The organism is Acinetobacter amyesii (genome assembly GCF_002018365.1).
Taxonomy (GTDB): domain Bacteria; phylum Pseudomonadota; class Gammaproteobacteria; order Pseudomonadales; family Moraxellaceae; genus Acinetobacter; species Acinetobacter amyesii.
In genome coordinates this window covers 57,672-115,342 of sequence record NZ_MVKX01000005.1, presented here as the reverse complement: position 1 = coordinate 115,342, position 57,671 = coordinate 57,672, and the positions used below count along the sequence as shown (strand labels likewise).

General features: G+C 40.2%; 53 protein-coding genes and 4 tRNA genes (2 of these 57 cut by a window edge). 30 read left to right on the top strand and 27 right to left on the bottom strand.

The features are described 5' to 3' along the window. Both glnA and B1202_RS09030 read left to right on the top strand, forming a co-directional pair. A protein-coding gene (glnA, locus tag B1202_RS09035) for a type I glutamate--ammonia ligase (protein ID WP_171262625.1) crosses the window boundary here: on the top strand, positions 1–608 show its end. It extends 808 nt beyond the left edge of the window; only the last 608 of its 1,416 coding nucleotides appear in the window; its start codon lies off the left edge, out of view; the stop codon is at positions 606–608. Positions 609–704: 96 nt separating this feature from the next. Beyond that, positions 705–983 (top strand): hypothetical protein, encoded by a 279-nt coding sequence (locus B1202_RS09030; RefSeq protein ID WP_078190260.1) that lies wholly within the window; start codon positions 705–707, stop codon positions 981–983. 82 nt (positions 984–1,065) lie between these two features. On the opposite strand, the gene B1202_RS09025 is transcribed toward B1202_RS09030, so the two are convergent. Beyond that, entirely contained in the window at positions 1,066–1,980 is a 915-nt protein-coding gene (locus B1202_RS09025) for a polysaccharide deacetylase family protein (RefSeq protein WP_078190259.1), read from the bottom strand. A 203-nt stretch (positions 1,981–2,183) separates the two neighbouring features. Here B1202_RS09025 and B1202_RS09020 point away from each other — a divergent pair, with 203 nt between their 5' ends. The 4 genes from B1202_RS09020 to B1202_RS09005 all read left to right on the top strand — a co-directional run bounded on the left by B1202_RS09020 (position 2,184) and on the right by B1202_RS09005 (position 5,600). After that, positions 2,184–2,669, top strand: coding sequence for a chorismate--pyruvate lyase family protein (locus B1202_RS09020; protein WP_078190257.1), 486 nt, complete (start codon positions 2,184–2,186; stop codon positions 2,667–2,669). A 22-nt stretch (positions 2,670–2,691) separates the two neighbouring features. After that, on the top strand, positions 2,692–3,573 hold the full coding sequence (ubiA, locus tag B1202_RS09015) for a 4-hydroxybenzoate octaprenyltransferase (protein WP_078190255.1): 882 nt from the start codon (positions 2,692–2,694) through the stop codon (positions 3,571–3,573). A gap of 122 nt (positions 3,574–3,695) precedes the next feature. Beyond that, positions 3,696–5,156, top strand: coding sequence for an alpha/beta hydrolase family protein (locus B1202_RS09010; RefSeq protein WP_078190254.1), 1,461 nt, complete (start codon positions 3,696–3,698; stop codon positions 5,154–5,156). Between the two features lie 183 nt (positions 5,157–5,339). After that, positions 5,340–5,600: a hypothetical protein gene (locus B1202_RS09005; RefSeq protein ID WP_078190252.1), complete on the top strand. Its 261-nt coding sequence runs from the start codon at positions 5,340–5,342 to the stop codon at positions 5,598–5,600. Between the two features lie 69 nt (positions 5,601–5,669). On the opposite strand, the gene B1202_RS09000 is transcribed toward B1202_RS09005, so the two are convergent. The 5 genes from B1202_RS09000 to B1202_RS08980 form a co-directional block, all read right to left on the bottom strand. Next, complete coding sequence (locus B1202_RS09000; protein ID WP_078190444.1) at positions 5,670–6,116, bottom strand: DUF2726 domain-containing protein; 447 nt, start codon at positions 6,114–6,116, stop codon at positions 5,670–5,672. Between the two features lie 58 nt (positions 6,117–6,174). After that, positions 6,175–6,250 (bottom strand) — tRNA-Asn (locus B1202_RS08995). 257 nt (positions 6,251–6,507) lie between these two features. After that, positions 6,508–6,583: transfer RNA gene (locus B1202_RS08990), tRNA-Asn, on the bottom strand. 217 nt (positions 6,584–6,800) lie between these two features. Beyond that, positions 6,801–6,876: transfer RNA gene (locus tag B1202_RS08985), tRNA-Asn, on the bottom strand. 5 nt (positions 6,877–6,881) lie between these two features. Continuing rightward, positions 6,882–6,957: transfer RNA gene (locus B1202_RS08980), tRNA-Asn, on the bottom strand. A 377-nt stretch (positions 6,958–7,334) separates the two neighbouring features. Here B1202_RS08980 and B1202_RS08975 point away from each other — a divergent pair. Beyond that, positions 7,335–7,766: a hypothetical protein gene (locus B1202_RS08975; protein ID WP_078190251.1), complete on the top strand. Its 432-nt coding sequence runs from the start codon at positions 7,335–7,337 to the stop codon at positions 7,764–7,766. 252 nt (positions 7,767–8,018) lie between these two features. Beyond that, complete coding sequence (locus B1202_RS08970) at positions 8,019–8,351, top strand: hypothetical protein (RefSeq protein ID WP_228145153.1); 333 nt, start codon at positions 8,019–8,021, stop codon at positions 8,349–8,351. A gap of 215 nt (positions 8,352–8,566) precedes the next feature. Here B1202_RS08970 and B1202_RS08965 read toward each other — a convergent pair whose 3' ends face one another. Together B1202_RS08965 and B1202_RS08960 are read right to left on the bottom strand one after the other, a co-directional pair. Next, positions 8,567–9,193 (bottom strand): superoxide dismutase, encoded by a 627-nt coding sequence (locus tag B1202_RS08965; RefSeq protein ID WP_078190250.1) that lies wholly within the window; start codon positions 9,191–9,193, stop codon positions 8,567–8,569. Between the two features lie 156 nt (positions 9,194–9,349). After that, positions 9,350–10,108, bottom strand: a complete 759-nt coding sequence (locus B1202_RS08960; RefSeq protein WP_078190248.1) for a Nif3-like dinuclear metal center hexameric protein — start codon at positions 10,106–10,108, stop codon at positions 9,350–9,352. Positions 10,109–10,277: 169 nt separating this feature from the next. Between B1202_RS08960 and B1202_RS08955 the strand changes: the two genes are divergently transcribed. Further along, positions 10,278–11,456: a S1C family serine protease gene (locus B1202_RS08955; protein ID WP_078190244.1), complete on the top strand. Its 1,179-nt coding sequence runs from the start codon at positions 10,278–10,280 to the stop codon at positions 11,454–11,456. Between the two features lie 186 nt (positions 11,457–11,642). After that, entirely contained in the window at positions 11,643–11,900 is a 258-nt protein-coding gene (locus B1202_RS08950) for a hypothetical protein (RefSeq protein ID WP_078190243.1), read from the top strand. A gap of 104 nt (positions 11,901–12,004) precedes the next feature. On the opposite strand, the gene B1202_RS08945 is transcribed toward B1202_RS08950, so the two are convergent. From B1202_RS08945 to lipA, 3 genes are all read right to left on the bottom strand, one after another. After that, complete coding sequence (locus tag B1202_RS08945; RefSeq protein ID WP_078190242.1) at positions 12,005–12,391, bottom strand: carboxymuconolactone decarboxylase family protein; 387 nt, start codon at positions 12,389–12,391, stop codon at positions 12,005–12,007. Positions 12,392–12,549: 158 nt separating this feature from the next. Continuing rightward, entirely contained in the window at positions 12,550–15,063 is a 2,514-nt protein-coding gene (locus tag B1202_RS08940; protein WP_078190240.1) for an acyl-CoA dehydrogenase, read from the bottom strand. Positions 15,064–15,474: 411 nt separating this feature from the next. Continuing rightward, complete coding sequence (gene lipA / locus B1202_RS08935) at positions 15,475–16,488, bottom strand: lipoyl synthase (protein WP_078190238.1); 1,014 nt, start codon at positions 16,486–16,488, stop codon at positions 15,475–15,477. A gap of 206 nt (positions 16,489–16,694) precedes the next feature. Between lipA and sthA the strand changes: the two genes are divergently transcribed. Both sthA and B1202_RS08925 read left to right on the top strand, forming a co-directional pair. Further along, positions 16,695–18,110: a Si-specific NAD(P)(+) transhydrogenase gene (gene sthA, locus B1202_RS08930; RefSeq protein WP_078190237.1), complete on the top strand. Its 1,416-nt coding sequence runs from the start codon at positions 16,695–16,697 to the stop codon at positions 18,108–18,110. Positions 18,111–18,252: 142 nt separating this feature from the next. Then, positions 18,253–19,365, top strand: a complete 1,113-nt coding sequence (locus B1202_RS08925; RefSeq protein ID WP_078190235.1) for an AAA family ATPase — start codon at positions 18,253–18,255, stop codon at positions 19,363–19,365. 35 nt (positions 19,366–19,400) lie between these two features. On the opposite strand, the gene chrA is transcribed toward B1202_RS08925, so the two are convergent. Continuing rightward, on the bottom strand, positions 19,401–20,639 hold the full coding sequence (gene chrA, locus B1202_RS08920) for a chromate efflux transporter (protein ID WP_078190234.1): 1,239 nt from the start codon (positions 20,637–20,639) through the stop codon (positions 19,401–19,403). A 304-nt stretch (positions 20,640–20,943) separates the two neighbouring features. On the opposite strand from chrA, the gene B1202_RS08915 reads away from it, so the two are divergent. Continuing rightward, the gene (locus tag B1202_RS08915; protein ID WP_228145152.1) at positions 20,944–21,957 is read left to right on the top strand and encodes an alpha/beta hydrolase; all 1,014 of its coding nucleotides are present in this window, start codon (positions 20,944–20,946) and stop codon (positions 21,955–21,957) included. A 95-nt stretch (positions 21,958–22,052) separates the two neighbouring features. Here the strand turns inward: B1202_RS08915 and B1202_RS08910 are convergent, their stop codons facing one another. After that, positions 22,053–22,904, bottom strand: a complete 852-nt coding sequence (locus tag B1202_RS08910) for a pirin family protein (RefSeq protein WP_078190232.1) — start codon at positions 22,902–22,904, stop codon at positions 22,053–22,055. A 102-nt stretch (positions 22,905–23,006) separates the two neighbouring features. On the opposite strand from B1202_RS08910, the gene B1202_RS08905 reads away from it, so the two are divergent. Continuing rightward, positions 23,007–23,918: a LysR substrate-binding domain-containing protein gene (locus B1202_RS08905; protein WP_078190231.1), complete on the top strand. Its 912-nt coding sequence runs from the start codon at positions 23,007–23,009 to the stop codon at positions 23,916–23,918. 108 nt (positions 23,919–24,026) lie between these two features. Here the strand turns inward: B1202_RS08905 and B1202_RS08900 are convergent, their stop codons facing one another. The 4 genes from B1202_RS08900 to B1202_RS08890 form a co-directional block, all read right to left on the bottom strand. Next, a complete protein-coding gene (locus tag B1202_RS08900; protein ID WP_078190229.1) occupies positions 24,027–24,983 on the bottom strand; it encodes a TauD/TfdA dioxygenase family protein in 957 nt (318 codons plus the stop codon). Positions 24,984–25,204: 221 nt separating this feature from the next. After that, positions 25,205–25,339 carry a hypothetical protein gene (locus tag B1202_RS16700; protein ID WP_257221407.1) on the bottom strand — a complete coding sequence of 45 codons (135 nt, stop codon included), beginning with the start codon at positions 25,337–25,339 and terminating at the stop codon, positions 25,205–25,207. Continuing rightward, on the bottom strand, positions 25,332–26,543 hold the full coding sequence (locus tag B1202_RS08895) for an MFS transporter (protein ID WP_078190227.1): 1,212 nt from the start codon (positions 26,541–26,543) through the stop codon (positions 25,332–25,334). Before B1202_RS08895 ends, B1202_RS16700 begins: the two co-directional genes overlap by 8 nt. Before the next feature lie 242 nt (positions 26,544–26,785). Continuing rightward, the gene (locus B1202_RS08890) at positions 26,786–27,844 is read right to left on the bottom strand and encodes an OmpW/AlkL family protein (protein WP_078190225.1); all 1,059 of its coding nucleotides are present in this window, start codon (positions 27,842–27,844) and stop codon (positions 26,786–26,788) included. Between the two features lie 444 nt (positions 27,845–28,288). Between B1202_RS08890 and B1202_RS08885 the strand changes: the two genes are divergently transcribed. Continuing rightward, positions 28,289–28,468, top strand: a complete 180-nt coding sequence (locus B1202_RS08885; RefSeq protein ID WP_078190224.1) for a hypothetical protein — start codon at positions 28,289–28,291, stop codon at positions 28,466–28,468. A gap of 60 nt (positions 28,469–28,528) precedes the next feature. On the opposite strand, the gene B1202_RS08880 is transcribed toward B1202_RS08885, so the two are convergent. Both B1202_RS08880 and B1202_RS08875 read right to left on the bottom strand, forming a co-directional pair. After that, positions 28,529–29,986, bottom strand: coding sequence for a sensor domain-containing diguanylate cyclase (locus tag B1202_RS08880; RefSeq protein ID WP_078190222.1), 1,458 nt, complete (start codon positions 29,984–29,986; stop codon positions 28,529–28,531). 198 nt (positions 29,987–30,184) lie between these two features. Further along, positions 30,185–30,973, bottom strand: a complete 789-nt coding sequence (locus B1202_RS08875) for a hypothetical protein (protein WP_078190221.1) — start codon at positions 30,971–30,973, stop codon at positions 30,185–30,187. Between the two features lie 300 nt (positions 30,974–31,273). Between B1202_RS08875 and uvrB the strand changes: the two genes are divergently transcribed. The 7 genes from uvrB (at position 31,274) to B1202_RS08840 (ending at position 40,869) form a co-directional block, all read left to right on the top strand. Continuing rightward, the gene (uvrB, locus tag B1202_RS08870; protein ID WP_143221594.1) at positions 31,274–33,295 is read left to right on the top strand and encodes an excinuclease ABC subunit UvrB; all 2,022 of its coding nucleotides are present in this window, start codon (positions 31,274–31,276) and stop codon (positions 33,293–33,295) included. Positions 33,296–33,450: 155 nt separating this feature from the next. Then, positions 33,451–34,041 carry a lipocalin family protein gene (locus tag B1202_RS08865; RefSeq protein WP_078190218.1) on the top strand — a complete coding sequence of 197 codons (591 nt, stop codon included), beginning with the start codon at positions 33,451–33,453 and terminating at the stop codon, positions 34,039–34,041. 133 nt (positions 34,042–34,174) lie between these two features. Further along, entirely contained in the window at positions 34,175–35,107 is a 933-nt protein-coding gene (gene rarD / locus B1202_RS08860; protein WP_078190216.1) for an EamA family transporter RarD, read from the top strand. A 218-nt stretch (positions 35,108–35,325) separates the two neighbouring features. Continuing rightward, complete coding sequence (locus tag B1202_RS08855) at positions 35,326–37,005, top strand: hypothetical protein (protein ID WP_078190214.1); 1,680 nt, start codon at positions 35,326–35,328, stop codon at positions 37,003–37,005. Between the two features lie 712 nt (positions 37,006–37,717). Next, complete coding sequence (locus B1202_RS08850; RefSeq protein ID WP_078190213.1) at positions 37,718–39,175, top strand: glyceraldehyde-3-phosphate dehydrogenase; 1,458 nt, start codon at positions 37,718–37,720, stop codon at positions 39,173–39,175. Positions 39,176–39,483: 308 nt separating this feature from the next. Then, positions 39,484–40,185: an MFS transporter gene (locus tag B1202_RS08845; RefSeq protein ID WP_143221596.1), complete on the top strand. Its 702-nt coding sequence runs from the start codon at positions 39,484–39,486 to the stop codon at positions 40,183–40,185. A 3-nt stretch (positions 40,186–40,188) separates the two neighbouring features. Further along, a complete protein-coding gene (locus tag B1202_RS08840; RefSeq protein ID WP_078190209.1) occupies positions 40,189–40,869 on the top strand; it encodes a hypothetical protein in 681 nt (226 codons plus the stop codon). A gap of 56 nt (positions 40,870–40,925) precedes the next feature. Here the strand turns inward: B1202_RS08840 and B1202_RS08835 are convergent, their stop codons facing one another. Further along, positions 40,926–41,780, bottom strand: a complete 855-nt coding sequence (locus tag B1202_RS08835) for an SDR family oxidoreductase (protein ID WP_078190207.1) — start codon at positions 41,778–41,780, stop codon at positions 40,926–40,928. Positions 41,781–41,895: 115 nt separating this feature from the next. Between B1202_RS08835 and B1202_RS08830 the strand changes: the two genes are divergently transcribed. The 4 genes from B1202_RS08830 (at position 41,896) to B1202_RS08815 (ending at position 45,484) form a co-directional block, all read left to right on the top strand. Then, complete coding sequence (locus tag B1202_RS08830; RefSeq protein WP_078190205.1) at positions 41,896–42,270, top strand: winged helix-turn-helix transcriptional regulator; 375 nt, start codon at positions 41,896–41,898, stop codon at positions 42,268–42,270. A gap of 213 nt (positions 42,271–42,483) precedes the next feature. Then, complete coding sequence (cgtA, locus tag B1202_RS08825; RefSeq protein WP_078190204.1) at positions 42,484–43,698, top strand: Obg family GTPase CgtA; 1,215 nt, start codon at positions 42,484–42,486, stop codon at positions 43,696–43,698. A 40-nt stretch (positions 43,699–43,738) separates the two neighbouring features. Further along, the gene (gene proB / locus B1202_RS08820; RefSeq protein WP_078190202.1) at positions 43,739–44,872 is read left to right on the top strand and encodes a glutamate 5-kinase; all 1,134 of its coding nucleotides are present in this window, start codon (positions 43,739–43,741) and stop codon (positions 44,870–44,872) included. Between the two features lie 93 nt (positions 44,873–44,965). Then, positions 44,966–45,484, top strand: coding sequence for a GNAT family N-acetyltransferase (locus B1202_RS08815; protein WP_078190201.1), 519 nt, complete (start codon positions 44,966–44,968; stop codon positions 45,482–45,484). A 58-nt stretch (positions 45,485–45,542) separates the two neighbouring features. Here the strand turns inward: B1202_RS08815 and arsH are convergent, their stop codons facing one another. The 6 genes from arsH to B1202_RS08785 all read right to left on the bottom strand — a co-directional run bounded on the left by arsH (position 45,543) and on the right by B1202_RS08785 (position 51,285). Next, positions 45,543–46,247 (bottom strand): arsenical resistance protein ArsH, encoded by a 705-nt coding sequence (gene arsH / locus B1202_RS08810; RefSeq protein ID WP_078190200.1) that lies wholly within the window; start codon positions 46,245–46,247, stop codon positions 45,543–45,545. 1 nt (position 46,248) lies between these two features. After that, the gene (arsB, locus tag B1202_RS08805) at positions 46,249–47,289 is read right to left on the bottom strand and encodes an ACR3 family arsenite efflux transporter (protein WP_078190198.1); all 1,041 of its coding nucleotides are present in this window, start codon (positions 47,287–47,289) and stop codon (positions 46,249–46,251) included. Next, positions 47,289–47,762, bottom strand: coding sequence for an arsenate reductase ArsC (locus tag B1202_RS08800; protein WP_078190197.1), 474 nt, complete (start codon positions 47,760–47,762; stop codon positions 47,289–47,291). The genes arsB and B1202_RS08800 overlap by 1 nt, the downstream gene beginning before the upstream one ends. Beyond that, positions 47,759–48,088: a metalloregulator ArsR/SmtB family transcription factor gene (locus B1202_RS08795; protein ID WP_078190196.1), complete on the bottom strand. Its 330-nt coding sequence runs from the start codon at positions 48,086–48,088 to the stop codon at positions 47,759–47,761. The genes B1202_RS08800 and B1202_RS08795 overlap by 4 nt, the downstream gene beginning before the upstream one ends. 113 nt (positions 48,089–48,201) lie before the next feature. Continuing rightward, positions 48,202–50,319 (bottom strand): TonB-dependent siderophore receptor, encoded by a 2,118-nt coding sequence (locus B1202_RS08790; RefSeq protein WP_228145151.1) that lies wholly within the window; start codon positions 50,317–50,319, stop codon positions 48,202–48,204. Between the two features lie 264 nt (positions 50,320–50,583). Next, positions 50,584–51,285 carry an SIMPL domain-containing protein gene (locus B1202_RS08785; protein WP_078190194.1) on the bottom strand — a complete coding sequence of 234 codons (702 nt, stop codon included), beginning with the start codon at positions 51,283–51,285 and terminating at the stop codon, positions 50,584–50,586. Positions 51,286–51,769: 484 nt separating this feature from the next. Here B1202_RS08785 and B1202_RS08780 point away from each other — a divergent pair, with 484 nt between their 5' ends. The 3 genes from B1202_RS08780 (at position 51,770) to B1202_RS08770 (ending at position 55,308) form a co-directional block, all read left to right on the top strand. Beyond that, the gene (locus B1202_RS08780; protein ID WP_078190193.1) at positions 51,770–53,143 is read left to right on the top strand and encodes a diaminobutyrate--2-oxoglutarate transaminase; all 1,374 of its coding nucleotides are present in this window, start codon (positions 51,770–51,772) and stop codon (positions 53,141–53,143) included. A 3-nt stretch (positions 53,144–53,146) separates the two neighbouring features. Next, the gene (locus B1202_RS08775) at positions 53,147–54,679 is read left to right on the top strand and encodes a pyridoxal phosphate-dependent decarboxylase family protein (RefSeq protein WP_078190192.1); all 1,533 of its coding nucleotides are present in this window, start codon (positions 53,147–53,149) and stop codon (positions 54,677–54,679) included. An 89-nt stretch (positions 54,680–54,768) separates the two neighbouring features. Further along, positions 54,769–55,308, top strand: coding sequence for a hypothetical protein (locus B1202_RS08770; protein WP_228145150.1), 540 nt, complete (start codon positions 54,769–54,771; stop codon positions 55,306–55,308). 283 nt (positions 55,309–55,591) lie between these two features. Here B1202_RS08770 and B1202_RS08765 read toward each other — a convergent pair whose 3' ends face one another. Then, on the bottom strand, positions 55,592–56,644 hold the full coding sequence (locus B1202_RS08765) for a Rieske 2Fe-2S domain-containing protein (protein WP_078190191.1): 1,053 nt from the start codon (positions 56,642–56,644) through the stop codon (positions 55,592–55,594). A gap of 410 nt (positions 56,645–57,054) precedes the next feature. Here B1202_RS08765 and B1202_RS08760 point away from each other — a divergent pair, with 410 nt between their 5' ends. Then, positions 57,055–57,671 carry the 5' portion of a substrate-binding domain-containing protein gene (locus tag B1202_RS08760; protein WP_078190190.1) on the top strand. It continues 412 nt past the right edge of the window, so 617 of the gene's 1,029 nt are visible here — the first part of the coding sequence; the start codon lies at positions 57,055–57,057; its stop codon lies beyond the right edge, outside the window.

The window sequence follows — 57,671 nt, the reverse complement described above, 5'->3', positions numbered from 1 at the left end:
GTATGCACGTTCACATGTCGATCTCTAAAGATGGCAAGAACTTGTTTGCTGGTGATGAATACGCTGGCCTTTCAGAAATGGCGTTGTACTTCATTGGCGGTGTGATCAAACACGCTCGTTCATTGAACGCAATCACAAACCCATCAACTAACTCGTACAAACGTTTAGTTCCACATTTCGAAGCGCCGATTATGCTTGCTTACTCAGCACGTAACCGTTCAGCTTCTATCCGTATTCCTTACGTTTCAAGCCCTAAAGGCAAACGTATCGAAGCACGTTTCCCAGATCCAATGATGAACCCGTACTTAGGTTTCGCTGCACTTCTTATGGCTGGTCTTGACGGTATTCAAAACAAGATCCACCCAGGTGAAGCTGCTGATAAGAACTTGTACGACCTTCCTCCTGAAGAAGAAGCTAAAATCCCTACAGTGGCTCATAGCTTAGATATGGCGCTTGAAGCGCTTGCAGCTGACCATGATTACCTTCTTAAAGGTGGCGTGTTCACTAAAGAAATGCTTGATGCCTACATCGAACTTAAAACTGAAGAAGTTCGTCGTCTTAACACGACTACTCACCCAGTTGAATTCGACATGTACTACAGCTTGTAATTCTGTACAGAATTTCACTGTAAAAAGACCCGCCTTGTGCGGGTTTTTTTATGGGATGGGTTAAGATAAAGCAAAGAGTTGAATGAATATCTAAACATGGCAAAACCACGTAAAAAACATACCAGTTTTTTTCCTTGGATTGATCCATCGGATCAGGCAAAGGGATTTAAACTCAACTTCTCAGAAGTGACTTATTTGGAAGTGGGGCGGACCGTTGAAGGTTATAAACATGCACAATTTGTCGAGCTGAAAAACCCAGAGCTGGCATTGGAGTTTGATTACCCTGAAAGTTTTTATATTACAACCGAAGGGTTGGTTTTAATAAAAACGCCGCAAGGCAAATTTGAAGCTATTGCCAAGACAGATAACTTTTAATCCAACACTAAAACTTGATCTAAAAATTGACCTACAACATTGCAGGTCATTTTTTATTGAGCATCTGTCAATTTGCCAATCGTCATTGCAAACCATGCTGTTTTAAATTGTCGATTTCATAAGGCGCATCTTCGGCGGGGTAGCGTAAGTGTTCTAATCCTTTTGTTTTGGCAATCGACCAAATCACACTTTCACCCGCAGGGATGTTTTGACTGTGCTGCGTATATAGTGGGTCTTGTAGGGCGTCTGCTGCTGAAATAAAAGTCCAGCCACGTTGCTGAAAGGCAGTAATGACATCCTTTAAAAATGCGGCATTAATGGCATTTACATGTAAAAGTAAAACATGCTGTGGCGAAGGATTTATGGTGAGCTGGGCAAGTTGGTCATAATAATCTGCACGGTGAAGCAAGTGAGCAATATACGCTTGTTTTAGGCGGTCTAATTTGTCTTGATCTTGCTGTTTGGCATAGTCGAGATATTTTTGGTTATAAAACCAGTCACTGGCATCAATACTCACACCGCCAATACGGTATTGATGTTGCGCTAACCATTGATAGACAGCATCACGTTTTTCAGCGTTATTACCTTCTTTTAAAAATGGATAGCGGTAAATACGTGTGTAATTCGGCAGAGTTTTTAGCACAGTATCCGCCTGTTCAATGCTTTTTATATAATCTTTTGCGGATACATTTTCTTTATTCAGGTTTTGGTGCAATGCGCTGTGATTGCCAATTAGATGGCTGGATTGCCCCCATGCTTGAATCAGTTGCTTGCCTTGATAATCACCAATTTTAATCAGGCTCGGAAAAACAATACTTTTGATTTGCTGATCATGCAGATGCTTTAAAATTTGGGCATTGATTTGTTCCGCTTGGACGTTGAACGCTGGATTTAATCCATCATCAAAACTCAGCGCAAGAGATTTTGCTTGAACCGTGATATTGGCACAAAGTAAAACGAAAAAAATAAGAACATGTAGCGGGTTAAATGGAAACATTATGCTTGTGTAATTTAGTGGTTATCCACGACATCATACTGTGTATGTGAGGTTTGTGTTGATTGCAAATGTAATGAAGTACTTAAGCCGTTTTGTTTTTGCTCATTTTACTGAAAACAAGCTATTGCTCATGAAAAACGTTGTTGAGTTGGTTACACTAAGGATTCGCTATACTCAGCAAATGCTTATAAGGGAAATGAAATATGCAGCGTCAAGCATGCGAAATGCGGGATAAGAGAATGTCTCCTGAATTAAGAACATGGTTGTATGCTTCGGGTTCATTAACCCAACAATTAACAGATTTTGCCCAAGGCGTATTTAAAGTTGAGCCGAGTATTGAGCAATTTCAACGCATGACGCTTCAAGATGCACAGTGGCTGCAAATGCCAATACAGCACACAGCTTGGGTACGTGAAAGTTATTTATATGGCTGTGAAGCTGAGCCGTGGGTCAAGGCAAAAAGTATATTTCCAATCCTTAGCATACAAGGGCGTGCGCGGATTTTTCAGCATATTGGTAAAAAACCCATCGGACATTTTTTATTTCAGCGTACCAATCCGAAGTGTGAGCGGCGTGTATTGTGGCTAGACGATGGTTGGACACGTCAGAGCTGTTATACTTGGCATGGTTGTAAATTTATAGTTCAGGAAACTTTTTTAGCGAGTTTTGAGCAATATTTGCAGAAATAACATTACCAGATGAAGGACAGTCATGGCCGTGGTGCAACAGATTACTTGGCAGCAGCGTTTAGAAGCTTATTACTATTTATGTCGCTTCGATAAGCCAATTGGCACGGAACTGGTTTTTTGGCCAACCATGTGGGCACTGTGGATTGCCAATCAAGGTACACCGCAATTCAGTATTTTGATTCCCATGATTTTGGGCACGATATTTATGCGTGCAGCAGGTTGTGCGATTAATGACTTTGCTGACCGTAAAGTCGATGGTGCTGTGGAAAGAACCAAGCATCGTCCTTTAGCTACTGGAGTGATTAGTGCTAAAGAAGCCATATATGTGTTCTTGATCTTGGTGCTTGCTAGCGCATGTATGTTGTTCTTTTTACCGATAGAAACCTTTTATTGGTCCTTTGGTGCATTGTTTTTAGCGTTCATTTATCCCTTTATGAAACGCTACACGCATCTGCCACAAGTATTTTTAGGTGCTGCCTTTTCATGGTCGATTCCTATGGCCTATACCGCTGTTGGGCAAACACCTGATTTAACTTGTTGGTTATTGTACTTTGGTAATTTGGCATGGACCGTTGCATATGACACACAATATGCCATTACTGACCGTGAATATGATTTGAAAATTGGCGTGAAATCGACTGCGATTTTATTTGGTAAATACGATATTGAAATTATTTCATTATTGCAGGCACTGAGTATTGTATTGATTGGTGCAGCGCTGTATTTAGAAGATCTCTTGATGCCATTCGGTTTGGTCGCGTTGTTGGCTGTGGCTGCCGATTTTATTTACCAGTGGACTAAAACCAAAGGCCGCGATCCTCAGTTATGTTTTTGGGCGTTTCGCCATAACCGTTGGGTAGGGCTTATGATTTTTATTGGAATTTTTATGGCATTGGTTCTTTAATGTCATTGATCTGAAAATGTTTAAAATGAACTAAAGCATCCTATTCGGGTGCTTTTTTTTATGCATTAATAAAAAGGCATGTAGTTTCATGCTTAAAGAATAATGATTAAAAAGGATATTTTATGAAACGTTCAAAAATAGCATTAGCTCTGACAGTTGCAGTTTCTATGCTGTCTTTAACCGCGTGTAATGACGATGATAATGACTCATCATCTTCGAATCAAAAATCAACATTTGTGTCTGAAGCAAATTATGCTTTAGATACAGTAGACAATACATCGTCCATTAAAGTCATGACGTATAACATGACCAATGTGCAGGGGAAAGCAGCAACAGCAACAGCCTTAGTATTATTTCCTAAAGCTACACAACCTAAAGATGGCTATCGTGTTGTGGTATGGGAGCATGGAACAGTCGGGGCTGGAGATGAATGTGCGCCAAGTAAAAATCTAATTCATCCACGTTTTAAAATTCTAGCTAACACGCTTATGGCGGCAGGTTATGTAATTGTGGCGCCAGACTATGAAGGTTTAGGTACGAAGGGAGTACATCCATACCTCAATTTATCGAGTGCGGCAAATTCGGCACTTACTGCGGTTAAAGCGGCAAAAGAACATTATGGTAATCAACTTAATGGTCAGTGGATGTCGATCGGTCAATCGCAAGGTGGTCATGCTTCCTTAGGGACGGCGGAATTTGCAAATACGGATGCAAACTATAAAGGGGCAGTGGCAGCCGCACCTGCGTCGAGTTTGGGCACGATTATTAAGATCTATTTAGATCCAAAACTAAATGTTGATGCAAATGGTCAACCTAAAGCCCATGGATTGAATAGATTGGATGAACAGTTGGCTCAAGTGCGTTATGCACTTGGTATGGGGCAGCTTTCGGAGGTTCAAGCACAAGCGTTAATCGATCAAATTGCAGATGGCTATGCTGAGCTTTTGGCATATGCTGCATTGACCAGTTCGGGTATTAAAGCCTATGAGCCAAATTATGATTTAAAAAATATTTTTACTGCAGATGCTGGTGTTATTGCAGAAAAAGCCTATGGACGTACAGGGGATGACGGTGCATGTTTAAGTTATGCCGATCCAAATGGTGCAAATGGTTTGCAAGAACAGTTTAAAGCAGCTGTGATTGATTTCTTAAAGGATCCAACGCATATGGTTTCACAGTATGGAATTGATTTGAATAAAATCGATACCGATCCTGTTGTTCAGAAATTTTTAAATGATAATCAACCAGCGACAAATGCAAGCGCTGATAAAGTGATTAAAGCACCTGTTTATATTATTCAAGGTGCAAATGATAAGGCCGTTATTCCTGTGGTTACGCAAGCGCTATTTGCAAATATGAAAACGCAAGCGACGAAGTATTTCCCAGAGGCAAATTATGCTGAAGGTTATCAATTAGACGTTGTGCCAAATGCAAGTCATACACAGGCGATTATCTGTAGAAATGCGCAAGCGGTCGAATTTATTCAAGCTAAAATGTCTGCAGGTACAGGTATTGAATTAACCAATGAGCAAAAAGATGCGAGCCAAAGTCCACATTGTAAGGGTATAGTTGCTTCAAGCTAAGTTTTTAAATAATAAAAAAAGGAGCATGTCTCCTTTTTTTATTGAATATTGGATTGTTAATCATTCAATCCTTGAAAATGAGGGGTACCGTTAGTTCGAGCAAAGAATGTTATGAAGACTTGAGCGAATTTTGTTTTTTGCTATATTGGGCGTCGAATTATTTATGTAAATGAAAGAATCGTTATGTCTGAAGTTAAGCCAAAACCCAATACCAAAAAGATGATCATTCTGATGGCACTCGGGCTATTGATTCCTATATTTTTGGTCAGTATGGCTTTTCTTGCAGTCAATAGTGATGCCAAAAACCAAGAAAAATATAAACAACAACAAGCTGAAATGATTGAGCGTATTAAAGCAAAAGAAGCACAAGATGAGGCTTTGGCTGCTGAGGCTGACCAAGCAGTATCAGAAGTGCTGGCTACTCAAGAGTTAAATGCTCAATAAAATTCTGCTTACATTGTGGGTGCGAATGTAATGCGCATTCACACAATGTTTGATTTACGTACTTAATAACTATTTATTTACATCATGCCTGAGCGTATGAACTGTTGGAATGTTGGTGTAGCGGATTACACGATAGCCCGCTTCTTCAAGCATCGCATCGCGTTCAGCATCTTCTTGCTCTTTGCCTATATGGCTTGGGTCATCCAGTTCGATAATCACAAGCACATTATAAGTTTGGTCAAGTATGACAAAATCAGTGACTTTTCGATTAAATCTATTTCTGATTTTATAATTTTGATTGGTGATCAGTGCGCTAAAAGCCACTTGGGCTAAAATGTGGTAGTTCGGAAATGCTTCATTTAAACGATGAAACATCTTACTTTCAAAGGCAGTGATTACACGACGTGGGAAAAACTTTTGTTTGCTTCTAAACAGTCTGGGAAAGACTAAGCAGACAAGGGCAAAAGTTGCCAAGCAACCAATAATAAAAAATATGAACTGACTGAGATCTGGCACGGAATAAACTACATATATGAAAAAAGCCCACGTCATGATGCGTGGGCTTTTTAGAATTTGGCTCTCCAACCTGGGCTCGAACCAGGGACCTGCGGATTAACAGTCCGTCGCTCTACCGACTGAGCTATTGGAGAATCTGCACGCATTCTATGGGGCAAATGCTGTGAGGTCAAGTCGGAATTGCAAAAAATAAGGAAATTTAGGCTGAATGTATTAAATATAAACACCTTTAATATAAAGCGTTTTTAAAACTTAAGCTTTGACAATTGTTTCTAATGTGGACGGAGAGGTGGATGAATACTTTGATCATTGAGCAAGTGATTCTTATTTTAAAAATAAAAGTCAGAGCATAAAAAAAGCCCACGCATCATGACGTGGGCTTTTTAGAATTTGGCTCTCCAACCTGGGCTCGAACCAGGGACCTGCGGATTAACAGTCCGTCGCTCTACCGACTGAGCTATTGGAGAATCTGAAACGGATTCTAAAGATGTATGGCAGGGTGGTCAAGCCTGATTTAAATAAAATACAGAAAAATCAAATTAAGTGTTTTAAAAATAGCCTAATCAGACAACTTGGTACATATACGGATACTTTTTAGGAAAGCAAAAACAAAAAAATAGGTATGCTTTGTTAAATAGTAGGCAATAAAAAACCCACTTCGCAATGAGTGGGCTTTTTAGAATCTGGCTCTTCCACCTGGGCTCGAACCAGGGACCTGCGGATTAACAGTCCGTCGCTCTACCGACTGAGCTATGGAAGAATAGATGGCTCTCCAACCTGGGCTCGAACCAGGGACCTGCGGATTAACAGTCCGTCGCTCTACCGACTGAGCTATTGGAGAATCTGATGCGCATTTTAGGGATGAAATTTAAAGTGGTCAAGTAAAAATAAAAGATATAGTGCTTAAATGTTTTTTTATTATCCAAAGATGAGTTTGTTGCTTATTTATTGATTCTTTTAAGCTTTTATTGCGGTAAAAGTCATCAGAATACTTTGGTGATTATCGTTAGATGAGGGATTGATTGCATTGAGGGATGCGGTAACAGTAATTACTTTTTTAGCTCTAGGCACAGGTTGAGCTTTGTATGCCTTAGTTTCGTATAAGAGATTTTATGTTAAATAGATGCAGCTTTTGAAAATTTTAATTTTGAATCAGAGATTTCATTTTAAATATGATAAAACCAAAGAATAAAGAAGATTTTGATTGGTATGTAATAAGTGAATTTTTCAGGTGATGTAGAGTTTTTTGTATCCTGTCTTGGAACTAAAGAGTCAAGTTCAGATATTTTGAAAGTAGTTATTCTTGTTGCAAGTGAGTTTGACTCATTAGAGACTAATTTCGGTGGAGAAAAGCTATTCTATTGGCAATTTTTTAAGAGAGGGGTTACGTTTAGGTTTAATGAACATCAAGTACTAGATACCATTTTCATCTATGTCAAAGAGAATGAAGAATATTACTCATACCCGTTTTTAGAAGATCTGATCATAGGTATTAATCATAAAAGTACGAAGCAATCTGTAGCCAATCTATTTGGCCCCCCCGAAAGAGAAGGTGACAGTTGGCTTAAATACAGAATATTTGATAACTATTTACATTTTGAATTTGATGATTCACTAGAGTTAAAACAAGTCACAATGGGCAAATATTGAGACTATTATATTAATTTTATGTATTTTTTTAAATTTAAGACCTAGGCCAGTGTCTAGGTCTTTATATTTTATATAATAGCCATTATGTTAAATAGATAAGTTCTACGATGAAAAGTTATTAATGTATCCTTATAAAATTCTAATAATTTGAGTAAATTTATGTGTGACACAGTCATTTATATTTCTATATTTGATCATTGGCTTTCAGAAGTAGAAGATGATTAATGTAATATTTTGTGCTACAACATCGCATTGAAAAATAATAGCTTAGATGAATATTTAAATGGAGAAGAAAAATTCTTAAATTTTTATTCTCATCTTTTTGATGTGTATTCTTTTAAAAATAATAAAAAAATAGAGTCAGATGAATATCAAACCATAGTCATACAAAGCCTAAGAGAACAGCGGTTAATGGATATTTATGTTCAAAATCGGAAAATAAGGCTACAAAGTGGATATGATAGGACTGATCAGCTATTTTTAGCTAACGCATCTTTGCTCCCAGATATTATTAAAAAATTAGAAATGAGCAAATTGCACGTTTTAGAAATAATAAATTATGAAGATTATTTAAAATTAACATAATACACGTTATACGAAATTATCTTAATTTATTAATGAATTTCATTGCTTTATATTTTTATTGGAAATCCATAATTGCTGATCTGTAATTTTTAATAAGTTTGTCGCGTTCCATGATCAATAAATAAACCATGTATCACAATTTTTTAGTTTTGCTTAACGCATAAAAAATCACCCTAAAAGGGTGATTTTTTTGACTTTAAAATAAGGTTTAAAACTTATTTTTCAACGCCAGCAGCTTGACCTGCATATTTAGCGTTTGCATAGTCCCAGTTCACTAGGCTTTCTAGGAAAGTAGAGATGTACTTAGGACGAGCGTTACGGAAATCGATGTAGTAAGCGTGTTCCCAAACGTCGATAGTCAACACAGCAACTTTACCGTGAGCAAGTGGAGTGTCAGCATTTGAAGTTTTAAGGATAGAAAGGTTGCCGTTTACTTCGTCAGCAACTAACCAAGCCCAACCTGAACCGAATTGAGTTGTTGCAGCAGCAGCAAATTCTTCAGCAAATTTTTCGTAAGAACCGAAAGCTTCGTCAATTTTAGCAGCCAATGCGCCAGTAGCTTTACCACCACCGTTTTTAGCCATACAGTTCCAGTAGAACGTGTGGTTCCAAACTTGAGCTGCATTGTTGAATACGCCTGCTTTAGAAGCATCGCCTTTAACAGCAGTGATGATTTCTTCTAAAGATTTGCCTTCTAGATCAGTACCAGCAATTAGGTTGTTAAGATTAACAACATAAGTATTGTGGTGTTTGTCGTGATGGTATTCTAAAGTTTCTTTGCTGATGTGAGGAGCAAGATCTTCGTAACCGTAAGGTAACGCTGGTAAAGTAATCGTTGTCATGTTTTCAATTCCTTGCATTTTGCTGGGTTTTGACATTAAGTGCCGTTATTGTAATAGATTCTTGCAGTAAAATGCGCATTGCTTATAAATAACAATACAGAATAAAGCCTGAAAATATACGTATAAGGACTGAGCCAAAGACCAAGACGATTTAAATTAAATCGGGTTATTTAATTCGAAATAACTATACTCAATATTGAACTGTTCTGAAATAGCTTTCGCGAGACGTTGTACACCATAACGCTCGGTTGCATGATGTCCACATGCATAATAATGCACGTTTAATTCTTCAGCCTCGTAAAAAGTACGTTCACTCACTTCACCAGAAATGTACGCATCACAATCTAATGCAGCCGCTTTGCCAATAAAGTCCTGTGCGCCGCCCGTACAAAAACCAATTTTTTGAATCGATGGCTTATCTGCTGGCAGGTGAATGGCATCAAATCCTAATTTTTCAGAAACGAAGTCTTTAAACGCAGCAGGAGTCATAGCTTGTTTTAAATAACCAACATTGCCAATAGGATTGCGTTCAGTAGGATCCAAAGCTTGAATATTTTCCAATTCGAGCAAATCTGCTATCGCTGCATTATTACCTAAAGTAGGGTGGCTATCTAAAGGTAAGTGATAACCAACGAGTGAAATATCATTTTTGATCAGGCTTTTGATGCGTTTGCCGCGCATACCAGTGATTGGGTAAGCTTCACCTTTCCAAAAATAACCATGATGTACCAATAGCAAATCAGCATTTGCTGCTATAGCAGCTTCAATCGCTGTTTGTGATGCGGTAACTGCACATAAAATTTTATGCACTTCTGCTGAGCCTTCAATTTGCAAGCCATTGGGAGCATAGTCCTTAAATTCATGTGCTTTGAGTGTGCTGTCACACCACTGAATAATTTCACTTAACTGAGCCATATACTGTCCAAAATCTCAAAGAGATGCATCAAAATTCACTATTGTTTAAATTGTAACTAAAGAATCACAAATCTCTGTGTTTATTTTTAAGTTTGTTGAAAATATTACATTACAATACGATATAAATTATTTAGCCATCAATGAATTATAAAATTTAGAGGATATAGACGTGCGTCGGACCTTTACATGGTTACCTTGGGTATTATTAATACTTGTGATCATCGGTTTCTTTACATGGCAACAGGTTCAAAAACCTAAAGCACCCATTGCCCCAGATGGGGTTAAAATGCCTGCAGAAAAGGTTGAGCCCCTCATTGATACGTCGCGTACAGGCGGTGTGGTTTCATATAGTGCTGCGGTAAAAGTCGCTGCGCCAGCGGTTGTGAATATTTTCACTACGCAAAAAGTGAAACAATTGGATCATCCATTATTAAATGATCCTGTTTACCGTGAGTTTTTTGGTAATCAACTTCCAGATCAAACCAATCAAAACGAAAATAGTTTAGGTTCTGGTGTGATTGTTCGTCCAGATGGCTATATTTTGACGAATAACCACGTGATTGCGCAGGCCGATCAGATCGTTGTGGCTTTACATGATGGTCGCCGTGCTGAAGCAAAAGTTGTAGGCACAGACCCAGATACAGACCTAGCTGTGATTAAGATTGAGATGAGTCAATTACCGGTATTGCCGTTTAAGCTAAGTGGCAATGAAGTCGGTGATGTCGTCCTCGCGATTGGTAACCCTTTTGGCGTAGGTCAGACGGTTACGCAAGGGATTATTTCGGCTACAGGTCGTTCAGATTTGGGGATCAATACCTACGAAGACTTTATTCAAACAGATGCGGCGATCAACCCCGGCAACTCTGGTGGTGCTTTAATTGATGTTGCAGGGAACTTAATTGGTGTTAATACCGCGATCTTCTCGCAGTCCGGCGGTTCTTTAGGGATTGGTTTTGCCATTCCTGCAAAAGTGTGCCAACAAGTGCTGAACTCTATTTTAAAAGATGGTCGAGTGGTACGTGGTTGGTTAGGTATTAGTTTACTTCCAATTGAGCAAGAAAATATTTTAGATCCGCGTGTGAATGGCGTGATTGTGGCAGATGTCATTCGCAATGGACCTGCAGCACAAGCTGGTTTAAAACGTGGAGATAAAATTATGAAAGTGAATAATGAGCTTATTACCTCGACTTCACATTTAATCAACTACGTTGCACAACAAGCGCCATTGAGCACTATGCAAATTGACATTGAGCGAGACGGAAAGGCGATGACTTTGCCAGTACAAGTGGGAGAGCGTAAACCGCAAACTCAAAACAGTGACTCGCAATATATTCCATTACCCCGCTAGCATAGAAAATCCCTCGTCATGAGGGATTTTTTTTTGAGTGCCTTTTTTGTACATCGCTTTTAAGTGCATCGTTTGCACCAAATAATGTGCTTTGAAATTGAAATATCAATTACAAAAATGCATTGCACGCTTTGCTGAATTTGACTTAATTTATAAGCAATAATAATCAGATAAGCGTATAAGAAAATGAGCTTTTTACCCGCAGAACATGCCAAAGTTTTATCCAGTCAAGCCAATTTAGATATCGCCTTATATAAGGCACGTTTGGCGTTGCTGATTGAAGAAAATGCAAAACAAGGGAATACCGCCGTATTTACGGTTTTACCCAAGCACTTAGCTTTAGAAGAGATTCGAAGTCTATCTGCTGAGCTTACAGAATTGGGATATCAAGTTCGATTTGAAGTGAATGAATTCTTCTATAATTTTAATGTGTACTGGATTTGATTCGGGATTCACGACATTTAATGTCCTAAGTTAAAAACAAGATGAAACCCTTTAGAAAACCACGCTAATCGCAGTTTTCTAAAGCCGTTTTATAACGCAGTTTCTTATTCAGATTTTTGATAGTCGTTAATGACTTCAAGCGCCGCACGAAAGGCTTCTTGAGTTGCTGGTGCGCCACAATATGGCAAACTATGAAGTAACACTTCCTGAATTTCTTCTACAGTCGCCCCATTATTTAAAGCACCTCGGACATGACCTTTGAGTTCTGTTGGACTTTTTTGAGCAGTTAAAAAGGCAATGGTAATCAGTGAGCGATATTTACGGGGTAAAACGCCTTCACGCTGCCAAGTTGAACCCCATGCATGCTCGTTAATCCAATCTTGCAAAGGTTGAGTAAATGGCACGGTATTGTCTTGCGCACGTTTGACGAAACCCGCACCCATAACTTCAGTACGAACTTTTAAGCCATTTTCATAATCTTGTTGTGACATGCAGCAAACCCTCTGTGATGTAATTTTGCAGTACAGCCTATACCTTTGACTCTGCGATACCATTGGCTGATGGTCGTATAAAAAGCCATCCCATTGTTTAACAGTGGAATGGCTTTTATTTTGAGTAAAATTAAGCTCAAAAGCGATGCAGAAGCTGATTAATATCGCAGAAATGCTTCTGGTTCATCATCGGTGTGCTGTTGCTTTTTCACTTCTGGTGAAACGGTTAAATGTGGATTGGATAGTTCAAGTTCGTGGATGAGCTGCATGTCAAATACATCTGTGAGCATGCTGTCATAGCGTTGAATGTTGTACGTACTGAGCTGTTCAGCTTCAGAGGCTGTAATGACTTTTTGTGCAATCGCATCTTCTATATGTGCTTCAAAAGTTAAACCTTTGAATTGGCCTTTAGATTCAGCTTTTTTAAATTGGTTCCACAGCGGTTCAATTTTCAACAATTGTAAAAAGGCATTTTCCATACGACCAGAAACTTCATCTGCTGCAGTGCTGTAATACACGTGCTTTTTCAGTTCTTGGCGGAAAGTATTGTCTAGCATCATTTGAGTGGCAACTTCACGTTTTAAACGGTCTGTCGGTTTGGCAACAACTCGTCCAAACGGAAAGCAGATGATTTTTACTACATTTGCCGCTAGTCGCATTGGGAAGTTATCAAATAAGCCATGGAAAGCTTCTTCAACATTGTACAAAGCTTTATCTAATGCAAGTTGTGCATGTAATTGTTCAGCTTCGCTTCTTTGACCTTGTTCATAATATTTAAGAATAGCTGTCGCGATAAATAAATAAGAGTGGATGTCTGCAAGTCGTCCCGAAAGCATTTCTTTGCGTTTAATATCGCCGGCTAAAAGGCCAAGACACATATCTGCAGTCAGCGCGAAATCGGCGCTGAATCGATTAATTTTTTTATAGTAGGGGCGGCTAAATTCATCTGCTGAAGCTGGTGAGTCTGATGGGCCACCAGTGAACGCATAAGCAAAGGCACGTGCAGTTCGGTTAAAGGTATAGCCTAAGTGCTTAAACAGCATTTCATTGAATGTATTGAGTGCAGTGTATTTATCTTCGGCTTGAAGTAATTGTAGCTCCTCAAATAAATATGGATGGCAACGCATTGAGCCTTGTCCAAAAATCATCAGAGAGCGACTGAGAATATTGGCGCCTTCGACAGTAATTGACACAGGAATGGCCTGATAATTCAAGGCTAAAAAATTACGAGGTCCCATTTGCACCGCACGTCCACCGACGATATCCATGCCGTGATTCACCACTTTTCGCATGGTTTCAGTGGCATAGTATTTGGCCATTGCAGTCATTACAGCAGGTTTGCCGCCTTGGTTTAAACCACAAGTCACCAAATAGCGGAATGCTTCAAGCATATAAGCATCTGAAGCGATATCACTCGAAGCTTCTTGTACACCTTCAAAATTACCTACAGAAATTTTAAATTGCTGACGAACTTTGGCAAATGCACCAACATTTAAATATGCCATTTCTCCGGCTGCCGTTGACAATGCAGGGAGTGAAATACCACGACCAACCGCTAAGCATTCCATCAGCATACGCCAGCCTTTACCGGCATTTTCTATCCCACCAATGATCCAGTCTAAGGGAATAAAGACATCTTTACCTTCAACTGTCCCATTCATAAATGGTGAGCCTGGATTATGACGAGGGCCTGTAATGACACCGTCATGACTCGCTGGTAGCAGCGCACAGGTGATGCCATATTCCGTTTTATTTGTATCTCCCAATAAGCCATCAGGATCGTATAACTTAAATGCCAGACCAATGACGGTGGCAATCGGTGCAAGGGTAATCCAGCGTTTAGAGAAGTTCATATTTAAGCCGAGTACTTGTTGCCCCTCAAAGGTGCCATAACAGACGACACCTGTATCTGGAATGGCACCTGCATCCGAACCGGCTTCAGGGCTGGTGAGTCCAAAACATGGAATTTCTTCACCTTTGGCAAGGCCAGGGAGGTATCTGTCTTTTTGTGCTTCGGTACCATAGTGTAGAAGTAATTCCCCCGGTCCAAGAGAGTTGGGCACCATACAACTGACTGCGGCAGTCAGTGAACGGGATGCAATCTTGCTCATGACACGGCTTTGTGCAAATGAACTGAATTCACGGCCTCCATACGATTTTGGAATTACCAATCCTAAGAAACCATTATCTTTGATGAATTGCCAAGCTTCTGGTGGGAGATCTTTATGTTTATGGTGAATATCCCACTCGTTGAGCATGGCACAAAGTTGCTCGACTTCATTATCAATGAAGGATTGTTCTTCAGCACTGAGCTGAGGATAGGGATAAGCCTCAAATTTTTTCCAATCAGGCGCGCCCATAAATAGCTCTTTTTCCCACCAACTTGTTCCTGCATCCAACGCTTCACGTTCCGTAGTACTCATACTCGGCATCGCATTTGCTAAGGTTTTATAGGCAGGTTTGGTGAGTAGATTGAGCCTCAGTGGGTCAATCAGCACGATTAAACTTAAAGCAATAAGCGGGATGCCAAGTATTAATGACCATGGGCTTAAAAAGGCGAGTGCAATTGAAACGAATATCAGTGTTATTGCGCCTACAGCACGTGAAAGTTCAAAGAAAAAAACGGCCCAAAGAGCAAAAATAAAGAGTACGGCACTGAGTATAAATAGCATTTGTTATGGCTCCAGTGACAAGGGCCAGAGCGTTATGCGTTTAAAACAGCCTACATGCGTTTAAAAATGATCTCATCTTTTGTCTTTCTGATTTTAAAGTGCATGAGACTGTCAAAATGGCATCACTCGGCTGGTGAGTATGATTGGACAATTGCGCGAATATAATGAAAGCGCAAATAAAGTGTTATCAATAGATTGATTAATAAATAATCACAACACAATCCCTATCGGGCAAAGAAATGTCACATTACGTAAACTTGGATGATTCGATATATTGGATACCGTTTAAAGGAACGCACTATTTTCGAAAGATCATATAGTGGTAAATGAATTGTGCTGAGTGTGAAAGCCATAAAAAAGCCCTCAATCAATGAGGGCTTTTAATTTGAGATGTTTTAAATCTAAGAGTGATTAAGCTTCAATCGTTTGAACTGCAATTTTCTTTGCAGGATCAGTTTTACGACGTACCGCAGGCACTGGCTCACCATAGTATTGACGGTCAGCAAAGTAACTTGAACGGACCATTGGTGCAGCCCAAATGTTTTTGAAACCAAGCTTTTGGCCATGTGCAGTGTAACGCTCAAATTCTTCTGGGCTTACAAAACGGTCAATCGGGGCATGTTCTTTAGAGGGCTGTAAGTACTGACCAATGGTGACATAGTCAACATCGTGTGCTTTTAAGTCATCTAATAACGCGATCACTTCTTCTTCAGTTTCACCAATACCGACCATCAAACCACATTTGGTTGGTACATCTGGGCAGTATTCTTTAAACATTTTTAATAAGTTTAGAGAGTGTTGGTAGTCAGAACCTGGACGCATTGCTTTATACAAACGTGGCACAGTTTCAATGTTGTGGTTAAACACGTCAGGTGGGCACTCCGTCATAATACGAAGGGCAACATCCATACGACCACGGAAGTCAGGTACTAAAATTTCCAAAAGTGTTTTTGGACTCAAGTCACGAGCTTCTTTAATACAGTCAACAAAGTGCTGTGCGCCACCATCAACAAGGTCATCCCGGTCGACAGAAGTAATTACGGCATATTTCAAACCAAGATTGGCAATGGTTTCTGCCATGTGACGTGGTTCATCTGGGTCAAGAGCATTGGGACGACCATGTGCAACGTCGCAGAATGGGCAACGACGAGTACAGATATCGCCCATAATCATAAAGGTTGCAGTACCGCCACCGAAACATTCAGGTAAGTTCGGGCAAGCCGCTTCTTCACACACGGTATGTAGTTTTTGTGCGCGTAAAGTTGTTTTAATACGTTGAACTTCATCAGGGGCAGCCATTTTGACCCGAATCCAGTCAGGCTTACGAGGCGTTTCAACCGTTGGCACGACCTTCACAGGTATGCGAGCGACTTTTTCTGCGCCACGAAGTTTTACACCCTGTACAGGTTTACGGTTCTCAGACATATTCAACTTTTCCACTGTTTTTGACGAGGAGATATTCAAAAAATTAGCTCGATCATTATAGCGGACTTGAGCTTAAATAGGGGGAAAACGATATTCATATAATAAATGTGGTTATCACATAATATATGTGAGCTAAATATCCAAAAAAGTTAGGATATACGTCATAATACAGCCTAGATTAAAGAATATTTGTAAAGGAGCGTTGAATGCCACGTAAGAAAGAGGTCGTTAGTGGAACTTTCGTGAAATACGATGCGGTAGTTCTGGGTTCTGGCCCTGCGGGTGAAGGCGCTGCAATGAAACTTGCTAAATCAGGTAAGCGAGTTGCTATTGTAGATATGCGTGAACAGCTTGGTGGTAACTGTACCCATGTAGGAACAATTCCAAGTAAAGCATTACGTCAGACCGTTTCAAGCATTTTACGTTACCAACGTGACCCTATGTTCCAAAAAGTCGGTGAATGGAAACAGTTCACGATGAAACAGGTGTTACGTAATGCGCATAAAGTGATTCAACAACAAGTTGAAACGCATTCACGTTTTTATGACCGTAATAAAATTGATATTTTCCACGGCCGTGCGTATATCCAAGATCAAAACACTGTTTTGATTTTTAGCAATGAAGGTATGACGGAAACTTTAGTATTCCAGCAATTAGTGATTGCGACAGGTTCACGTCCTTACCGTCCAGCTGCTTTAGACTTTAATCATCCTCGCGTATTTGATTCAGACAAAATTTTGGATCTGGATTATTCAATCCAAAAAATCATCATTTATGGTGCAGGTGTGATTGGTTGTGAATATGCGTCTATCTTTATTGGCCTAGACCACAAAGTTGACTTGATCAATACACAGCACAAATTGCTCAGCTACTTAGACGATGAAATCTCAGATGCATTGTCATATCGTTTACGTGAGCAGGGTGTATTGATTCGCCACAACGAACAGATTGATCATCTTGAAACACATGATGATCATGTGGTTCTTCACTTGCAAAGTGGTAAGAAAATTAAAGCCGACGCGATTTTGTGGTGTAACGGCCGTTCTGGTAATACAGATGGTTTAGGCCTAGAAAATGTAGGTATTAAACCAAACAGCCGTGGTCAATTAACCGTGAATGATCAATATCAAACTGAAGTAGAGAATATCTTTGCTGCGGGTGATGTAATCGGTTGGCCTTCACTTGCATCTGCTGCATATGACCAAGGTCGCTGTGCTGGTTCTAACATGAGCGGTGAAGAAGGGATTGCACCTGTAACGGATATTCCTACAGGTATTTATACGATTCCTGAAATTTCTTCGATTGGTAAAACTGAACAACAGTTAACGGAAGAAAAAATTCCGTATGAAGTGGGTCAGGCATCTTTCCGTCATTTGGCACGTGCGCAAATTACCGGTGATACTGTGGGCGAGCTTAAAATCTTGTTCCATCGTGATACTTTAGAAATTTTAGGCGTTCATTGCTTCGGTAATAATGCTGCGGAAATTATCCACATTGGTCAGGCCGTGATGAACAGCCCGAACAATACGATTAAATATTTCGTAGAAACCACATTTAACTATCCGACTATGGCGGAAGCGTACCGTGTTGCAACATTGAATGGTATGAATCGCTTATTCTAAGGTTAAATTGAACTTAGAATGTGCAATGAAAGACCCGTAAGTTTCGGCTTGCGGGTTTTTTATGGGTAGAGTAAAGTGCATACAAAATATACAGTTAATAAACTTATAATCATCAGCATTTTCAACTCATTTTAGGTAACCCATGACGATCCGTTCAGTGACTATTCAAGGTTTTCGATCTATTCATCATATGAATTTGACCTTGTCGCGTCTGAATATTGTCAGTGGTCCGAATGGTTGTGGTAAATCCAATCTATATAAAGCTGTACGTCTCCTGCATGAAGCTGCAAATGGTCAATTATCCCAAGCCATTGCAAATGAAGGTGGGATTCAAAAAATCATGTGGGCAGGTGGTCACCGTGCGGGTGATCGATCGAAAGACCCTAAGCGCATGAAGCTTGCTGTGGAGATGGAGCATTATGAATATCAACTTGAAATTGGTTTTCCTGAACCGCTCATCACCTTGTTTGCACTCGATCCTTTGGTCAAAGTAGAAGGAATTTGGTTGAGTGGCTATCAACGTCGAAAAATGAGCGAGTTGTTGGAAAGAACCAACCAAGCGGCATTTCTGAAAAATGTTGATGAAGAACGGATTGCATATCCGATGTCTTTAACACCAGAAGAGTCGGTGTTTGGACAATTGTCTGACCCACATTTATATCCCGAAGTTTCACAAGTGCGTGAGACCATGAAAAACTGGCGTTTTTATCATGAGTTTTCAGTCAGTGGAAATTCACCGATCCGTGTCCCACAGGTGGGGATTCGTTCGCCAGTTTTAGCGCATGATGGTACAAATTTAGCTGCAGCTTTTGAAACCTTGCGTGAGCGAGGCAACAGTGAAACCTTATTTGAAGTACTAGAAAAAGCCTTTCCGCAGACCCAATTTTATGTTCAGGAAATGGGTGGGCGCTTTCAAATGATGATGCAAAAGCAAGGGATCTTAAGACCTTTAGAAAGTGCCGAATTTTCAGATGGGACGTTACGGTTTTTGTGTTTAGCCGTGGCTTTGTTGAGTCCAAGACCCCCAAATTTTATGGCACTGAATGAGCCAGAAAATAGCTTACATCCAGATTTATTACCTGCCTTGGCGATGCTGATTGCTGAAGCAAGTCGCTATACACAGCTTTGGTTGACCACACATTCCAACGAGCTAGTTGAAATGATCAAACACTATAGTGATGTGCAGCATTATCAACTGGATCAGGTCGAGGGGAAAACTGTGGTCAAGGGCGCAAGTTTAATCGATGAGGATTAGATTATTCCTTTAGCTATAGTTTTTTTTGCTTAAGTTTAAAAGGGCAGAAAAGTTAAAAAAGCATAATAGCCGATAAAATTGCTTATTAAGCTAAACCAGACTGGCAGCTTGCTGCGAAGTAAAGCAATAACGACGGCAACAAATATAAAGTCCGTCCATTGAATGATGTATTTCTGGCTCATTTGAAATAGTAGACACAGTAATAGACCGACGACAGCTGCATTGATTATTTTTAAGGTGCCAAAAAGCATCGGGTATTTCATCAACTTATTCCAATAGGGCAATAAGCCAAACAATAATAAAAACGATGGGAAGTAAATCGCCAATGTCGCGAGTGAGGCATTCAATATTGGCACATCGGTCATGGGTAAAAGTGTGCCGAGATAGGTGGCGAAACTAAACAAGGGCCCCGGCATGAGTTGTGCAAGGGCATAGCCTAAGTCAAAATTTTCATTACTGATCAGTCCTGTAGAGACAAAGTCCTGATGTAAAAATGGCAAAATAATATGTCCACCACCAAAGACGAGGGATGCTGTGCGGTAGAAGCTTTCTAAGCTGAAAGCCAATATATTGCTATGTTGTATATCGAAGAATGGCAGAACGAAAAAAGGGCTGATAAAGGCGAGAAGCCATAGCCATGAAGTATGTGTATTGCCACCTGTATTCAGGCTTAAATTGTTATGTATAGGTGGAACTGGTTCTGCGATATTTGGCTTTTTGTTGTGCAAGTTATTTGACGATAAAACTAAACCGATAACTGTAGCAGCTAAAATCACCAAAACTTGATTCAGAGAAAACTGAAAGAAATAAATAAAAAATGCAGCCAATAGCATGACCAGATACTGAAATTTTGTTTTACAAAAGCTTCGCATCATTTGCCAAAACGCCCATGCAACCACAGCAAGGACAATCAACTGAATAACATGAAAGAATAAAGTTGAGAGTTGATCGCTCAGTTTTAAGCTTAAAATCGCCGCGGCACACATCAGCAGGGCTGAAGGTAAAGTAAAGCCTAACCATGCAAAACAAGCACCTTGATAGCGATTGAGCTGAAATCCAATCGCCATGCCGAGCTGACTACTGGTTGGGCCTGGAAGGATTTGAGCTAAGGCAAGCAAATGCGAATATTCATTTTCTGTTATCCATTTTTCTTGTTTCACAAAATACTGAAAAAACAACACCAAATGTGCCGCAGGTCCACCAAATGCAATACACCCTAATCTTAAAAAGGTGAGAAAGATGACAAGGTTTCGTTGTGGCGTGGACTGGCTCATGGGTTACCAATATTAAAAATCGAAATAAAGTTATGAATTTCTAAAGGATAAAGAATTGAATGTTGAAAGATATTAAAGGCTGATTATTGCAGGAGCATGTAAGTCCTGCTTCAAAATTATTTTGAAGTGCTTAGCAGGGAAAAAGATAATTGGACGAAGTGACATAGTGCTGTCCCACATGCACATGGCATCGGTTTTCGCCGCTGATTAGCATCAGCATATACACATAAAAAATCGTCTAAAAATGACTTCTCCAAAATCAGACACATTATCAAAAATTTTGAGCGCTTTATTGAAGTGGTTGATGAGTGGCATTGCATCGTTACTTTCAATCTTGGCATTTGCAGATGATCAGCTACCTGCTACACAACCATTAGCAAGTTATGCAGATCAAAACAGTTGGCAGGACATTCAGCACTATCTACCCAAAGAATACCATTTAGACGAAACGCAGCGCCCTAAAGAAGAGTGGTGGAATTGGCAAGGTCATACTATTCACTTAGATACTTATCGGAATCCACAGGCAAAAGTGAAGGTGATTCTGTTTCATGGTGTGGGAACAAATGGTCGACAAATGTCGATGATTTTGGGGCATCCTTTGGCACAGCGTGGCTATGAAACTATCGCTATTGATATGCCCGGTTATGGCCTCACCCAAGTCAAAAAGGGCTCAAAAATTCGTTATGATGACTGGGTTCAAGCAGGCAATGACCTCATTGAAGCCGAGCTACTAAAAGATCATCGTCCTATCGTTTTGTATGGGCTAAGCGCTGGTGGTATGTTGACCTATCACGTTGCGGCAAAGAATAAAAAAGTGAAAGGCATCGTCGGTATGACCTTTTTAGACACTTCAAATAGAACTGTGCGTGATCAAGTCTCTTTGAATAAATTTATGAGCCGTGTGGGCAGCCCACTGGCTAATGTGACAGCACATACACCATTATCAGCATTGCCAATGCCGATGCGTTGGGTAAGTAAAATGCATCGTTTGGTGAATAATGACGCAGCATTGCAAGTCTTCTTAAAAGATAAAACATCCGCAGGGAATACTGTATCGGTTAAATTTTTAGATTCGTATTTATATTATAAAAATGACACGCCACCGGAGCAGTTTGATGTCTGCCCAATTCTACTGACGCAGCCTGAGCAAGACCGCTGGACACCTTTGGCTTTAAGTCAGCCATTTTTAGCACAGATTCATCAAGTTCCAGTCGATGTCGTCATGTTGAAAAATGCAGGACATTATCCTTTGGAACAGCCGGGACTCGATCAAATGGTCAATACAATCGATGCGTTTTATCAAAAAGTCACGCAATAATGTCTTGAAAGCATGATGCGTAATTCATAGCAACTTAGATATAAAAAAACCGCCAACAGGCGGTTTTTTTTATTGGGACTTTATCGTGGAAATATTTAAGCAAAATGACCATGTTGAAAATCATAAAATGCCTGACGTATTTCATCTTCAGTATTCATGACGAATGGTCCATGTGCCGCAATAGGTTCATTTAAAGCTTCGCCACTTAAAATAAGCAGTTTGGTTGCTTCAAAAGATTTAAGTTTCAAGGACGATACTTGGTCACTGACATATAAAGTCTGTTTCGCATCAAAGCGTTGACCTTCAATTTCGATCGCGCCACTTAATACAAAAATCATGTTATTCCACTGTGGGTTGAATGAAAATTCCTGTTCAGCATTTGCATTCAAGCGCACATCCAACACATTCATCGGGCTAAATGTTTCAGCTGCGCCCAATGTGTCTTCAAATTGGCCAGCAATGACGCGTACCACGCCTGCCTTTTGTGAAAGTTTAACTTCAGCAATATTGGCTGTAGTCAGTTCTTGATAGCGAGGTTCAGTCATTTTGGCATGACTAGGTAAATTCACCCAAAGTTGTACCATGTCTAAATTTCCGCCTGTTTTGGCAAAATCTTTAGAATGATGTTCTTCATGCATAATGCCTCGACCTGCGGTCATCCATTGCACTTCGTCTTTGGCAATGCTGCCGTGATTTCCTTTAGAGTCAAAATGCTCCAATTCTCCTTCATAAACAATGGTTACAGTTTCAAAGCCACGATGTGGATGTGACCCAATACCACGTTGATGATGACTTGGAGAGAAATGATATTGGCCGGTATAGCCCATAACGAGGAATGGACTGGTTTGATTGCCCATTTCTTGCATAGGGAGCATAGAGTTAGTCGGGAAACCATCGCCCACCCAAGTACTACGATCACTATGATAAACACGTTTGATTGGATTCATAATTCAGCCCTCAATTTATTGCTTCTGAGATCTATTATTGAGGTATAGTGAGGGAATGACAGGGCGAAAAACTCAACAGATTATTCTAAAAATGAAACAATCATGCAAAATTTAAATGACTATTACTACTTCGTGCAAGTGGTGAAATACCAAGGTTATACCAAAGCCAGTGAAGCATTGGGTATTACAAAATCTAAGCTATCACGCCGTATCACAGAATTAGAGACCCGTTTGGGTGTACGTCTGATTCAGCGTAATACGCGAAAATTTACAGTAACTGAAATAGGACAACAGTTCTATTTACATTGCTTAAAAATTTTAGAGGAAGTCAGCGAAACGGAAAACTTTGTGCTTAGTACGTTGAACGATCAACTCTGTGGCCAGATTAAAATCTCTTGTCCTGTGGCTTTGGTGGAAATGCCTGTTGCAAAAATGGTCACCGATTTTATGCAGCAATACCCAGACATCAGTGTGCATCTGATGGCGACCAATCATCGGGTTGATGTCATCGAGGAAGGCGTAGATTTAGCTATTCGTGTGCGTAACATGCCTTTATTGGATAGTGATTTGATCGTTCGAGATTTAGATGCTTGGGATCATGTTTTGGTGGCATCGCCACAACTTTTCTTCGAGCGTGAAATACCACAGCAATTGGCTGAGATTCAAAATTTTCCGTGTATTGGTTTTGACCGGCCTAAACATTTTTGGGATTTTCGACATCGTGAAAAAAGTGAAACCCAGCAAATTGAATTTCATCCACGCTTAAGAACCGACAGTTTTAGTGCGATGATTTCTGCTGCTCTTTCTGGCGTAGGAATCGCATCTTTGCCCAAAGTGTTTGTACGTGATGCTTTAAAAAGTGGTGAGTTAATAGAGCTATTTCCTGAATGGCAATTGCCGCAAGGGGTCATCCATGTTGCCTACGCGACACGACAAGGCATGCTGCCGGGTGTGCGTGCGATGTTAGATCATTTGATTTCAGGTTTTAAGGCCTTAGATATAGATCATCCGTAATTTGAGCAGCTTTCTTATTGTTTTCATATTCTAATTATTTGGGGTTATTGCTCAAATACGGATTTTGCTAGGTTATTGATTTTTTTATTGTTGGCATGAAGTTCAACATTAGTATGGACGTCCTCCTGCTAGGCTAATTCGCTTTAATAAGCGGCGTTGGTCTGAAGGGAAAGGGCGGCGTGAGTGTAAAGTGGCTTGGTTATCCCAAAATACAATGTCACCTTCTTCCCATTGATGTTCATATCGAAACTCAGGTTTCAATAAATGTTCTCGTAAAGATGCAATCAATTCACTGCCTGACTGATCATCGTAGTGAACCAATTCCACTTCAGATCGTTCATTTAACCACAGACCTTTACGGCCACTTTCTGGATGGGTACGTACAAGCGGATGTGGATAGGCATGTCCAACAATCGGTTGGTCTTTGAAACGATATAGCGGTGTAGCGCCATATCCCGTTGTGCCTTTATTATTTTTGGCACGGACAAATGGGTTGTAGGTAATGAGTTGAAGTTGGTCTAAATGTTTTTGTGTCGCTTCATCTAAAGCTTCATAGGCTTTAATGGTGTTATACCATGAGGTTTGTCCACCGTCTTGTGGCAGTTCAATGGCATAGAGTAATGAACCAAATGATGGCAGTGGAGTCCACTGATGGTCTGCATGTGCAGCCAATTCACCATGTCCAGTATAGTCTCCTTTACCGACTGCATTTGACACAGGTACGACGTCTGGTGGTGTTCCTGTATCATCTTGTGACGCTAACACAGGAATATCTGCACCGGGACGGAAGATTGAACCGAAGTAACTTGCAAACGCGAGATACTGTAAATCATCTAGACTTTGATGTTTAAAAATTAAAATCAAGTGTTCTGCCAAAGCTTGTTTTAAACGGTAGATGGTTTCCCCAGACTGTGCTTTACGCGCATCTAAACCATAAACCACAGCCCCCAAAGCTTGGTCATGTTGCGCTTCAATACGAATTTCATTGCCATCTTGAAATTGTTCTGCTTGATGCCAACGTGGAGCATCATGGATGGCTTGTGAAAGTTGAGTTAATGCGGTCATTTCATAAGTTCTCAAATTGTTCTTTATTGAGACTTAATCTATGGAAGAAAACGTAAGTTGGAAAATTAAAAAATAAGCTAAGTTTATGAAAAAACGTATTATTAATACTAATATGCTGAAAATGCAGCTTTTATTGAATCGTGTAGAAAATAGCTAAAAAACTGCTGTTGTAGTGTTGATAAAACAGCAGTTTGGGGCGGAATTAAGGTTTCAATACGTCTTTAATGCGCACAAAACGCTTGGTTAAAGTATTCGAATAATTCAGGTGTTTGGCTCCATAAGCCGATGGACAAGGCCAACAATGCCAGAATACTGATGGCAATACTGAGCCGGAACCACAGTGTTGAATTAGTCATGAATGACACTTTCCTCATTAACCATGAAATGTACCAATACCCCAAAAATACTCAGGACAATCGAAAAAATCCAAATGGCATTATAGTTACCGGTCATATCGTGGTTCACACCACCCAACCAGCCACCAAAAAATGAACCGACTTGGTGAGTAAAGAACACGATACCGCTGAGCATACTGAGATATTTAACGCCAAACATATTGGCTACAATACCGTTGGTGAGCGGTACGGTAGAAAGCCATAATAGACCCATAATGACGCCAAAAGCATAGATTGTCCATGTGCTTAAAGGCAGCAAAAGAAAGGCAATAATGGCAATGCCACGTAATCCATACAGTCCCATCAACAGCTTTGGTTTGGAATATTTGCCACCGAGCCAACCAGCTGTGTAGGTGCCGACAATATTAAACAGTCCAACGAGCGCTAGGAAAATAGTGCCCGTAGTAGCATTAAAGCCATGATCAATTAAATAACCCGGCAGATGGATGCCAATAAACACCACTTGGAAGCCACAGACAAAGAAACCGAGTGCTAGAAACCAAAAGGGTTTATGCTCCCAAGCCAATTGCAAAATTTGTTTAAAAGTCAGAGAGGCTTCATGCGTATTGGTTGCATTTGGTGCAACATACATTGGTGCTTTCAGCATCCAAGCTAAAGGAATAATAAGCGCAATTAATATGGCGCTGACCACCAAAGCCGAAGACCAACCAAATTTTTGCAGTAGCAGTAATGTAGAGGGCAGCATAATGAACTGACCAAAAGAACCTGCGGCACTGGCAATACCCATGGCTAAACTACGTTTGTCTGGATGCGCTGCACGACCTACAGCAGAAAGTAATACTGGAAAAGATGTGGCTGAGAGAGCCAAACCCAGAATTAAGCCTGCGCTTAAATTAAGCAGTAAACCGGTGGAGCTGACGGCCATGAGTAATAGTCCGAGGGCATATAATGCACCACCGACGGCGACCACGATCTTACTGCCATATTTATCTGCAAAAGCCCCAGTAATTGGCTGCACAGCACCCCAAATTAAGTTTTGCATGGCAATGGCAAGGCTAAATACGTTATGTCCCCAACCAAATTCATCACTCATCGGCACGAGATAGAGGCCAAATGCATGACGCACCCCTAAAGACAATGCCAAAATAATAGCACTGCCAATGAGCATGTAAATCAGGGGCTTTGAGAAACGAGTATCAGACATACAGCAGGCTACATTCTTTAAATTTAATCCAATGGTATTCGAATAAACGCAGAGTTGCGATTAAATTTAATTCACCAAACAATAAATTTTTTTTATAGGTAACTATGGATGAATAAAGGAAATTGACACAGCAAAAATTCAAAAGTATTTAAAAGAGATTGAAAAGATATTTCAGAATAAAAGACCATATAAATGCCAATAAAAAGACGACCGTAGTCGTCTTTTTATATTTAGGTTATTTATTAGAAACGCATACCGATACCTGCATAGGCAAGAATTGGGTTTACTTCAATATCAGCTTTAGATTTGATCAGTTCGCCGTGTGTGGCATCTGTAACGGTAATGGTGGTTTCATTTTGTAGATGTGCATAGCTGACAGAACCTACAGCAAACCATTTGTCATTGAAGTCATAGGTGAAGCCAACCGTTGCAACTGGAGCAAATGCATCAGTTGCTTCTAAATCAACTTTGGGATTTGCCTTACTTGGTTTTCCTTCTAAAGAAGCACCTGCATTACCTTCTTTAATGTTGGCAATCATGTGACCTGCGGCAATCAAATCTTTCTCAATTTGTGGATTCATTTCCAACTCATTGAAGTAAGCATACATCACGCCTAGACCCACATAGGGACGGAATTTATTGACGCCAGTTTTACCGAAGTGATATTGGATTTCTGCAGCAGGAGTCCATGCACGTGCAGAAGCTGCTGCACCATGTGCGCCTAAGTCGGTAATGAAAATATCATTTTCCAGTTCAAGATTTCCAAGTGCGCCGCCTAGTGGTTTCGCAATGGCAGAAAATGGCGCGTAAATTTTTCCTGAGCCTTGTAAATCAACTTTTGGCGGAATACCCGCTTTCATTTCTAGTGATACATTGTCAGTGAAGAAATAGTTGGTCATGATCCCAAGAGTGGTGACGTCATCTGCTTCAAGACCGGTCCCTGGATTGTCCCATTGTTCAAGTCCTGAAATGGTGGCTTTACCACTCATTGCAGCAGGAACGGTAGTCAAAGCACTCAAAGCAACGTCTAATGCAAATGGAACGTCATAACCTTCTCGAATATTGTCTTTTACTGTTTTTGATTTAATTTCGCCAACATCTGCCTCATAGCCTTCATTGATGGCAGTATTTACACGGAATGGCTGTGCTTTACCTTGTGGCATAACATGTAGAGCACCAACAGAGACAGAAAAACGTTTGAAGCCATCGCCATCTTTTAAACTAAAATATGGTGAGTCTGCATGACTGAGCATAGGTAGGGCAGCCATAGAAGCAGCAATGCACAATACACTTTTTTTCATTTTAAAGGACTCCATGTCCGTAAATTGATAATAATTTTTCTAAGTGCCCATTATTCAAAATTAGTGCGTAAAAAATGTTATAGAAAACAAGAATAAACGTAATAGTCCTGTAACATTCTTGATGATTTGTATTATTTGAAGGCTTTAATTAGGTATTTGTGTAAAAAAATCGAACATTTTTGAAATTTAGAAATGGTTCTATCTATTTGTAAATATTCAATATTTATTGACATAAATGACAGTGCTTTGGTTGATTTGGGTCAATAAATTAGTTTAAAACGACCATATTCAAAGCAGTTTTTTGTGCTGTTGTCCTCTATAGATATAAAATTCATAGCTGATCATTGAGTCTTTATATGTCAATCGAGGCTAATAACTCAAAGCCTTTTACACCAAAACCATTTTTTTTTGTACAATAGCGCTAGATTCAATTGAGTTATTCGTATGAGTACGCAAAACCCTCCCAAGAAAAAGGCTTTAGTCAATTTGCCTTTTCCGATTAAAAAAGCTGAAGATAATGCTTCGGATGAAATCTTTGAAGATATGCGTCCAAAACCTCAGCGTTATGCTGACCGTACTTGGATGCCACCACGCGGTACACGTCGTTCGATGGGTAAGCGTTAAGAGATTTAAATAAAAAAGCCATGGTTCAAACCATGGCTTTTTTATTGCAAATTATTGATGTTAATTACGTATTTCAGACTGAATTCTGCGGTCTTTATTGAGATAATACTTTTTCTTCTGACGATACATATCCAGATCTGCACGTTTAAGCATATCGTCCATCCGCTCATTCAGCTCATTGGTGGCACAGCCAATCGAGATACTCATCGGTTGATTAGAATAAAATTGGTTATCGACCAATAACAACTCATTCAAACTTTGTAAGCAGTTTTGCAGCGCTGCATCATCTGCACCGGGTAATAGAATGACAAATTCATCACCACCAATGCGCGAAGCAGAATAGGGCGTATGCTGAATAAGCTGGTTTAAAATGTTGCCCAGACGTCTAAGGATACTGTCACCAGCATCGTGCCCAATACTGTCATTGAGTTCTTTTAGTCCATTTAAATCAATAAAAATACAAGAAACAGGACGTAATTGATTGCGTTCGAGACGATTGAGTTCTGCGATATAAAATGAACGGTTATAGAGCTTAGTCAGAACGTCATGCTTACCTAAATATTCAAGATAATTTTCAGCCTTTTTACGTGCGGTAATATCAGTCAGCGCAACCTGCACGGTGCTCCAGTCATCGAGATAATCGGGAAATACAGTAAATTGCAATAATACGTGGCGAATACTGCCATCAAGTGCATAATTTACGGCTTCACGTTGATGATGTAGATTGCCATTCCAAAGTTCAATCAACTGTTCTTTAAAGGTTTGCAGCATTTCTTTGGCAAACACTTTATGTACATTTTTGAGCAATATTTCTTTGTTCGGAGCGCCAAATAAATCAAGCGTGGCTTGATTGACGTCAACGATCAGTATTTCTTTAATGCACTCTTGTACAAAATCGGGATGAACATCCAAAAAAGTGACAAAGTCTTCGATTTCTAAAGCGCGTAGCTGATCTAATTTGATTTTAATCCGGCTAAAATCTTCGACCCAAAGTGAGGTCGGAGAATAATGAAAGCGTGCTTCAGCCAAATGACAACTTTGTTCTTGTAAACGGCAAGCTTCAGTATAAGAGGTGATATCTTCAGTCGTAATTAAGACGGCAGATAAATCCTGCTCATGACTCGGTAGCACAATGCCTTTGAGTTGAATGTCTAGGCGTTGTCCATTGAGCGTATAGTTCACGGCAGAATGGGAAAAATGCGTTTCACCATTCCACAATGCAACCAATTCTCTAATGTGTGTTTGACACATCTCCGCCTGAAAAACTAAATCAAGGTTTTGACATAAATGTTCAAAGTCACGTGCTTGATAAAGTTCCAACGTTTTTGCGTTGACCTGTAATAGTTTTATTTTTCTCGCACATTGCAGAATACGTGATTCATCTTGTTGAAGAAAAGTGGAGAGATCCTGCACACCTTGCTGACGCCAGAGATCAAATTGTTTATTGACTTCACTGTAATCTTCAAGCCACATGGCAATGGGGGATAGCTCAAAAAAAGGAGAATCTAGCATGTCTATTTTATGTGCTCGTCATTCTTTATGATAATGTCAGCAAGTAGTATAAGACGAAAAAAATGATATTAAAATAATGTGATATGTAAAATAAGTTTTATTTTTAATGTGACTTAAGTCGCTAAAAACCATTAATCAACCGTAGAAAAAAAGCCAATATGGACATTGGCTTTTTGGGTGTTTCAAATGTGGTGAAAAGAGCCTTTAGCGGCTGGCTTTACGGGCTTTATTTTCAGGCTTTGGTGCAGCAATTTCACGTTCAGCTTTCCAAACATCGATGAAATCTTTTTCATTGATATTGTACAGTTCAAGTAGGGCTAAAATGACGCCGCCAAACATCATTGGGCCTTCAGAATTACTTTGAAACTCAAATATTTTCCCATTCAGCGCATGCAAAATATCTTCAATTTCAAAAATACGGTCACGACCATTACTGTCTGTCGGGTACATTTGTGTATTCAGGACAATCTTCGCAAGACTTTTTTCATTATCGGTTAAGGCCAGTACATCAACCAACTCATCTGTTGAAGGCGCGAAAATAACCGAATCTCGATAAATCGTATGTAAAAGTTTCGAGGTCAGTTTTGGTAATGCTTTTTCAACGAATGGACGGAAAGAAATCGGAAAAATCACATTGCTGGAAATGCCCTTAAACATCGGGGCAATTTCTTCAACTTTATAGCCAGCGACACCACAACCAATCGAGGTAATGAAGTATTTAGTCTTCGGATGATTTTTTGTATAGATTTTAAAATCATCGACATAGTGTTGAATTTGCGACAATGGCATTTGTTGTAAATGCTCATTCATGGTTGGAATAGCAAAACTTTGACCTGCCCATCCACGACCAATACCATTCATTGCACCAAAATGCTCTAGTGCGGTACGCGCTGCACCGCCAGCATGTTGACCTGCCATATTGCTGCCAAAAACAAAAATGGTATCTTCAGCTAAGTTTTTAACAATACTTTCGTCATGATATTGGTAAGTCATAAAGTTTGATCTGTGGCGTCCTTTTGTTCATGTTGCAGGTGAAATTTAGCTAGGTCAAGTATCTATCTGGGTTAAATGAAGGCTTTATCTATGAGTTTTTTTGCCTAAAGAGTTTCTTCGAAAAAAATTGGCTCAATTAGGTGCTTTATAATTTTGAAGATGATGAAAAAATCTAGAAACTCATACTAAATAAAGATTACTTCTGTCTGTAAGAGACTTTGGCTTTTTACATAAATTTAGCGTTGTTTTGTGCAACTTTGCCCTCATAATAAAGCCCTATAAAAACTGTTGAAGAAGAGTGTGATGCAGGAACAGCCTTTTGAACTGGTAACACAATATCAGCCCGCAGGTGATCAACCTCAAGCGATTGAGAAATTGGTCAAGGGGATTGAGAAAGGAATGCATGACCAGTTGCTCTTAGGGGTAACGGGTTCAGGTAAAACCTATACCATGGCAAATGTGATCGCTCGCACGCAACGTCCAACGATTATTATGGCGCATAATAAAACTTTGGCTGCGCAGCTTTATGGCGAGTTTAAAGCCTTTTTTCCACATAATGCTGTGGAATATTTCGTCAGTTATTATGACTATTATCAGCCCGAAGCCTATGTGCCATCTTCAGATACCTTTATTGAAAAAGACTCATCAATTAATGATCACATTGACCAAATGCGTCTTTCGGCAACACGGGCATTATTAGAACGACGTGATGCGATCATTGTAGCGTCAGTTTCAGCTATTTATGGTCTGGGTGACCCGAATGCCTATATGAGTATGCTTTTGCATATTGTGGAAGGGGATCGAATCAGCCGTGATGACATCATCCGTCGTTTGGTGGAAATGCAATACACCCGAAATGAACTCGAATTCCTACGCGGCACATACCGTATCCGTGGTGAAATTATTGATATTTTCCCTGCAGAATCGGATCAAAATGCCATTCGTATCGAATTGTTTGATGACGAAGTTGATTCAGTTCGATGGTTTGATCCCTTGACGGGCAAGTTGGTCCGTAAAGTGCCACGTATTACGATTTATCCAAAGAGCCATTATGTGACGCCTAAAGATAATTTACAGCGTGCAATTGGGACTATTCGTGAAGAACTCACAGACCGACTGGGGTTCTTTCGTGCAAATGATAAATTACTCGAAGCACAGCGTATCGAACAGCGTACACGTTATGACTTAGAGATGATGCAGCAGCTTGGCTATACCAACGGTATTGAAAACTACTCACGGCACTTATCTGGTCGACCTTCAGGTGAAGCACCGCCGACTTTGTTTGATTATGTACCTGATGATGCCTTATTGATCATCGATGAATCGCATGTGACTGTTCCGCAAATTGGGGCCATGTATAAAGGTGACCGTTCGCGTAAAGAAAACTTAGTGAATTATGGTTTCCGTTTACCAAGTGCGCTTGATAACCGTCCAATGAAATTTGAAGAGTGGGAGAGGATTGTTCCTTCGACCATTTATGTCAGTGCAACACCTGCACATTATGAAATGGAAAAATCTGAACAAGTCGTTGAGCAAGTGGTTCGACCTACAGGTTTGGTCGATCCTGAAATTGAAATTCGTCCAGTCTTGACGCAAGTGGATGATGTACTGTCAGAAATTAATAATCGTAAAGATTTAAATGAACGTGTGTTAGTCACGACGCTAACCAAACGTATGGCAGAAGACTTAACGTCCTATTTAAAAGAATATGGCGTGAAAGTTGCCTATTTACATTCAGATATCGATACCGTTGAACGGACAAAAATTATTCATGAATTGCGTTCGGGTGTATATGATGCAATCGTTGGGATTAACTTGCTGCGTGAAGGCTTAGATATGCCCGAAGTGTCTCTAGTAGCCATTTTAGATGCAGACAAAGAAGGTTTCTTACGTTCTGAGCGTTCTTTGATTCAAACCATTGGACGTGCAGCGCGTAACTTAAACGGTAAAGCAATTTTATATGCAGATCGTATGACCGACTCCATGCAAAAGGCTATTGATGAAACGGATCGTCGTCGTAATTTACAGATTGCATTTAACCTTGAGCATGGCATTACGCCACGCAGTGCAGTGCGTCAAAACGTCAATGATATTGATACAGGTGAAGTGCTGACAGATGATGAAATCGATGTAAAAATTTCAGATCAGGCCAAGGCATTAACTGCAGATGAACGTCATTTGATGTCTGATCCAAAACTTTTAGCAAAACATATGAACAAGCTGGAAAAAGAAATGCTGAAGGCATCGAAAGATTTACAGTTTGAACAAGCCGCTCGATTACGCGATGAAATCTTGCGTTTAAAAGCACAGATGATTTCATAATTTTGTTAGACAAGATGCGGAATATTGTCTGAATTACATACATAATTCAGACAAGAAAATGATTTTTAGAGCAATTTTTTCGGCTAGAGTTAAAACACGAGAGAAAGAATTACTTAATTTTCATCGAATGTTTTGCATCGAAATGAGGCATAAAAATGACAACAACGAATCTTCCGAAAGCTGGTTTTAAACTCGCAAAAATTGCACTTGGTGCAGCAGTGTTAATTGGTTTGGGTGCAGCCACAATGGCCTATGCACAGACGAAACCGTTACAGACTGTGGAAAAAGTCGAGCTCGATCGTTATTTAGGTATGTGGTATGAAGTTGCTCGTAAGCCTTTAGTCTTTCAAAAAAGCTGTGATCGTGATGTTACCGCGGTCTATACTTTAAATGAAAACGGCAATATTAATGTCAATAATCGCTGTGTATCGAAAGATGGCACCAAGAAACAATCAATAGGCGAGGCATTTGTACAAAATGCACCGTTTAACTCAAAATTAAAAGTCAGTTTCTTACCTGAAGCGATTCGTTGGTTGCCTGTGGGGCGTGGTGATTATTGGGTGCTCAAAGCCGATGAAGACTATCAAACAGTCTTGGTGGGTGAACCTCGTCGTAAATATATGTGGGTGCTTTCTCGTTCGGCTCATCCAGATCAGGAGGTGATTCAGGAATATCTGAATTATGCTCAATCTGTCGGTTATGACTTATCAGATATTATTCATACCAAGCAGACAGTAAAACCATAAATCTAAATATTTGAACAAATGCTAAAAAACCATGCCTGTGCATGGTTTTTTATTTGCTAGAATGTCTCTGCGAAAAGCTTGATCAATCAAGCAAAATATCAAATTCATGGTGTATTTGGGACTGGAGTGGAAGATGTATAAAGGCGTTGCATTGTCTGTATTGGCATCGGTCACTTTTGGTATTTTGTATTTCTTTACCATCTTTTTAAAACCTCTAGATAGCGAGCAAACCTTTGCATGGCGCATGTTAGCGACCTTGCCATTTTTAACGCTATTTATGTGGTGGATGAAAGATTTAAAAAAAGTCAGTGAAATTTTTTGGCGAGTGGTCAAACAGCCGATCTTTCTGATTTGGTTAATTATCAGTTCTTTTTTATGTACCACACAGCTTTGGTTGTTTTTGTGGGGGCCAATTAATGGCCGTGGACTAGAAGTTTCTTTGGGATATTTTTTACTTCCTTTAGTCATGGTTCTGGTCGGATGTGTGCTGTATAAAGAAAAGCTTTCTAAATGGCAGATGGCTGCCGTGGCACTGGCAATTTTAGGTGTTGGCCACGAAATTTGGCGCATTGGCAGCATCGCGTGGGAAACTGTTTATGTCGCTGTGGCTTACCCGATTTATTTCTTTTTACGTCGTACCTTTAAAACTGATCATTTGGGTGGTTTTTGGTGGGATCTTTGCTTAATTCTGCCTGTAGCATTTTATTTAGGATTTATTCATAGCGATAGTGTAGCGCTGATGTCGTTATTCCCTCATCTGATTTTGGCGGTTTTGGGACTTGGTTTTCTGAGTGCGCTTGGCTTAGGTAGCTATATGTTGGCGAGTCGTTATTTGCCATTTGTGATTTTTGGTTTGTTGAGTTATTTAGAACCCGTGTTGTTAGCCTTTGCATCGATCGCATTGGGTGAGCGAGTAGAAGCCGAAGAATGGCTAACTTATATTCCAATTTGGGGTGCGGTATTGTTATTGGTGATAGAAGGCATTTTGCATCTGTATAAACAAAAGCAAAATGAACGTGTTTTGGCGAAAAATGTAAAAGCTTTAAATGATCGAATCGATTCTTAGACTGAAAATACTGGTACGATAAATTGATCAGTTTACAATTAACGCTTGCTGTTTTTTAAGAAAATCTTAAACTTAGAAAATTAAAACACGCCATGATTCAATTCATTGTTTAGGAAGAACAGTATTGAATGATGGTGTACAAAAATATTTATTTTAGATAAAAATAAACTGAAATCGATAAAAGATTGATTAAAGAACCAAGATACAGGAAGCAGTCAGTGGTTGTCCCATTTCATCTAAGCGCTAAACTTTTACAGCTAGAGCCTGTGTTGGATCAGCATTGGCGGAGTATTGTGTCTGAAGTATGTACTGATCTTGATCAATCCAATTTAGCGCAGATACAGCAGGTGTTATTGCCAAAAGGTATTCGTTGGGAGTCTTCATCACAGTCGTATCAACTTGATGTACCGATGAATTTGGGTATGCTGATGAAAGTACTAAAATATGATGTCATGCGTGAGCATGCACAGTATTTGGCAACACAGCTCGAAGAACTTCGAACATTGACAATGAGTATTCAAGTTGCGCAAAAATTAGATGAAAACATAAGCTATATCAATAAAATAGATGCAGAAGAAGATTTTGAATTACAGCATGAAAAAAACGTATTACATCGGCATTTTATTTTAAATGCCGCACAAATCATTCGTGAAATGGATTTGATTGTGCCGAGTGATGCACGTCAACTCACTGCTCAGCAAGTCAAAATTTTCTTGATCGAAATTTTCTTAAAGTCACATGTGTTGGGGCAAGTTTTTGATGCTTCTATCCCGAAATCATCTGAGGTTTGGCAACATCCGATTTTTAAATACTATTTAAAGCGTGAACAAAAAATACGATATTTACAAATCGTACAAACATCTGAGTTTATTTATATTTTGTCGCCTGATTTAGATTGGACGACGCAGTATTCAGCAACTCGGTTTTTATCGACAAAGCACAATGACGCCTTAGCAGACGAAGTTTTTGATGGGGCAGCTATAGATTTAAATACTGCTTTAGAAAATCAGCAAATAGAACAATTAAAAATTCAAGTCTCAAAGCTAGCATCCATTGCAGGTTTTATACATTTAGATCTGCAAAATTTAATGCAGCAACTACATATACGGGTAGATAAGCATCTACTTTTAATGCTGCATGTAGAGGATGCCACTCAACAATTGGCGACGGTTTTACCTACTTTTGAGCAGCAGTTCAATGCATTGATTTTGAAGCCATTGCATCAGACTGTTCAATATCAACTGAATGAGCAGATACAACATGATTTTGTATTTTTCCATAGCATGCAAATATCTCAGAAGCTCATCACGAGTCTAAAAGTCTTGAGTAGTTGCCCAAAGTTTGAGGCAAGTTTGGAGTTGAAACGACTGCGACTTCAACTACAGGCTTGGCAGGTGCTTTTGTTGAAACGGCGTGCTCAAATTTTTCATGTCCAAAACGAAGATGATTGGGGGTTTCATCATCAGCAGTCACAGCAAATTTATATGGCGCTGAAGGCACTCTTGCAGTCGGTCGATGATCAACAGAAGATCTTTGCTACAGAAGCAACTGTAGAAAATATGGGTACCCATGGCGCGCATGTTGGATTTTCCAAACGCATGACGAAAACAGGGGATTATGAAAGCCTTGAAGCCGATGCTTTAAAAGTGCAGCAGCAAAAAAAGCGACAGACTTATATGCAGGTTTTAATGTTGCTGAAGGAACATGCGTCACAGCTCGTCAATCTCGATTTTGAGCCATGTGAAAATGCCTTAAACCTGCAGTCTTTTAGTGATCAGAGATATTTTGCGATTAGTGCTGGAGAGAATGGTTTAAATGCACTTCCGAAAATATTAGAGCTGAGTGTAAATTTCTTTGATTTTAATCTAGAAAAATTTGCTGAGAATCTGAAAAATTAACAGAATTTTAAATATTGATCTGACTTTAAAACTAATGTTAGGCAGTAACATTAGAGGCGTAATTTGATTCAAATAAAAGAACGATACGCGGTAATGTCATCCGCAATTGTCTGAGACAGGGTTACTTCTAATAAAAAATGTTTTGGCGATACTTTGAATAAATTGACGGTAGTGAACGAGTTTTGCGGTGAGGAGCATTGCTCCGCAAGATGGTTTCCTTATGAAGCACGCTTCTCATTTTGCCAAATGAGAAACAACGTTTCGTAAGAGTACCTCCAGCTGAAGGCTAAACCCTTTATTCAAACCTCAGATGTAAGACTCCGTCGAATAGTCTTAAAAATCATTTAAAAATGTGAAATTATTATTACGAGCTTAACATCAGTAAAAATACAAGAAATTGCCCCAAAATAAAAAAACACCACAATTTGAAAAATATAAATATTCGTTCATCTTAGAGTTAAATGCGCAGAGATCTGGTTGATAAAACTACATTTGAAATTTTGTGACAAAAATCTGCGAAAAAGCCGGTTTTTCAACTTTCGGCTATAAAATCATAATACTAATCATGATTATTTTAAAAATTTATAGTGAATATATAACAAAATAACCTTGTCGAAATCTGCTTTTAGATTCATTAATTTTCAGTTTTCCATTACAATTGTGGGGTTTTGAAATTTATGCTTAGATTTACAATTAATTAGAGGACGTATCTGTGAGCAAAGACACTATCGTTGCCCTACATGCAGAGCACCAAGGTCGCTGGAAAAACCGTGAAGAAATCGCGGAACGAATGATTGCCCTAGTGGGTCAGTTATATCGTGAAAAAAACATCGTAGCTACAGTATACGGTCGTTCTTTAATTAACCGTTCGGTTATCCAAATTCTTAAAGCGCATCGTCGTACTCGCGTACTTGACGTTGAACTTTCAGTTGTGAACACTTTCCCAATTCTTGAAGCTTTGGCAAAAATCGAAAACATCGGTACTGCTGAAATTGATCTTGGCAAACTTGCTGTTGAGTTCAAAGAAAAAGGCGGTGATGTTGACGCATTCGTTGCTGACGCTGTGAAATCACTTGAAGGCAATGCAACTAACGTTGAAAACCGTGATGTTGTACTTTACGGTTTCGGTCGTATTGGTCGTATCCTTGCACGTTTGATGATCAGCCAATCTGGTCTAGGTCGTGGTCTTAACCTTAAGGCGATCGTTGTACGTAAAACTGCTGACGGTGACTTAGAAAAACGTGCGTCTTTGTTACGTCGTGACTCTATTCATGGTCCATTCGCAGGTACAATTTCTGTTGATGAAGAAAACGAAGCAATCATTGCTAACGGTAACTTCATCAAAGTGATCTATGCGTCTAACCCATCTGAAGTTGATTACACTGCTTACGGTATTAACAATGCACTTGTAATCGATAACACAGGTAAATGGCGTGATTCTGAAGGTCTTGCACAGCACCTTAAATGCGCTGGCGCTGCACGTGTAATTCTAACTGCACCTGGTAAAGGTGACATGAAGAACGTTGTATACGGAGTGAACCAAGCTGACATCCTTGATGAAGATACAATCATCTCTGCTGCAAGCTGTACAACAAACGCGATCACACCAACACTTAAAGTGTTAAACGACAAGTACACAGTGATCAATGGTCACGTTGAAACAGTTCACTCGTTCACGAACGACCAAAACTTAATCGACAACTACCATAAAGCTGACCGTCGTGGCCGTGCTGCAACATTGAACATGGTTATTACTGAAACAGGTGCTGCTAAAGCTGTTGCTAAAGCGCTTCCTGCTCTTCAAGGTAAATTGACTGGTAACTCAGTACGTGTACCTACTCCAAACGTATCTCTAGCAATTTTGAACCTTACTTTAGGTCAAGATGTTGATCGTGAAGAAGTGAATGAATACATTCGCCAAATCTCAATCAACTCTAACCTTCAAGGTCAAATTGGTTATACAAACTCAACTGAAGTTGTATCGTCTGACTTTATCGGTTCGCGTACTGCAGGTGTATTTGACGCTCAAGCGACAATCACTTCTGGTAATCGTTTAACTGCTTATGTTTGGTACGATAACGAAGTGGGTTATAGCTGCCAAGTATTACGTATTGCAGAACAAATGGGCGGCGTAAGCTATCCAAAAATTCCTGCTGAAACAAATGCATAATTTGTGAAAGCAAAAAAAAGAGCCTCATTTGAGGCTCTTTTTTTTATCTAATGAGTAGGGATGAATAGCTTAAGGCATAGACGATGGGTGGATTGATCAAAAGCATCAAAATGTCTTGTTTTTTCTGCCACTGTTAGATGAGTGCGAGTCATTTATAATGAAAAAGCCGACTAAAATATTCAAGTTTTAAGTTAATGAAATTATTAAAGAAATAAATACAAAAAATTGCAAACTGGTTTGGGTAATGTGTTCAAAATAAAGCTGTAAAAATAAAAAAGCAAAAGGAATTTAGTTTGCAAGCAAAGCACATGCTCAGTGGATTGGCATTTATTGTGTTTGCTGCACTCTGTGGTGTACTCATCGCCATTTGGGTGTTTAAGCACTTTAATATTTATATCCCGCTAGAAAATCAAAACGTCAATATCGACCTGCAAGAGCCATTACAAGCCGAAGTCAAAATTCATGATGCCTTGGATGTGGACGTGACAGGGCGGGTGAATGCTGAAATTCCGATACATGAAAATTTAAATATTCCCTTAACTCAAACGCTGACACCACGGGTGTATTTTGATAATCAAGTCCCGATCAAGACCACGATTCCAGTGCGTGAAACTTTGAAAGTGAATCAAAACCTTCCTGTGAATACCAAAGTAAAAGTTAAAGTCATGGGGCAGGATGTGACATTGCCACTCAAAGGTGATATCCCAATTCAATTGGATATTCCAGTGAATATGAATGTGCCTTTGGAGCAAAAAGTACATTTAAAATTTGATGCACCAGTCAAAACCGTGCTGAAAGAAAACCTACATATTCCACTGAATGCAAATTTAAAAACCAACATTCCAATTGAAGGTAATTTAAATGTTCCAATTAAAACGGCATTAAAAGCGACAGTGGATGTGCAAAATACGTTGCCGGTTCAAATTAAAAAGGGTGAATTGGTAATTCCACTAAAAACAATGCGACTCAACAGAGAGCATGCCAAAACTGTAGCGAAAGCTCAGGAGTAAGCCATGTGGATATTTCAATCGGCGAAGCGCATCATTTTAAGTTTTATCGCAGTTGCATTATTGGTTGCGGTGCTATTTTGGTTGTATTTAAATATTTATGCGTCGATGCAAGTACGTGCAAAAAATGCAGATATTCAATTGTCGCATTCACTACCCACCAAAATTTCCGTTGGCAATTATTTGCAAACGCAGTCCATAGGGACGTTGGATACGCAGATTGCTTTAGATCGGAAGCTGCAACTCCCCTTAAAGGGAAAATATCTGGCAGATTTGCAGTTTAGTGTAGAGGTTCCGATCTCTGTGGATATTGATTATTCCACCAATATTCAAATTAACCAGACGATGCCGCTTGAGGCGACCACAGATTTGGTGATTAAAAATAAACTCGTGCCGAAATTTCCGTTAAAAATGGACATTCCTGTCAAGTTAGATGTGCCTTTTCATTTGAAAAGAACCTATAACATTCCTATTCGAATTAATTTTAATGGCCCTGTGTATTTTGAGTTTAATGAAAAAGTCGATTTGCATGTGGTACATCAGTTTGCACCACAGCTAAAACTTAATGACCCGATGACCATGCGAAAAATTGCAACCTTTAATGCCACGATGTATAACGCAGAGCGTAATACCAAGGCAAATTTAGATATGAACATGGATTTGCCGATAAAAAATGTACATCCCTAAGCGAAATTCAAATAAAAAAAAGCCCGAATCAATTCGGGCATTTTTATGGTTCGATCTTATTTTAAAGCAGCTTCAACAGCACTACGTAGAGAAGTAGTTGGGTGACCGAGTAACTGTTCCAAGTCCTTACGATCACTTTGCATCGCACCGTCAATGCTATTGATATCGGCATCGACGATAACATCTACAAGTCCAGCAGGTAAGCCAGCTTGTAATAGACCTTGCGTGTAGTCTTCTGCTGTTAGATTTTGATAGTGGACATTTTGACCTGAAACTTGCTGTAGGGTTTCAGCAAGCTGTGCCAAGGTGAAACTGTCTGAGCTTGCAAGTTCATAGGTTTTATTCTCATGACCAGCGCTTGTAAGCACTTTTGCAGCAGCTTCGGCATAGTCAGCACGGGTCGCTGCATTAATTTTTCCATCCTTTGCTGCACCAAATAAGGTACCTGTTTCCACCACATGCTCAGCAGCGGCAAGATAGTTTTCGACATACCAGTTATTTCGTAAGAAGGTATAGGTTAAACCACTAGCTTGAATCAAACTTTCTGTTTCACGATGTTCTTGAGATAAACCCAATGGTGACGTATCTGCACGTAACAGGCTTGTATAAGCAATATATGGAACTTTCGCATCTACAGCAGCATTAATTACGGCTTTGTGTTGTGGAGTACGACGACCAATTTCATTGGCAGAAATGAGTAATAATTTATCGACACCTTGTAGTGCTGGAACTAGTGTATCTGGTTGATCATAGTCAAAATGACGAAGTTCGATGCCTTGAGCTTGTAGGGATGCTGCTTTTTCTGGTGAGCGAACTAAAGCGATGATGTTGTCGGCTGCAGTTTCTTTCAATAAAAATTGAAGGACCAATTGGCCCAGTTGACCTGTTGCACCTGTAATTGCGATTTTCATATTTAAACCCTCTGATTGTTGAATAAATGATCTTGATGGTTGAATATTAATCTGTTAACTTACTAAATGTAAGTACGTACCAAAAAGTAAGTTAGTGACTTTGAGGAAAGATTTAATGAACACATACGCTACAAGTAAATTATTAGGTCAAGTTTTATCCACGGATTGTCCATCTCGAGAAATATTGGAACATCTCACCAATAAATGGTCAGTATTAGTTTTGCGTTGTTTGACTGAAGGGGTACACCGTTTTAGTGAACTTAAGCAGCGGATCGAAGGGGTGAGTGAAAAGATGCTGGCTCAAACGCTGAAAATGCTCGATCAAGATGGTTTTATCTTACGGACAGTCTATCCAGTCGTGCCACCCAAAGTTGAATATCAACTGACTTTAATGGGCTCGCAGGCTGCAGAAAAGTTAATGCATCTGATTGGTTGGGTTGAACGAACATTGCCTGAAATTATTGAAGCCAAGGAAAATGCACGTAAATAGCTTTCAGAAATGGGGAGTGAAATTCATTTGCCATTTATCAAAGGTAATTTGATGATGAGCTAAAGATTTTCGAACGAGGTGCGGATTTTCCTAAAAATTTGCATCAGCACCAAGATGAATGAAATTTATAGTATTGCTGAATAATATTGTTCGAGAAATTCTTTAAAATATGGCAGAATAAGCGGTTTTAAAGTTTTTAGAGGATTGGCAAACATGCGCTTTGTTGATGAAGCAGTCATTACCGTAGAGGCTGGCGACGGTGGCAATGGCGTAGCCAGTTTTCGCCGTGAAAAATTCGTACCATTTGGTGGTCCAGATGGTGGTGATGGTGGTCGTGGCGGTAACGTATACGTTCAAGCCGACAACGACACAAGTACCCTAGTAGATTATCGTTATACACGTAAATTCCGTGCAGAACGTGCTAAAAATGGTCGTGGAGCGAACTGCTCAGGCCGTGGCGGTGAAGATACCGTATTGCTCGTTCCAGTGGGCACAACAATTGTAGATACAGAATCTGGCGATATCATCGGCGACTTAGTGGCTGACGGTCAGCGTGTGTTAGTGGCAGCAGGTGGTGAAGGTGGTTTGGGTAATACTCACTTCAAATCTTCAACAAACCGTTCTCCACGTAAATGTACACACGGCTCAAAAGGCGAATATCGTGAAATTCGTCTTGAATTAAAAGTACTCGCAGACGTTGGTTTGTTGGGTATGCCAAATGCGGGTAAATCAACCTTTATCCGTGCAGTTTCAGCAGCAAAACCAAAAGTTGCAGATTATCCATTTACCACTATGGTGCCAAATCTAGGTGTGGTTGATGCCGATAGTCACCGTTCATTTGTAATGGCGGATATTCCTGGTCTAATCGAAGGGGCTGCAGAAGGTGCAGGTCTAGGTATTCGATTCTTGAAACACTTGGCACGTACACGTATTTTATTGCACATCGTAGATGTTCAACCGATTGATGGTTCTGACCCTGCGTATAATGCAAAAGCAATTTTGGAAGAGTTGAAAAAATTCTCCCCAACACTTTCAAAATTACCTGTTGTATTGGTACTCAATAAAGTAGACCAATTGGCGGCTGAAACGCGTGATGAATGGTGTGATCACATTCTCGAAGAGTTACAGTGGAAAGGCCCTGTATTCAAAACTTCAGGTTTAACGTTTGAAGGTACTAAAGACGTTGTGTACTACCTGATGGATCAAATTGAAGAACAGCGCGAACGCGAAACTGAAGATCCTGAATATGCTGCAGAAGTTAAAGCATTCCGTGATCAGCTTGAAGCTGAAACACGTGAGCAAACACTTGCTGCGAAAGAAGCATATCGTGAAATGCGTCGTCAACAACGTCTGGCAGGTCAAGGTGAAGACTTTGATGATGAATTTGAAGACGGTGATGATGAGGCAGAGTCGTACTACGTACGTTAATTGCTGAATAAGTGTCAAAGCAAACAAGTCTGAGGACAAGATGATAGAAGTGGTAGATGGGCAACGTCAGCTCAAGGGTTGTAAACGTATCGTTGTTAAAATCGGATCATCACTACTCACAGCAAACGGAAAAGGGTTAGATCTGGATGCAATCTCGCATTGGGCGGGACAAATTGCAGAACTACACAATGCAGGACACGAGATCATTCTTGTGTCTTCCGGTGCTGTGGCTGAAGGGATGGTTCGTATGAATTTGGACAACCGACCCACAGATCTACCCAGTCTACAGGCTTGTGCTGCCATTGGTCAGATGGGCTTAATTCATACTTGGTCTAGTGTATTAGAACAACGTTCGATTCGCACAGCGCAAGTTTTGTTAACGCATGATGACTTGGCAGACCGTCGTCGCTATTTGAACTCTTGTGATGCCTTGCAGCATTTGATTGATTGGCGTGTGATTCCTGTAATCAATGAAAATGACACAGTGTCGACTGACGAAATCCGCTTTGGCGATAACGATACTTTGGCTGCGATGGTGGCTGGACAGGTTCATGCAGACCTCTTGGTGATTCTAACTGACCAAGAAGGCATGTTTGACTCTGACCCTCGTTCGAACCCAGACGCAAAACTGTTCCATACAGTACGTGCAATGGATGAATCATTATTCGATATGGCTGGCGGCGGCGGTAAATTCGGTCGTGGCGGTATGTTGACCAAAGTTCGTGCGGCACGTTTGGCAGCCAAGTCAGGTTGTCCAACAGTGATTGCGAGCGGTGATAGCGATAATGTGCTTTCACGTGTGATGGCAGGTGAATTACTCGGTACCTTATTTATTACGGATAATGACCGTGTCACAGCCCATCAACAATGGTTAGCTGCACATTTACAAACAGCTGGTCGTTTAGTAATTGATGATGGTGCAGTCAAAGCCATTCGTGATAATCACCGCAGCTTATTACCTGTCGGTGTGAAAGCGGTTGAAGGGCATTTTGAACGTGGCGATGTGGTGGAATGTGTCGATACACAAGGTCATCGTGTTGCCGTCGGCCGTGTGAACTTTAGTTCACGTTCAGCAGAAATTGTTAAAGGTTTGGCCTCAGATAAAGTTCATCAAGTTTTAGGGGAAGCCCGATCACTTGAAATGATCCATCGCAATCATATGTCAATTTACTAAATTGAAAGATCAAAATCCTGCTTCCGAGCGGGATTTTTTATGGCATGTCATTTGAATATATAACGATAAAAATAGAAATAAGAGGAAAAGAAGATGAGCGAAATTCAATATTTAAACATTCAAGATCTAAAAGATGAGCAGGCTCAACTGTGTGAATTATTGGCACAATGTGTGCAAGATGGTGCATCACTGGGTTTTTTAGCAGAAGAATCTAAGTCGCACTATGATGAATATTGGTCTGCTGTGGCAAAGGATATTCAAAAGCATAAAACCTTTTTGTGGGTAGCGCTGCATAGCGGTGAAGTTGTGGGCACAGTGCAATTGGTTCGTGCCACCAAAGCCAATGCGCTGCATCGTGCTGAGATTGAAAAACTTATGGTGCATCCAAAGGTTCGTCAGCAAGGCATTGCTCACCGACTATTAACACTTGCAGAAGATCGAGCAAAACACTTGAACTTGAAATTACTCGTACTTGATACGCGTACAGGCGATGTCTCTGAAAAGCTGTATGAAAAATTTAACTTTATAAAAGCCGGGATCATTCCGCAATTTGCATTGAGCCATACGGGTACAATAGATTCAACGACATTATTTTATAAATTATTGGCTTAAGTTAAAGTTGATGAAATTTTTAGACTAAAACTCCTGCACAGATGCAGGAGTTTTTTCGTTAAAGGTTCTTTTGATTAACCCGTTTAGAGAGTTCTTCCGCACTTTCAACTCGTTCAGAATAGCGATCTGTGAGGTAGGCAGATTGACCACGTGTGAGTAGGGTAAATTTATATAGTTCCTCCATTACATCGACAATGCGAGTGTAATAGGAGGAAGGTTTCATGCGGTCATTGTCATCAAACTCTAAAAAAGCTTTCGCAACGGAAGATTGATTTGGAATTGTGATCATCCGCATCCAACGCCCAAGGATTCGCATTTGGTTAACAGCATTGAAGGATTGCGAACCGCCACTGACTTGCATTAACGCTAGAGTTTTACCTTGAGTAGCACGAATGGCACCTGCGGCTAAAGGAATCCAATCAATTTGTGCTTTCAAGATAGAACTCATCGCACCATGTCGTTCTGGCGAACACCAAACCATGCCTTCAGACCATGCAAGTAATTCATGTAATTCTTGAACTTTGGGATGGGAGGTTTCAGCATCTTCAGGCAGAGGAAGACCTTTAGGATGAAAGATTTTGACTTCTGCACCAAAATGTTCAAGGATTCGACCCGCTTCCAATACCGTTAAGCGGCTAAATGAGCGTTCACGGTTGGAGCCATATAGCAGCAGGATGCGTGGCGGATGTTCAAGTGCTTTAGCTTGAACTTGCTCAAAACGCGGTGTTTCAAGTAAATCTAGTTGAATATTGGGGAGCTGCATTTTAGTTCTCTTTATACCATTTGCGTTTTAACCATAGCGATACACTCACTAATGCAATAAGCACAGGGACTTCAACCAATGGGCCAATAATCGTAGTAAATGCAATCGGAGATGCAATACCAAAGGTGGCGATGGCAACAGCGAGTGCAAGTTCAAAATTATTACCTGCTGCTGTAAAGGATATGGCAGTGGTTTTGGCGTAATTATTACCCATCCATTTGCTCATCAAAAAGCTAAGGAAAAACATCACCACAAAGTAGATCGTGAGGGGAATGGCAATACGCAATACATCCATCGGAAGGCTCACGACATCTGCACCTTTGAGGCTAAACATCACCACAATGGTAAAGAGTAATGCGATTAAACTGATGGGGCTGATCTTAGGTATAAATTGATTTTTATACCAAGCCAGACCTTTTTGTTTTACCAATATTGCACGCGTCAGGAAACCGAGCAGGAAGGGAATACCTAAATACACCAATACTGCATGTGTGATGGTCCAAAAGCTGACTTGGATCACTTGTGCTTCTATACCAAAATATGGCGGTAAAAAACTCAAAAAGAACCATGCGTAGGTACTAAAAAATGCAATTTGGAAAATACTGTTAAATGCCACTAAAGCCGCAACGTATTGGTTGTCCCCACAAGCGAGATCATTCCAAACCAGAACCATTGCAATGCAACGTGCTAAACCAATCAGAATCAAACCGGTCATGTATTCAGGGTAGTGTTGTAAAAACACGATCGCCAAAATAAACATCAGGCAAGGCGCGATTAACCAATTTTGAAGCAGTGAAAGGTATAGGGTGCGTTTGTCTTTAAACACTTCAGGCAGCGCTTTGTAATCCACTTTCGCCAAAGGTGGATACATCATCAGGATTAAACCAATGGCAATCGCAATATTGACATCACCGATATTGAGTTGATTTAAAGCTCTTGAAGCACTAGGAACATACACGCCAATCGCAATGCCTAGCCCCATTGCGATAAAAATCCATAGCGTTAGATTGCGGTCTAGAAATGACAGTTTTGCAGCAGCCATTATTGGATCTCTGAAATTTTTTGGATTTCTTGGTTGAGCTCATCACGACTTAATTGCTTAAAATCGAGTGCAAATAAAGCATCTAAACGGCGGTTAATATGCGCCACGGTATCAAGAAATGCTGCAAGTTTTATGTCATCTGCAAGCTCTAAATGGGAGGGATCTTCTAAGCCCCAGTGTGCTTTGATGGCAGAGCCTAAGTAAATTGGGCAAGCTTCTTGAGCGGCAGAACCACAGACGGTAATTACCACATCGGGTTGGTATTGTTCACATGCTGCGATGGTTTTACTCGACAAGCCTTCAGTCGGTAGATTGAGGTTGTGCAGGGTTTTTAAGGTAAACGGGTGGACATGCCCTGAAGGTTTACTACCTGCGCTATAGGCATGGAAACCTTCAGGGGCACGCTGGTTAAAAAGTACTTCGGATAAAATGCTGCGGCAGCTATTGCCAGTACATAGAAATAAAAAATTCATAGTGTTTCACACATTGTTGTCGTGTTTTTTGGGGAATTTAAATCGAGGTCTTTAAATCGTTCTTGGTGACGCATGACATCGAGTATTTGTGTGCACCAAGTAGGCAGTGCAGGGTGAATGGAGTAATAGACCCATTGACCTTTACGTTGATCACTCAGCACACCTGAAGAACGCAGTAATGCCAAATGACGCGAAATTTTAGGTTGGCTTAATTCAAGGGACTCAGTGAGTTCGCAGACGCAGAGTTCACCTTTACATGCCAACAGCATGATGATGTTCAGACGAGTCTCATCTGCAAGTAATTTGAAAAATTCAGTCTGTTCCATGTTTATCTGTATATATGGATTTGCATATATCTTTACATATGAATATATGGATGTCCATATGTATTCTTCAATAAAAATCCCACACTTGGTGGGATTTTTATATTTAGATCAGTTTAAAAGTCGAATGAAGTTTGTAAAAAGAAAGTACGTGGCTGACCAATATATTTACCACCTGTTGCATCTGATGAACGGGTGAAATACTGTTTATCAAAGACATTCTTAATACCAGCAGCAACTTTAACTCCTTGTAACGAACCACCAAAGTCATAGCCTGTACGTACAGCAAAAGTTGAATAGCCTGGAATATCGCCTAGTTTACCATTTGCCGTTTCTTCAGTTTGGTAGATCCCCGAATCTTGGTTACCTGGGGCACGTTGTTTAGATTGTGCATACATGTCGGCATTGATTGACCAAGCATCGTATTTATAGCCTAAGCCAAAGTTTGCGACATTTTGTGAATAGAAGGGCAAATCTTTACCTTTAAAGTTACCTGCTTCAGCAACTGCTTTGGTATAGGTGTAATTACCATAGGCTTTTAAGCCTTCGAGATTGTCAGCTAAATGTCCAAAGTCATAGCTAAAACCGGTTTCGATCCCTTTATGACTTGTAGCACCGAGGTCAGTCCAAATGCCATTGTTTGCAGCATCACGTTCTAAAATTAGTTCTTTGTCAAAATCTAGATAAAACGCAGTCAATTCAGCACTCAAACCATTGCCTAAATATTTGGTACCAATTTCATAGTTATTAGATTTTTCAGGATGTAAGCCATCTAAGGTGGTGACCGCTGTAGTGCCTTGCGTTGTTGCTAACTGGTTATATTGCTGTGGACCAAAAGAGACACCGGCATTGGCAAAGAAATTCCAATGGTCAGTTGCTTTATACAGGACAGCTAAACTTGGTAAAAATTCGTCTGATTGGATCGATGGATGAACAGTATTTTGTAATACGCCATTTTTATAGGCACTAAAACTGTTTTGGGTATCAATCGATTCAAAACGAACACCGGGTGTAATATTCCATTTACCTAGTTCTATACGGTTATCGATATAAGCAGCATGCGCTTTGGTGCCACCCGCACTACGGGTACGTGCTATAAACTGACCGGGTTCTGCATCTGCTGCGTATTCAGTACGGCCTGCGAACTCGGTGCTCTCTTCGTCCATATAACGGTAACCGACGGTCACTTCATTCAGCGTACTTCCTAAGCTATAGCTACGTGAATAACGTGGCTCAATGGCAAAGACTTTATAATCACGTGGTGAAGTATCTAAGCGATGATTGCCATTGGCTAAGGTGGATTCAAGGTTGCTGGTACGGAATGAATCGATGTAATAACTTAAAAGTTCAAAGTTGTTCGTGTCATCTTTATGTGTATAACGCAGTGATACATCTGAACGACGGCCAGTGAAAAAGTCACGATAATGCGACGTTTGATATGGATTTACTTCGAATTCAGCAGCGCTTAAACCTTCAGGCATTTCACCTGTACCATCGTAATGATGGAAATTTAATGCGATTTTATCCTGATCAGTGATGTCATAAGCGGTTTTTAACATGACATCATCAATGTCATTTTTATTGTTCGCTTCACGATAACTGTTGCCTTTAGTGCCTGAATAAAGCAAGGCAAGACCTAAACCATTATCTAATGTTCCACCAACAAACAGACTAGGACTTAATTTTACCTGATCTGTACCAGTTGCATATTCAGAGTTTAATGCCACGGTACCTTTAAAGTCTTCAGGAATGCTACGTGTGGCAAAGTTGATAATACCGCCGACATTTTGCGGCCCAAAACGGACAGAACCTGCACCACGGACTACATCAACAGATTCTATATTGCCTAACGAAACAGGCGCCATCGAAAGCTGTGGTTGGCCATACGGTGCAAATGACATTGGGATGCCATCGATCAACACAGTTGAACGTGGAGAGAGGCGAGAGGTTAATCCTCGAACGCCAATATTTAATGAAACATCGCTACCGCCAGTACCATTATTTTCTTGAGCCTGAACACCAGGAACTTGGCGTAACGCATCTTTAAGAGATGTTGCTGCGCTTTCGTTTAAGCGTTTACGGTCAATGATGGTCCGCGCACCGGCATGCTTTTGCACCTTTTTTTCATTGGCGTTTTCCAGCCAGTTCCCTTGAGTTTCAATGGTGATGGTTGGCAAAACATCTGCTTGCGCTATCTCTGTATTTTCAGCAGCTGAAGCCAAAGTGGCAACCATGCTTATACCTACGGCAATACTCAGCGGTAATAGCGGGAAATTTTGAAGCTTTAGAGATTTTTTGCTTGAACTATACATAAAAGTGTGAGCAATGGAGAGAGAGCGCGTATCATAATCTTGCGTGCGATAAATTTAAATAAGGATGATTATCATTTAAAACTATGAATTTGATTAAGCTAATAGACTTTTTAATTTAAATAAAGAATAGGTGGAATTTATAATCAAAAAACCGCGCTAAAGCACGGTTTCTTAAAGTGAATTTAATTATTTGAACTGGATAGAGCCATTTGCACTGACCGTGATTTTAGATTCACCACCAGCCATTTCTTGTTCAGGAATAGCATCGGCACTTGCAGCTTTCATCATAGCCATACGCGGAACTGGCTGACCACCATAATTGCTGGTATTTAAATTAATATTCACCAAGTTGTAGCCTGATTTATTCCATGCCTGAGCGAGCGCTTGGGCACGTTGTTGAAAGTTTTTGGATGCTTCAACCATGAGTTCATTTTCAACTTTTTTACGTTGCGCATCTGAAATGCTGAAACTGATTGATTCCGTTTGGAAATTTTGTTGTAACTCGCTCACCAATTGGCTAGCTGCTTTAAAGTCTGTACTTTCTAAACGCACTTCGGCACGACCACGCCATTCTTTCAATTTACGACTGTCATTGTCATAAATCGGGTAGGTGCTTTGAGACCCCGTTTCGATTTTTACCGCAGGGTATTTACGGGCTGTGTTCACCGCTTGGGTCATCAATTGGTTGATTTGGGTAGCAAGTTCAGCCGGCTGTTTATTTGATTTTTCAATATATAAAACGGCATGCATTTGGTCATTCGACACTTGGCGAGTGGCATCCGCTTGAATGTTCACGATGTTGTAATTGAGTGGGTCGGCTGCTTGAGTTGCTGCTGCCAAACCTAAACCGGATGCTAATAAAACAGTATATAAGATAATTTTACGCATTGTTATGACCTATTCTTCTTTCAGAATGACTAATTTAGCTTATGCTCTTATCTTAAAAGGGGATTGTGATGGATTAAAGGAAAATCTGTGGTGGGATTGTAAATCTTTCAAGAAAAATAAATGCAGTGCTTGATGAATATTACTTTAAATAATAATTACTTAGTTGTTTAAATAATTGAAGATTACAATAATCATTCATAAGTTGTAAAAAAGCATAAAATAAAAAGGTTTTCTTTGTTTTGTCACACTGTAAGATGATAATTCAGGATATCCATGGAATAGATCTGTTTTTTCTCTAAATTATCTTTTTATTTGATCATAAAAGTGATTTATTTTCTTGAAAAAGTCTGTATCATCCGCCTCCTAGTTAGCCCATACTCAAAGAGCTTTTAAAGCTAACTAGAAACTCATAAAGCACCGAGTCAAAGGACCGCAAGTCACCCGACTTATTTCTTTCAACCCATATCAGAGATGGTAATTCGATATGAGCGTTTCTTCTGTAAACCCTGCCACTAATTCTACTAACGAATACTATTTGACTCGCCAAAGCCAGATGGAATCCAATGTTCGTAGCTATCCGCGTAAACTTCCACTTGCGATAGCAAAAGCTTTAGGTTGTTGGGTTACTGATGTTGAAGGTACAGAGTACCTCGATTGTTTAGCTGGGGCAGGAACATTGGCATTAGGCCATAATCATCCTGCGGTAATTCAAAGTATCCAAGACACACTTGCAAGTGGCCTCCCATTGCATACTTTGGATTTAACAACGCCTTTAAAAGATGCTTTTACTGAAGCACTACTTGAGCAATTACCTGGTGGTAAAGAAGAGTATTGTCTACAGTTCTGTGGCCCATCTGGTGCAGATGGTACAGAAGCAGCAATTAAATTAGCAAAAACTTACACTGGTCGTAGTTCAGTAATCAGCTTCTCAGGTGGTTACCATGGTATGACTCACGGTTCTTTAGCAATGACAGGTAACTTGTCTGCGAAGAACGCTGTGAACGGCTTAATGCCGGGTGTTCAATTTATGCCGTATCCGCATGAATACCGTTGCCCATTAGGCATTGGTGGTGAAGCGGGTGTTGATGCATTAACGTATTATTTCGAAAACTTCATTGAAGACGTAGAAAGCGGTGTAACGAAACCTGCAGCTGTAATCTTGGAAGCAATCCAAGGTGAAGGCGGTGTGGTGACTGCACCTGTAAAATGGTTAAAGAAAATCCGCGAAGTGACTGAAAAGCACAACATTGTGTTGATTCTTGATGAAGTACAAGCGGGCTTTGCACGTTCAGGTAAAATGTTTGCCTTTGAACATGCAGGTATTGAGCCTGACGTCGTTGTAATGTCTAAAGCAGTTGGTGGTAGCTTACCACTTGCAGTATTGGGTATTAAACGTAAGTTTGACGCATGGCAACCAGCGGGTCACACGGGTACATTCCGTGGTAACCAACTTGCTATGGGTACTGGTCTTGCAACAATCAAAACCATTAAAGAACAAAATCTTGCGCAAAATGCACAAGAGCGTGGCGACTTCTTACAAGCTGAAATTAAAAAATTAGCGGTAGAATTCCCATGTATCGGTAACGTACGTGGCCGTGGTTTGATGATTGGTGTTGAAATTGTTGATGAACGTCAAAAAGCAGATCACATGGGTTCTTTACCAGGTGATTCTCAATTGGCAGCAGCAATTCAAGCAGCATGTTTCAACAACAAATTGTTGTTAGAAAAAGGTGGCCGTAACGGTACAGTCATTCGTTTACTTTGCCCATTGATCATCAATCAAGCTGAATGTGAAGAAGTGATCGTTCGCTTCAAGAAAGCACTTGCTGAAGCACTTGTTGCAACTCGAGGCGCATAAGTCATGGTAGATTTTGCAGAACATCGTAAAGCGTTATTCTGCAATGATGCACAATCCATTGCTGACTATCAGTCAGCAATGGGCGAAGCGGTGAAAGCCGTTTCTGCATGGTTGCAAAATGACAAAATGTACACCGGCGGCAGCATTAAAGAGCTTCGCAGTGCAATTGCATTCAATCCTTCTAAAGAAGGTATGGGTGTACAAAAATCACTAGACCGTATGGTTGAGCTGTTCTTAAACAAAAGCTTAAAAGTACATCACCCGCATTCTTTAGCGCATTTGCATTGCCCAACAATGGTAACAAGCCAAATCGCTGAAGTGCTCATTAACGCGACTAACCAATCTATGGACTCATGGGATCAAAGCCCTGCAGGTTCATTGATGGAAGTTCAGTTAATTGACTGGCTTCGCCAAAAAGTTGGCTATGGTGCAGGTCAAGCAGGTGTATTCACCTCTGGCGGTACGCAGTCTAACTTGATGGGCGTTTTGCTTGCACGTGATGCATGTATTGCTAAAAACTGGAAAGACGAAAACGGTAACCCGTGGTCTGTTCAGCGTGATGGCGTACCTGCGGAAGCAATGCGTAACGTAAAAGTGATCTGTTCTGAAAATGCACACTTCTCTGTGCAAAAGAACATGGCCATGATGGGTATGGGTTTCCAATCTGTTGTCACTGTTCCTGTAGATGCAAATGCACGCATGGATATGGACGCACTTGAGAAAACTATGGCGCACCTTCAAGCTGAAGGTAAAATCGTCGCATGTGTAGTTGCAACTGCGGGTACAACCGATGCAGGCGCAATTGACCCATTGAAAGAAGTGCGTGCAATCACCAACAAATATGGCGCGTGGATGCATATCGATGCAGCATGGGGTGGTGCACTGATTCTTTCTAATGATTATCGTTCAATGTTAGACGGTATTGAACTGTCTGACTCGGTAACGCTTGATTTCCATAAGCATTACTTCCAAACGATTTCATGTGGCGCATTCTTGCTTAAAGATGAAGCGAACTATCGTTTCATGCATTATGAAGCTGAGTACTTAAACTCTGCTTATGATGAAGAGCATGGCGTTCCTAACTTGGTGTCTAAGTCACTACAAACAACTCGCCGTTTTGACGCGTTGAAATTGTGGATGACGGTTGAAGCGCTAGGTGAAGAGCTTTACGGTTCGATGATCGATCATGGTGTAGGTCTTACACGTGATGTTGCAGATTATATCAATGCAACTGACGGTCTAGAAATGCTGGTTGATCCGCAATTTGCATCGGTATTGTTCCGTGTAGTACCAGCAGGTTACCCAGCAGAATTGTTAGATACATTGAACCAAAACGTAGCAGATGAATTATTTGCTCGTGGTGAAGCGAATATTGGTGTAACTAAAGTAGGTCAAGTTCAATCTTTGAAAATGACGACTTTAAGCCCAGTAGCGACTTTAGATAACGTGAAGAATTTGCTTGCTCTTGTGCTTGCAGAAGCGGATCGTATCAAAGGCCCAATCGCTGATGGTACATATACACCTGCAATTGACTAATAGTCTTTTGCTAGTTGTAGAAGAAGGAGCTCGTAAGAGCTCCTTTTTTATTGAATTTATGAAATACTTTCTTTAGTTAAGAATTATAAGTGGAAGATATGGATAAAAAAGATTATATATTTGATTATTATGAAAATATTGTAAAATCGACTGTACAAGAATTTCTTGAAAATAAACACGATATTCGCAAAGGCAGAATAGCAGCTATTGTCTTAGATCATATGAGAGATTATTGGGCTATTTATTTAGATCAGCATGAAAAGTGGTTTATTACTGAATCAATATTGAAAGATGAAATATACGAGTTGTGTCCTGATGCTGCATTAATTAGAGATGTTTGTAATGCAACTAAGCATGGTTTATTGAGAATATCTACAAACGATAAAATTATTCCAAAATCGATTCGTTCCACCCATCAAATAAAATCGGAGCAAAATGAGGGTTTGTTTGTGGGAGGATTTGGGAGCATGTTTGGGGAGTCAAATTACGTATGTATCAACTTTGAATACGAAAAGGAAGTAAACGACAATTCTTTAAAACATAGGTTTTTATTCGAAGTGGTTGCTGTGGTTCGAGATTATTGGGAACAGAAATTAGATTATGAAAAATCCCTTACTTTTCAGGGATGAAAAGTAACAAAAATCCTTTGCAGCATTGAAGGGATGTCCTATCCCTCAGTGCTGCTTTGCGGCATCTATGCCGCTTGTCATGTGATCTGATCGTAATGAAAAATCTGATTGTTAAAATTGATTTTGCAATTAATTTAATAAAATCTACTGATATTACGTATGCCTTAAAATTAGTCTCGGCAGTTCCTTCTCCATTTGGGGGGAGCGTAGCGCATGCGGTTGAGGTAGGGTGAATTTCATCGATTAATCGCGGTTGTACATGTTTAAAAAGAGATGATATTTCTTAAGCCGCAAACAATGGACTAAAACCTTTCTTACGCAGCAGTTTGCGGTACATACTCGAACTGCGGTCCGCCGGGAAATGCGCTTCGATGCTTAAATCCAAAGGCAAATATTCAGGCTTTTGCGATTCGGACACCAAGCGGTCTTCCTCAAATATTTTCAGGTTAAAGTCGTAAGCATCTTCTATAGGCAAGTCCTTGTCATAATTACGGCAAATGGGCGCAAATAGGCGAGTAGAGCGGGCGGTCATCGGTGAAGCCGCATTCATAATCACTTGCTTGCTGTCGTTTGGAAAATGTATGGTGAGCGTTGCAGTAAAGGGTAGATGAATCTCAAAATGGCGCAGCCATTGAAAGCCGTCTTGTCCGCGCTGTTCTAAACCAATCGGATAGCGCCCGACACTGCTCCAATAATCTGCATTAAATCCTGTTGCTGTCTCAATGGTTTTATAGTCTGGCACTTCTACATTTTCAGGGTCGCCAAACGTATCGGGATGTACCCAGGCAAAATGCGCCACATCAATAAAGCCTTCGAGCTGCCGGCCTGCAAAACATTGAAAATCCACTGTTGGGCACACCAGCTGCTGAAACTCGGCTTCATCCCAATATGGCATGATAGGAATATTAGGCGTAGCATCTTTAGCGGCAGTAAGTGAGCACCATATCAGTCCATAGCGCTCAACAGCGGCATAAGTGCGCAAGTTGAAACGAGGTGAAATTTTGTGCTCAGGATGTGCAGGGATGCGATTGCAATGCCCGTGTTCACCAAAGCGTAAGCCATGATAGCGGCAGACAACGCCTTGACCATCATTCTTGCCTAAGCTGAGTGGGACGCCGCGGTGAGGGCAGGCATCTTTAGCGACAATCGGTTCATCTCCCATTTTATAAATGACGAGCGGCATATCTAAAAGCATGGTGCCATAAGGCTGTTCTGTAATGTCTCGAGCGAGTGCAATGGGATACCAATATTCTGCAAGTAAGTGCCAGTCATGTTCTTCAAAAGTCATATGCACAGGCAAGTCCGGATTAAATGTCGCATTGGCTTTACTGGTCATTTTAGGCTCTGTTTTTATGTAAACTTGCATATTGAGCGAACTAAAAACGTAATGAAATTTCAATTATTGGAATACGAGGAAATAAAAAATCGAACATGCAAATGTGCGTCATTCAGCAAAAGAGGGGAATTTGAAAAAAGAAAATAAGACAAAATATGACAAGGACATGAATTCTTACGAATAACAAAGTAGAAATAACTAAGACCAATACTTTGATAAATTTCATTACATGTTGAAAAATAAAGAATTATATTTAAATCAATGTGCAATCATCAATTATCATAAAAGCGTCATAAAGATGTAACCTAACTGTCATACTCTAAAATCAAAATGCAGATATCGAAAAAGTACAAGACTTTAAAAACAAAAGTGGCGTACTCCAATAAATGCATCAATTAAGAGAGATGAGAATGCGCTTAAATCATATCGCACTTGCTATGGTACTCACTACTGGGGCAACAGTCGCTACAACTGCAAATGCAGCTCGTGACACGATCCAAATTGCTGGTTCTTCAACTGTACTGCCTTATGCAAGTATTGTTGCAGAAGAGTTTGGTAATACATTCCCACAATTTAAAGCACCTGTCGTAGGTTCAGGCGGTACTTCAGGTGGTTTGAAACAATTCTGTAATGGTGTTGGCGACAACACAATTGACGTTGCAAACGCATCTCGTAAAATTAAAGATACTGAATTGGCTGCATGTAAAAAAGCTGGCGTTAACCAAATCTTAGAAATTAAAGTTGGATATGACGGTATCGTATTTGCTTCAAATGCGAAAAAAGCGGCATTCAAACTTCGCCCACAGCACGTATTTGCTGCGCTCGCTGCAGAACTACCATCTAAAGGTAAATTGGTTCCAAACCCATACACTCGTTGGAATCAAATCGACCCAACTTTACCAAACGAAGCAATCACTTTAGTTATTCCTGCATCAAACCACGGTACACGTGAAGTGTTCCAAGAAAAAATGGTCGATGCTGGCTGTGAAACTTATGAAGCTTTCGCAAAATTAGATAAAGATGCTCA

Excerpts from the sequence above, each read along its gene's own strand:
- B1202_RS09030 (WP_078190260.1), top strand. The coding sequence starts at position 705 with ATGGCAAAACCACGTAAAAAACATACCAGTTTTTTTCCTTGGATTGAT.
- B1202_RS09025 (WP_078190259.1), bottom strand. The coding sequence starts at position 1,980 with ATGTTTCCATTTAACCCGCTACATGTTCTTATTTTTTTCGTTTTACTT.
- B1202_RS09020 (WP_078190257.1), top strand. The coding sequence starts at position 2,184 with ATGCAGCGTCAAGCATGCGAAATGCGGGATAAGAGAATGTCTCCTGAA.
- ubiA (WP_078190255.1), top strand. The coding sequence starts at position 2,692 with ATGGCCGTGGTGCAACAGATTACTTGGCAGCAGCGTTTAGAAGCTTAT.
- B1202_RS09010 (WP_078190254.1), top strand. The coding sequence starts at position 3,696 with ATGAAACGTTCAAAAATAGCATTAGCTCTGACAGTTGCAGTTTCTATG.
- B1202_RS09005 (WP_078190252.1), top strand. The coding sequence starts at position 5,340 with ATGTCTGAAGTTAAGCCAAAACCCAATACCAAAAAGATGATCATTCTG.
- B1202_RS08965 (WP_078190250.1), bottom strand. The coding sequence starts at position 9,193 with ATGACAACGATTACTTTACCAGCGTTACCTTACGGTTACGAAGATCTT.
- B1202_RS08960 (WP_078190248.1), bottom strand. The coding sequence starts at position 10,108 with ATGGCTCAGTTAAGTGAAATTATTCAGTGGTGTGACAGCACACTCAAA.
- B1202_RS08950 (WP_078190243.1), top strand. The coding sequence starts at position 11,643 with ATGAGCTTTTTACCCGCAGAACATGCCAAAGTTTTATCCAGTCAAGCC.
- B1202_RS08945 (WP_078190242.1), bottom strand. The coding sequence starts at position 12,391 with ATGTCACAACAAGATTATGAAAATGGCTTAAAAGTTCGTACTGAAGTT.
- B1202_RS08940 (WP_078190240.1), bottom strand. The coding sequence starts at position 15,063 with ATGCTATTTATACTCAGTGCCGTACTCTTTATTTTTGCTCTTTGGGCC.
- lipA (WP_078190238.1), bottom strand. The coding sequence starts at position 16,488 with ATGTCTGAGAACCGTAAACCTGTACAGGGTGTAAAACTTCGTGGCGCA.
- sthA (WP_078190237.1), top strand. The coding sequence starts at position 16,695 with ATGCCACGTAAGAAAGAGGTCGTTAGTGGAACTTTCGTGAAATACGAT.
- B1202_RS08925 (WP_078190235.1), top strand. The coding sequence starts at position 18,253 with ATGACGATCCGTTCAGTGACTATTCAAGGTTTTCGATCTATTCATCAT.
- chrA (WP_078190234.1), bottom strand. The coding sequence starts at position 20,639 with ATGAGCCAGTCCACGCCACAACGAAACCTTGTCATCTTTCTCACCTTT.
- B1202_RS08915 (WP_228145152.1), top strand. The coding sequence starts at position 20,944 with ATGAGTGGCATTGCATCGTTACTTTCAATCTTGGCATTTGCAGATGAT.
- B1202_RS08910 (WP_078190232.1), bottom strand. The coding sequence starts at position 22,904 with ATGAATCCAATCAAACGTGTTTATCATAGTGATCGTAGTACTTGGGTG.
- B1202_RS08905 (WP_078190231.1), top strand. The coding sequence starts at position 23,007 with ATGCAAAATTTAAATGACTATTACTACTTCGTGCAAGTGGTGAAATAC.
- B1202_RS08900 (WP_078190229.1), bottom strand. The coding sequence starts at position 24,983 with ATGACCGCATTAACTCAACTTTCACAAGCCATCCATGATGCTCCACGT.
- B1202_RS16700 (WP_257221407.1), bottom strand. The coding sequence starts at position 25,339 with ATGACTAATTCAACACTGTGGTTCCGGCTCAGTATTGCCATCAGTATT.
- B1202_RS08895 (WP_078190227.1), bottom strand. The coding sequence starts at position 26,543 with ATGTCTGATACTCGTTTCTCAAAGCCCCTGATTTACATGCTCATTGGC.
- B1202_RS08890 (WP_078190225.1), bottom strand. The coding sequence starts at position 27,844 with ATGAAAAAAAGTGTATTGTGCATTGCTGCTTCTATGGCTGCCCTACCT.
- B1202_RS08885 (WP_078190224.1), top strand. The coding sequence starts at position 28,289 with ATGAGTACGCAAAACCCTCCCAAGAAAAAGGCTTTAGTCAATTTGCCT.
- B1202_RS08875 (WP_078190221.1), bottom strand. The coding sequence starts at position 30,973 with ATGACTTACCAATATCATGACGAAAGTATTGTTAAAAACTTAGCTGAA.
- B1202_RS08865 (WP_078190218.1), top strand. The coding sequence starts at position 33,451 with ATGACAACAACGAATCTTCCGAAAGCTGGTTTTAAACTCGCAAAAATT.
- rarD (WP_078190216.1), top strand. The coding sequence starts at position 34,175 with ATGTATAAAGGCGTTGCATTGTCTGTATTGGCATCGGTCACTTTTGGT.
- B1202_RS08845 (WP_143221596.1), top strand. The coding sequence starts at position 39,484 with ATGCTCAGTGGATTGGCATTTATTGTGTTTGCTGCACTCTGTGGTGTA.
- B1202_RS08840 (WP_078190209.1), top strand. The coding sequence starts at position 40,189 with ATGTGGATATTTCAATCGGCGAAGCGCATCATTTTAAGTTTTATCGCA.
- B1202_RS08835 (WP_078190207.1), bottom strand. The coding sequence starts at position 41,780 with ATGAAAATCGCAATTACAGGTGCAACAGGTCAACTGGGCCAATTGGTC.
- B1202_RS08830 (WP_078190205.1), top strand. The coding sequence starts at position 41,896 with ATGAACACATACGCTACAAGTAAATTATTAGGTCAAGTTTTATCCACG.
- cgtA (WP_078190204.1), top strand. The coding sequence starts at position 42,484 with ATGCGCTTTGTTGATGAAGCAGTCATTACCGTAGAGGCTGGCGACGGT.
- proB (WP_078190202.1), top strand. The coding sequence starts at position 43,739 with ATGATAGAAGTGGTAGATGGGCAACGTCAGCTCAAGGGTTGTAAACGT.
- B1202_RS08815 (WP_078190201.1), top strand. The coding sequence starts at position 44,966 with ATGAGCGAAATTCAATATTTAAACATTCAAGATCTAAAAGATGAGCAG.
- arsH (WP_078190200.1), bottom strand. The coding sequence starts at position 46,247 with ATGCAGCTCCCCAATATTCAACTAGATTTACTTGAAACACCGCGTTTT.
- arsB (WP_078190198.1), bottom strand. The coding sequence starts at position 47,289 with ATGGCTGCTGCAAAACTGTCATTTCTAGACCGCAATCTAACGCTATGG.
- B1202_RS08800 (WP_078190197.1), bottom strand. The coding sequence starts at position 47,762 with ATGAATTTTTTATTTCTATGTACTGGCAATAGCTGCCGCAGCATTTTA.
- B1202_RS08795 (WP_078190196.1), bottom strand. The coding sequence starts at position 48,088 with ATGGAACAGACTGAATTTTTCAAATTACTTGCAGATGAGACTCGTCTG.
- B1202_RS08790 (WP_228145151.1), bottom strand. The coding sequence starts at position 50,319 with ATGGTTGCCACTTTGGCTTCAGCTGCTGAAAATACAGAGATAGCGCAA.
- B1202_RS08785 (WP_078190194.1), bottom strand. The coding sequence starts at position 51,285 with ATGCGTAAAATTATCTTATATACTGTTTTATTAGCATCCGGTTTAGGT.
- B1202_RS08780 (WP_078190193.1), top strand. The coding sequence starts at position 51,770 with ATGAGCGTTTCTTCTGTAAACCCTGCCACTAATTCTACTAACGAATAC.
- B1202_RS08775 (WP_078190192.1), top strand. The coding sequence starts at position 53,147 with ATGGTAGATTTTGCAGAACATCGTAAAGCGTTATTCTGCAATGATGCA.
- B1202_RS08765 (WP_078190191.1), bottom strand. The coding sequence starts at position 56,644 with ATGACCAGTAAAGCCAATGCGACATTTAATCCGGACTTGCCTGTGCAT.